At 61.6% G+C, this 57,671-nt stretch carries 41 protein-coding genes, 1 tRNA gene, 1 rRNA gene and 1 riboswitch (1 of these 44 running past the window's edge); of the genes, 19 read left to right on the top strand and 24 right to left on the bottom strand.

Annotation, left to right across the window (positions count from 1 at the left end; all coding sequences use genetic code 11):
• From dinF to GKN89_RS14570, 3 genes are all read right to left on the bottom strand, one after another.
• Nucleotides 1-943, bottom strand: partial view of an MATE family efflux transporter DinF gene (gene dinF, locus GKN89_RS14580; protein ID WP_019453221.1) — the 5' portion only. 395 nt of this gene lie to the left of the window's left edge; the window shows 943 of its 1,338 coding nt (coding positions 1-943); it begins with the start codon at nucleotides 941-943; the stop codon falls past the left edge of the window.
• 101 nt (nucleotides 944-1,044) lie between these two features.
• The gene (lexA, locus tag GKN89_RS14575) at nucleotides 1,045-1,653 is read right to left on the bottom strand and encodes a transcriptional repressor LexA (RefSeq protein WP_025160136.1); all 609 of its coding nucleotides are present in this window, start codon (nucleotides 1,651-1,653) and stop codon (nucleotides 1,045-1,047) included.
• Nucleotides 1,654-1,755: 102 nt separating this feature from the next.
• Nucleotides 1,756-2,124, bottom strand: coding sequence for a diacylglycerol kinase (locus GKN89_RS14570; protein ID WP_019453222.1), 369 nt, complete (start codon nucleotides 2,122-2,124; stop codon nucleotides 1,756-1,758).
• 148 nt (nucleotides 2,125-2,272) lie between these two features.
• Here GKN89_RS14570 and plsB point away from each other — a divergent pair, with 148 nt between their 5' ends.
• On the top strand, nucleotides 2,273-4,738 hold the full coding sequence (gene plsB / locus GKN89_RS14565; protein ID WP_025160137.1) for a glycerol-3-phosphate 1-O-acyltransferase PlsB: 2,466 nt from the start codon (nucleotides 2,273-2,275) through the stop codon (nucleotides 4,736-4,738).
• Between the two features lie 66 nt (nucleotides 4,739-4,804).
• Here plsB and ubiA read toward each other — a convergent pair whose 3' ends face one another.
• Nucleotides 4,805-5,698, bottom strand: a complete 894-nt coding sequence (ubiA, locus tag GKN89_RS14560) for a 4-hydroxybenzoate octaprenyltransferase (RefSeq protein WP_074054963.1) — start codon at nucleotides 5,696-5,698, stop codon at nucleotides 4,805-4,807.
• Nucleotides 5,695-6,210 (bottom strand): chorismate lyase, encoded by a 516-nt coding sequence (ubiC, locus tag GKN89_RS14555; RefSeq protein WP_154747262.1) that lies wholly within the window; start codon nucleotides 6,208-6,210, stop codon nucleotides 5,695-5,697. The genes ubiA and ubiC overlap by 4 nt, the downstream gene beginning before the upstream one ends.
• A gap of 392 nt (nucleotides 6,211-6,602) precedes the next feature.
• Here ubiC and GKN89_RS14550 point away from each other — a divergent pair, with 392 nt between their 5' ends.
• The 3 genes from GKN89_RS14550 to GKN89_RS14540 are packed head-to-tail and all read left to right on the top strand — an operon-like array spanning nucleotide 6,603 to nucleotide 10,016.
• Nucleotides 6,603-7,985 carry an MFS transporter gene (locus GKN89_RS14550; protein WP_019453226.1) on the top strand — a complete coding sequence of 461 codons (1,383 nt, stop codon included), beginning with the start codon at nucleotides 6,603-6,605 and terminating at the stop codon, nucleotides 7,983-7,985.
• Nucleotides 7,986-8,009: 24 nt separating this feature from the next.
• A complete protein-coding gene (locus tag GKN89_RS14545; RefSeq protein ID WP_154747261.1) occupies nucleotides 8,010-9,011 on the top strand; it encodes a LacI family DNA-binding transcriptional regulator in 1,002 nt (333 codons plus the stop codon).
• A gap of 21 nt (nucleotides 9,012-9,032) precedes the next feature.
• Nucleotides 9,033-10,016 carry a nucleoside hydrolase gene (locus GKN89_RS14540; RefSeq protein ID WP_154747260.1) on the top strand — a complete coding sequence of 328 codons (984 nt, stop codon included), beginning with the start codon at nucleotides 9,033-9,035 and terminating at the stop codon, nucleotides 10,014-10,016.
• Between the two features lie 55 nt (nucleotides 10,017-10,071).
• Here GKN89_RS14540 and malM read toward each other — a convergent pair whose 3' ends face one another.
• The 4 genes from malM to GKN89_RS24530 form a co-directional block, all read right to left on the bottom strand.
• Nucleotides 10,072-10,971 (bottom strand): maltose operon protein MalM, encoded by a 900-nt coding sequence (gene malM / locus GKN89_RS14535; protein WP_154747259.1) that lies wholly within the window; start codon nucleotides 10,969-10,971, stop codon nucleotides 10,072-10,074.
• A gap of 97 nt (nucleotides 10,972-11,068) precedes the next feature.
• The gene (locus tag GKN89_RS14530) at nucleotides 11,069-12,358 is read right to left on the bottom strand and encodes a maltoporin (protein ID WP_304621493.1); all 1,290 of its coding nucleotides are present in this window, start codon (nucleotides 12,356-12,358) and stop codon (nucleotides 11,069-11,071) included.
• Nucleotides 12,359-12,390: 32 nt separating this feature from the next.
• Nucleotides 12,391-13,500, bottom strand: coding sequence for a maltose/maltodextrin ABC transporter ATP-binding protein MalK (gene malK / locus GKN89_RS14525; RefSeq protein ID WP_063918663.1), 1,110 nt, complete (start codon nucleotides 13,498-13,500; stop codon nucleotides 12,391-12,393).
• On the bottom strand, nucleotides 13,493-14,464 hold the full coding sequence (locus GKN89_RS24530; protein WP_154747257.1) for an alpha-amylase family glycosyl hydrolase: 972 nt from the start codon (nucleotides 14,462-14,464) through the stop codon (nucleotides 13,493-13,495). Before GKN89_RS24530 ends, malK begins: the two co-directional genes overlap by 8 nt.
• A gap of 359 nt (nucleotides 14,465-14,823) precedes the next feature.
• Here GKN89_RS24530 and malE point away from each other — a divergent pair, with 359 nt between their 5' ends.
• Genes malE through malG form a run of 3 tightly spaced genes read left to right on the top strand, consistent with a single transcriptional unit; the run spans nucleotide 14,824 to nucleotide 18,554 of the window.
• Entirely contained in the window at nucleotides 14,824-16,017 is a 1,194-nt protein-coding gene (malE, locus tag GKN89_RS14515; RefSeq protein WP_019453233.1) for a maltose/maltodextrin ABC transporter substrate-binding protein MalE, read from the top strand.
• Between the two features lie 57 nt (nucleotides 16,018-16,074).
• Entirely contained in the window at nucleotides 16,075-17,652 is a 1,578-nt protein-coding gene (malF, locus tag GKN89_RS14510) for a maltose ABC transporter permease MalF (protein ID WP_019453234.1), read from the top strand.
• Nucleotides 17,653-17,663: 11 nt separating this feature from the next.
• Complete coding sequence (malG, locus tag GKN89_RS14505) at nucleotides 17,664-18,554, top strand: maltose ABC transporter permease MalG (protein ID WP_004936696.1); 891 nt, start codon at nucleotides 17,664-17,666, stop codon at nucleotides 18,552-18,554.
• A gap of 159 nt (nucleotides 18,555-18,713) precedes the next feature.
• Here the strand turns inward: malG and psiE are convergent, their stop codons facing one another.
• Nucleotides 18,714-19,121, bottom strand: a complete 408-nt coding sequence (psiE, locus tag GKN89_RS14500) for a phosphate-starvation-inducible protein PsiE (protein WP_015379238.1) — start codon at nucleotides 19,119-19,121, stop codon at nucleotides 18,714-18,716.
• 225 nt (nucleotides 19,122-19,346) lie between these two features.
• Between psiE and GKN89_RS14495 the strand changes: the two genes are divergently transcribed.
• Complete coding sequence (locus tag GKN89_RS14495; RefSeq protein WP_019453235.1) at nucleotides 19,347-20,783, top strand: capsule assembly Wzi family protein; 1,437 nt, start codon at nucleotides 19,347-19,349, stop codon at nucleotides 20,781-20,783.
• A 61-nt stretch (nucleotides 20,784-20,844) separates the two neighbouring features.
• On the opposite strand, the gene pgi is transcribed toward GKN89_RS14495, so the two are convergent.
• On the bottom strand, nucleotides 20,845-22,491 hold the full coding sequence (pgi, locus tag GKN89_RS14490) for a glucose-6-phosphate isomerase (RefSeq protein WP_063918661.1): 1,647 nt from the start codon (nucleotides 22,489-22,491) through the stop codon (nucleotides 20,845-20,847).
• 229 nt (nucleotides 22,492-22,720) lie between these two features.
• Between pgi and GKN89_RS14485 the strand changes: the two genes are divergently transcribed.
• From GKN89_RS14485 to GKN89_RS14465, 5 genes are all read left to right on the top strand, one after another.
• Nucleotides 22,721-24,529, top strand: coding sequence for a sodium:proton antiporter (locus tag GKN89_RS14485; RefSeq protein ID WP_019453237.1), 1,809 nt, complete (start codon nucleotides 22,721-22,723; stop codon nucleotides 24,527-24,529).
• 52 nt (nucleotides 24,530-24,581) lie between these two features.
• Nucleotides 24,582-24,776: riboswitch (Lysine riboswitch) on the top strand.
• A gap of 108 nt (nucleotides 24,777-24,884) precedes the next feature.
• Nucleotides 24,885-26,252, top strand: a complete 1,368-nt coding sequence (gene lysC, locus GKN89_RS14480; protein WP_025160141.1) for a lysine-sensitive aspartokinase 3 — start codon at nucleotides 24,885-24,887, stop codon at nucleotides 26,250-26,252.
• A gap of 145 nt (nucleotides 26,253-26,397) precedes the next feature.
• Entirely contained in the window at nucleotides 26,398-27,315 is a 918-nt protein-coding gene (gene panS / locus GKN89_RS14475; RefSeq protein WP_019453239.1) for a ketopantoate/pantoate/pantothenate transporter PanS, read from the top strand.
• A gap of 386 nt (nucleotides 27,316-27,701) precedes the next feature.
• A complete protein-coding gene (locus tag GKN89_RS14470; protein WP_154747256.1) occupies nucleotides 27,702-29,381 on the top strand; it encodes a ShlB/FhaC/HecB family hemolysin secretion/activation protein in 1,680 nt (559 codons plus the stop codon).
• 45 nt (nucleotides 29,382-29,426) lie between these two features.
• Nucleotides 29,427-34,274, top strand: coding sequence for a hemagglutinin repeat-containing protein (locus GKN89_RS14465; RefSeq protein ID WP_154747255.1), 4,848 nt, complete (start codon nucleotides 29,427-29,429; stop codon nucleotides 34,272-34,274).
• A gap of 45 nt (nucleotides 34,275-34,319) precedes the next feature.
• Here the strand turns inward: GKN89_RS14465 and GKN89_RS14460 are convergent, their stop codons facing one another.
• The 6 genes from GKN89_RS14460 to GKN89_RS14435 form a co-directional block, all read right to left on the bottom strand.
• Nucleotides 34,320-35,969, bottom strand: a complete 1,650-nt coding sequence (locus tag GKN89_RS14460) for a Na/Pi cotransporter family protein (RefSeq protein WP_004936675.1) — start codon at nucleotides 35,967-35,969, stop codon at nucleotides 34,320-34,322.
• Nucleotides 35,970-36,207: 238 nt separating this feature from the next.
• The gene (locus tag GKN89_RS14455) at nucleotides 36,208-37,200 is read right to left on the bottom strand and encodes an ABC transporter ATP-binding protein (protein WP_154747254.1); all 993 of its coding nucleotides are present in this window, start codon (nucleotides 37,198-37,200) and stop codon (nucleotides 36,208-36,210) included.
• A gap of 4 nt (nucleotides 37,201-37,204) precedes the next feature.
• Nucleotides 37,205-37,990: an ABC transporter permease gene (locus GKN89_RS14450; protein ID WP_154747253.1), complete on the bottom strand. Its 786-nt coding sequence runs from the start codon at nucleotides 37,988-37,990 to the stop codon at nucleotides 37,205-37,207.
• Nucleotides 37,991-38,007: 17 nt separating this feature from the next.
• The gene (locus GKN89_RS14445) at nucleotides 38,008-38,853 is read right to left on the bottom strand and encodes an ABC transporter permease subunit (protein ID WP_154747252.1); all 846 of its coding nucleotides are present in this window, start codon (nucleotides 38,851-38,853) and stop codon (nucleotides 38,008-38,010) included.
• The gene (locus GKN89_RS14440) at nucleotides 38,850-39,659 is read right to left on the bottom strand and encodes an alkaline phosphatase family protein (protein ID WP_154747251.1); all 810 of its coding nucleotides are present in this window, start codon (nucleotides 39,657-39,659) and stop codon (nucleotides 38,850-38,852) included. The genes GKN89_RS14445 and GKN89_RS14440 overlap by 4 nt, the downstream gene beginning before the upstream one ends.
• A gap of 11 nt (nucleotides 39,660-39,670) precedes the next feature.
• Nucleotides 39,671-40,732: an ABC transporter substrate-binding protein gene (locus tag GKN89_RS14435; RefSeq protein WP_004936660.1), complete on the bottom strand. Its 1,062-nt coding sequence runs from the start codon at nucleotides 40,730-40,732 to the stop codon at nucleotides 39,671-39,673.
• Between the two features lie 190 nt (nucleotides 40,733-40,922).
• On the opposite strand from GKN89_RS14435, the gene GKN89_RS14430 reads away from it, so the two are divergent.
• Nucleotides 40,923-41,633: a UTRA domain-containing protein gene (locus GKN89_RS14430; RefSeq protein ID WP_019453247.1), complete on the top strand. Its 711-nt coding sequence runs from the start codon at nucleotides 40,923-40,925 to the stop codon at nucleotides 41,631-41,633.
• A gap of 38 nt (nucleotides 41,634-41,671) precedes the next feature.
• On the opposite strand, the gene metH is transcribed toward GKN89_RS14430, so the two are convergent.
• The gene (metH, locus tag GKN89_RS14425; RefSeq protein WP_154747250.1) at nucleotides 41,672-45,367 is read right to left on the bottom strand and encodes a methionine synthase; all 3,696 of its coding nucleotides are present in this window, start codon (nucleotides 45,365-45,367) and stop codon (nucleotides 41,672-41,674) included.
• A gap of 196 nt (nucleotides 45,368-45,563) precedes the next feature.
• On the opposite strand from metH, the gene iclR reads away from it, so the two are divergent.
• The 5 genes from iclR to GKN89_RS14400 all read left to right on the top strand — a co-directional run bounded on the left by iclR (nucleotide 45,564) and on the right by GKN89_RS14400 (nucleotide 51,129).
• The gene (iclR, locus tag GKN89_RS14420) at nucleotides 45,564-46,394 is read left to right on the top strand and encodes a glyoxylate bypass operon transcriptional repressor IclR (protein ID WP_004936648.1); all 831 of its coding nucleotides are present in this window, start codon (nucleotides 45,564-45,566) and stop codon (nucleotides 46,392-46,394) included.
• A 252-nt stretch (nucleotides 46,395-46,646) separates the two neighbouring features.
• Nucleotides 46,647-47,186 (top strand): gluconokinase, encoded by a 540-nt coding sequence (gene gntK, locus GKN89_RS14415; RefSeq protein ID WP_154747249.1) that lies wholly within the window; start codon nucleotides 46,647-46,649, stop codon nucleotides 47,184-47,186.
• Nucleotides 47,183-48,520, top strand: coding sequence for a gluconate transporter (gene gntU, locus GKN89_RS14410; protein WP_025160143.1), 1,338 nt, complete (start codon nucleotides 47,183-47,185; stop codon nucleotides 48,518-48,520). The genes gntK and gntU overlap by 4 nt, the downstream gene beginning before the upstream one ends.
• A gap of 98 nt (nucleotides 48,521-48,618) precedes the next feature.
• Nucleotides 48,619-50,433: a phosphogluconate dehydratase gene (gene edd / locus GKN89_RS14405; protein ID WP_154747248.1), complete on the top strand. Its 1,815-nt coding sequence runs from the start codon at nucleotides 48,619-48,621 to the stop codon at nucleotides 50,431-50,433.
• A gap of 54 nt (nucleotides 50,434-50,487) precedes the next feature.
• The gene (locus tag GKN89_RS14400) at nucleotides 50,488-51,129 is read left to right on the top strand and encodes a bifunctional 4-hydroxy-2-oxoglutarate aldolase/2-dehydro-3-deoxy-phosphogluconate aldolase (protein ID WP_154747247.1); all 642 of its coding nucleotides are present in this window, start codon (nucleotides 50,488-50,490) and stop codon (nucleotides 51,127-51,129) included.
• 1 nt (nucleotide 51,130) lies between these two features.
• Here the strand turns inward: GKN89_RS14400 and aceK are convergent, their stop codons facing one another.
• The 6 genes from aceK to GKN89_RS14370 form a co-directional block, all read right to left on the bottom strand.
• Nucleotides 51,131-52,885, bottom strand: coding sequence for a bifunctional isocitrate dehydrogenase kinase/phosphatase (gene aceK, locus GKN89_RS14395; RefSeq protein WP_019453252.1), 1,755 nt, complete (start codon nucleotides 52,883-52,885; stop codon nucleotides 51,131-51,133).
• 69 nt (nucleotides 52,886-52,954) lie between these two features.
• Entirely contained in the window at nucleotides 52,955-54,262 is a 1,308-nt protein-coding gene (aceA, locus tag GKN89_RS14390) for an isocitrate lyase (protein ID WP_019453253.1), read from the bottom strand.
• 41 nt (nucleotides 54,263-54,303) lie between these two features.
• Nucleotides 54,304-55,902: a malate synthase A gene (aceB, locus tag GKN89_RS14385; protein WP_154747246.1), complete on the bottom strand. Its 1,599-nt coding sequence runs from the start codon at nucleotides 55,900-55,902 to the stop codon at nucleotides 54,304-54,306.
• Between the two features lie 374 nt (nucleotides 55,903-56,276).
• Nucleotides 56,277-57,206: a homoserine O-succinyltransferase gene (gene metA / locus GKN89_RS14380; RefSeq protein WP_025160144.1), complete on the bottom strand. Its 930-nt coding sequence runs from the start codon at nucleotides 57,204-57,206 to the stop codon at nucleotides 56,277-56,279.
• A gap of 200 nt (nucleotides 57,207-57,406) precedes the next feature.
• A 5S ribosomal RNA gene (rrf, locus tag GKN89_RS14375) occupies nucleotides 57,407-57,522 on the bottom strand.
• Nucleotides 57,523-57,567: 45 nt separating this feature from the next.
• A tRNA-Thr gene (locus GKN89_RS14370) sits at nucleotides 57,568-57,643 on the bottom strand.
• Nucleotides 57,644-57,671: the final 28 nt, after the last annotated feature.

Raw genomic sequence — 57,671 nt, 5'->3', positions numbered from 1 at the left:
ACACCTTGCGCAGCTGGCTGTCGTCCCGAGCGCCGTAGGCGTGGCCCGAATGGGCCTCCACCGCATAAGCGAAGCCGTCGAGCGCATAAGCGGTGAACGTCAGCAGATTCATCAATACCGCGTTGACCGCCACGACATCGCTCCCCAAGCGAGCGCCGAAGATGGTCAGCGACGCAAAACACAGTTGCAGCAACAATGAGCGCAACATGATGTCGCGGTTGAGCGCCAGCAGGCGGCGCAGATCGCCCCGCCAAGCCTCACACAGCATCGGCAAGGTGATGCCGCGCAGGCGCATCACCCGCCACGCCAGCCACAGGCCGAGCAGCAACGTGGCGTATTCGGCGATGGCGGTCGCCGCCGCCGCTCCCCGCACGTTCCAGCCCAGGCCCATCACCAGCCAGATATCCAGCACAATGTTCAGCAGGTTGCCGACGATCAGCAGGATCACCGGCGCACGCACATACTGCACGCCGAGCAACCAGCCCAGCAGCACCAGATTGGCCAGCGCCGCCGGAGCGCTCAGCCAGCGGATCTCAAGAAAACGCCGCGCCTGTTCCAGCACGTCGGCATTGCCGCCGACGATCTGCAGCGCCAGTTCGATCAGCGGGTAGCGCAGCAGGACGATCGCCACCCCGGCCAACAGCGCCAGCAGCAGCGGTTGCATAAACGCGCGCGCCAGCGCCTGGGGGTTCTGCGCCCCCAGCGCCTGTGCCGCCAGGCCGGTAGTGCTCATGCGCAGGAACAGCAGCAGCATGAACAGGAAGCTGGTCGCCACCGCACCGATCGCCACGCCCCCCAGATAAATGGGGCTGTCGAGGTGGCCGATCACCGCAGTGTCCACCAGTCCGAGCAGCGGCACGGTGATATTGGAGAAAATCATCGGCAATGCCAGGCGCCACAGGGCTTTATCGGTGTCGCTGGTGAAGGCGGAAATCAAACGCATGATGAGATGTTCCCGTAACAGTGGCGAAGGGCAAAGTCAGAAACAAAAACGCCCCAGAACAGGGGCGATTGATACAGGGAGCGGTACGGATGGCGCGGCGTTTAAATCCAGTCGCCGTTGCGGATCACGCCAACCGCCAGCCCTTCGATAGTGAAATTCTGCTGACGCAGATCGACCACGATCGGTTGGAATTCGTTGTTCTCCGGCAGCAGCTCAACCACGTTGCCGTGTTTTTTCAAGCGTTTGACCGTCACTTCGTCTTCGATGCGCGCCACCACAACCTGGCCGTTGCGCACGTCTTGCGTTTTGTGCACCGCCAGCAGATCGCCATCCAGGATGCCGATGTCGCGCATCGACATGCCGTTCACCCGCAGCAAGAAATCGGCGCTCGGTTTAAACAGGGAAGGATCCACCTGGTAGTGCCCTTCGATGTGCTGCTGCGCCAGCAGCGGCTCGCCGGCGGCGACGCGGCCGATCAGCGGCAGGCCTTCCTCTTCTTCCATCAGCAGGCGGATGCCGCGCGACGCGCCGGAGACGATTTCAATCACCCCTTTGCGCGCCAGCGCCTTCAGATGTTCTTCGGCGGCGTTAGGCGAGCGGAACCCCAGACGCATCGCGATCTCGGCACGCGTTGGCGGCATGCCCGTTTGCGAAATATGATCGCGAATCAGATCGTAGACCTCTTGCTGTCTGGTAGTTAGTGCTTTCATTCCGCCCCCTGTTTGTTTATACAGTCTTGCTGTGAGTATATACAGGTAAGCGCGGATTGGGAACCGAAGAATAAATAAAAATCAGTCAGTAGGCGCCTTTCGTCAGCCGAAATGCTGCCATAAGACCGTGCCCCAAACGAACAGCGCCAGCACGATCGCCAGCGACACCGCCGCCGATCCCATGTCCTTGGCCCGGCCGGACAGCTCGTGATGTTCGCTGCCGATGCGATCCACCACCGCCTCGATCGCGCTGTTCAGGATCTCGACGATCATCACCAGCGCGACCGATCCGATCAATAAAATGCGCGCTATCGCACCCACATCCAGCCACACAGCCAGTATGATAGCCAGGACGGTCGCCACCAGCTCCTGGCGGAACGCCGCCTCGTGTTGCCAGGCGGCGGAAAGCCCTTTATAGGAATAGCCGGCGGCCTTGATGATGCGGGTCAATCCGGTTGCTTGGTTTGCCATGTTTTCGTGCCTTTCTCAGAGGTCGGTCATAATAAAAAGAGTCTAGAACAGCCCGCGCTGACGGCTCCCGGTTTTCGAACACCACAGATCTGCTACCCGGTTTCTGGTATGCTTGCGGCGCATTGCTAACAAGAGGCTTCACGTTGTTATGTCAGGTTGGCGTAAAATTTATTATAAACTATTGAATTTACCACTTAAATTGTTGGTAAGAAGTAAGGTCATCCCATCAGATCCGGTTACCGAGCTAGGGTTGGATCCCTCACGGCCGATTTTGTATGTTTTGCCTTACAATTCCAAGGCGGATTTGCTGACGCTGCGCACCCAGTGCCTGGCGCAGGATCTGCCCGATCCGCTCGACTCGCTGGAGATCGACGGCACCGTGCTGCCGAGCTACGTGTTCATTCACGACGGCCCGCGCGTGTTCCGCTATTACACCCCGAAAGAAGAGTCGGTAAAACTGTTCCACGACTATCTGGATCTGCATCGCAGCAATCCGGATCTCGACATCCAGATGCTGCCAGTTTCGGTGATGTTCGGCCGCTCGCCGGGCCGCGAAGGCCACGGCACGCCGCACCTGCGTCTGTTGAACGGCGTGCAGAAATTCTTCGCCGTGCTGTGGCTCGGCCGCGACAGCTTCGTGCGTTTCTCCAACACCGTTTCGCTGCGCCGCATGGCCACCGAGCACGGCACGGATAAAACCATCGCGCAGAAACTGGCGCGCGTGGCGCGCATGCACTTCTCGCGTCAGCGCCTGGCCGCGGTAGGCCCAAGCCTGCCGGCCCGTCAGGATCTGTTCAACAAGCTGCTGGCGTCAAAGGCGATCGAAAAAGCGGTCGAGGACGAAGCGCGCAGCAAGAAGATCTCGCACGAGAAAGCCCAGCAGAACGCCATCGCGCTGATGGAAGAGATCGCCGCCGACTTCTCTTACGAAACCGTGCGTCTGTCCGATCGCGTGTTGAGCTGGACCTGGAACCGGCTGTATCAGGGTATCAACGTCACCAACGCCGAGCGCGTGCGCCAGCTGGCGCAGGACGGGCACGAGATCGTCTACGTGCCCTGCCACCGCAGCCACATGGACTACCTGCTGTTGTCGTACGTGCTGTATCACCAGGGCCTGGTGCCGCCGCACATCGCCGCGGGCATCAACCTCAACTTCTGGCCGGCCGGTCCGATCTTCCGCCGTCTGGGCGCGTTCTTCATCCGCCGCACCTTCAAGGGCAACAAGCTCTACTCGACGGTGTTCCGCGAATACCTCGGCGAGCTGTTCACCCGCGGCTACTCGGTGGAATACTTCGTGGAAGGCGGCCGTTCCCGCACCGGGCGTCTGCTGGAGCCGAAGACCGGCACCCTGTCGATGACCATCCAGGCGATGCTGCGCGGCGGCGCCCGTCCGATCACGCTGGTGCCGATCTACATCGGTTACGAGCACGTGATGGAAGTGGGCACCTACGCCAAAGAGCTGCGCGGCGCCACCAAGGAAAAAGAGAGCCTGCCGCAGATGGTGCGCGGCCTGCGCAAGCTGCGCAATCTGGGCCAGGGTTACGTCAACTTCGGCGAGCCATTGCCGCTGACGGCTTATCTCAACCAGCACGTGCCGCAGTGGCGCGAGTCGATCGATCCGATCGAAGCCCAGCGCCCAAGCTGGCTGACGCCGACGGTCAACGATCTGGCCGGCCAGATCATGGTGCGCATCAACAACGCCGCCGCGGCCAACGCCATGAACCTGTGTTCCACCGCGCTGCTGGCCTCGCGCCAGCGTTCGCTGACCCGCGAACAGCTGATTGAACAGCTCGAGTGCTACCTGCAGCTGATGCGCAACGCGCCTTACGCGCGTGACGTCACCGTGCCGACGCAAACGCCGGACGAGCTGCTGGATCACGCGCTGAACATGAACAAGTTCGAGGTGGAGAAGGACAGCATCGGCGACATCATCATTCTGCCGCGCGAGCAGGCGGTGCTGATGACCTATTACCGCAACAACATCCACCACTTGTTGGTGTTGCCGTCGTTGATCGCCAGCATCGTGATGCATCACCGCCGGGTATCGCGCGCCGAGCTGCTGCGCCAGATCGGCATGATCTACCCGATGCTGAAGGCCGAGCTGTTCCTGCACAACGACAAGGAACAGCTGCCGGAGGTGCTCCGGCCGATGATCGACGAGCTGATCCGCCAACAGCTGATCTGCGACAAAGGCGACGAGCTGGTGCTGAACCCGGCGCGCATTCGCCCGCTGCAGTTGCTGGCCGCCGGGGTGCGCGAAACCCTGCAGCGCTACGCCATCACCATGTCGATCCTCAGCGCCAACCCGAGCATCAACCGCGGCGCGCTGGAGAAAGAGAGCCGCATCATGGCGCAGCGCCTGTCGGTACTGCATGGCATCAATGCGCCGGAGTTCTTCGACAAGGCGGTGTTCTCCACCCTGGTGGCGACATTGCGTGAAGAGGGCTATATCAACGACAGCGGTGACGCGATCCGCGAGCACACCCTCGAGGTGTACAACATGCTGAGCGATCTGATCACGCCGGAAATCAAGCTGACCATCGAAAGCGTTAATATGCCGGCGGAGACCAACGACCTGCCGCAAGCCGACGCGGAAGAAGAGCAAGACGAGTGATTTCGCCCGGCGCGGAAAAACAAAAGGCACCCCATGGGGTGCCTTTTTTCTTGCTTTGGGGAACCGTTACCCCGGCAGATAACTCAACGCGATGCCGATAAACACCACCAGCCCGACATAGTTGTTCTGCAGGAAGGCTTTGAAGCAGGCGTCGCGCTCACGCCCGGCGATCTGCTTCTGCTGGTGAATAAACAACGCGCCCGCCAGCAACAGCGACCAGTAAAACGCCCCGCCGAGCTGCGCCAGATACCCGACCCACGCCAGCAGCAACAGCGTCGCGAACTGCAGCAGCCCGACGATCAGTTTGTCATAACGGCCGAACAGGATAGCGGTGGACTTGATGCCGATCTTGAGGTCGTCATCGCGATCGACCATCGCATACAGCGTGTCGTAGGCCACCGTCCAGCAGATGTTGGCCAGCAGCAACAGCCAGCAGCTGAGCGGCAGCGATTCGCTAACCGCCGCATAGCCCATCGGAATGCCCCAGCCGAACGCGGCGCCCAGCACAAACTGCGGCAGGTTGGTCACCCGCTTCATGAACGGATACACCCAAGCCAACGCCAGCGCCGCCAGCGACAGCCAGATGGTCATCGCGTTCAGCGTCAGCACCAGGCAGAACGAGATCAGCACCAGCACCACGAACAGCACCTTGGCCTCTTTCGCGCTCACCCGGCCGCTCGGCATCGGCCGCCCGGCAGTGCGCTTCACGTAGCCGTCCACCGCGCGATCGGCGTAGTCATTCACCACGCAGCCGGCGGCGCGCATCAGGAACACGCCGAGCACGAACACCACCAGAATCGACAGCGACGGCACGCCTTTCCCGGCCAGCCACAGCGCCCACAGCGTCGGCCACAGCAGCAGCAGCGTGCCGATCGGTTTATCAATGCGCATCAAATGGCTGTAAGCCCGCCATTTACTTTGAGTCACGCTTCCCTCCAAGGTCTTGCTCTCCTCTCTCATGCGGGAACCGCTGAATACAGCGGTGAAGCCGATAAAAACAGTTCGGTCAGTAACAGCGGCTTCCCCGCCAACCGCAGCCGCGAACGGCGCGCCCAGAGCGCGTCCTGCCGGCCGATATGAATATAGTCACGGGTCAGATCGCCGCTGCTGAACAGATAGCGCCCGAGCGGCAGCGTGCCCAGATCCACCAACGCCTGATCGGGGCCGGTCAGCGTATTTTCCGGGATCACCGTGCGCCCCAACAGCCAGGGCTGGCCGTCGCCCAGCAGCACCACTTCGCGCAGCCAGTAGCGCGGGCTGTCGGGTAAGTGGTTCGCCTCGTCGCACAGCGCTTCGCGCGTGACGAAGCATTCGCGCTGCGGTTCGACACGCACCTGGGCGCAATGACGTTCAAATCGGCGGGTCATGGAGCCTAACTCCATCAGCCAGTCGCTGACGGCGGCGGGCGCCGGAGGATCCTGTTCGGACAGCCACTCCAGCGGCGGCAGGATGGAATCCCTGATGCCAGACATTGTTTTACTCCTCGCCTGGACCGCAGCCGGTACGGCGCGCCAGACGATACAAACTGTTAACAGGCCCCCATTGTAGCGCAGAAATGCGAAAGCGGCAGGCTGATTCGTGGCGAAAACGGCGCTCGCCTCGTCCGGAAAAACCGAAGTTCTGTCATCTTTTTGCCATCCGCATTCTCTATCTTCATTCCCCGGCGCGCTGGCGATTCTGTGATCGCACGCAAAGTTTCAGCTTCCTCGCGTTGTGTTATCTACGCGCGTAGATACTCTGATGCCGCAGCGTTGAATCGCCATGCGTCCGACATGATTTGCCGGCACACCTTTGTCGCCGACACCAGGGAAACCATCTTTAACCGCGCCCCTCAAGGCGCAGAACAAAAGAGGATAGCACTGCCATGAGCGAAACAACGCTTGCCACTCCACAGTCCGCCGACGCCGCGCTGGCGGCCGATGAACGCCTGGCAACCAAAGAGGGGCGCAGCCAATTTTGGCGCGCCACCTTCTCCTGCTGGCTCGGCACCGCCATGGAATACGTCGATTTTGCGCTGTACGGCCTGGCGGCCGGCATGGTGTTCGGCGATGTGTTCTTCCCCGAAGCCACGCCGCTGGTCGCGCTGTTGGCCAGCTTCGCCACCTACTCCGTCGGCTTCGTCGCACGGCCTATCGGCGCGTTGGTGTTCGGCTGGATCGGCGATCGCAAAGGCCGCCGCGTAGTACTGATCACCACCGTGGCGCTGATGGGCCTCTCCACCACGCTGATCGGCCTGATCCCGTCCTATGCGCAAATCGGCGTCTGGGCCCCCGCCTGCCTGGTGATCCTGCGCTTCGCGCAGGGGTTCGGCGCCGGCGCGGAGCTGTCCGGCGGCGCGGTGATGCTGGCGGAGTACGCACCGGCCAAACGGCGCGGGCTGGTGGCGTCTATCATCGCCATCGGCTCCAACAGCGGTACCCTGCTGGCATCGCTGGTATGGCTGCTGGTGCTGCAGCTCGACAAAGAAGACCTGATGAGCTGGGGTTGGCGCATTCCGTTCCTCGCCAGCATTCTGATCGCCGGGGTGGCGCTGTATCTGCGCCGTCACGTACGGGAAACGCCGGTTTTCGAACGAGAGCTGCAGCAAAACCACCAGCGCATGCTGGACGCCGCCCATGCCGCGCCAGATACGCGCAGCTACCTGCAACGCACCAAGGCGTTCTGGGTGATGCTCGGCCTGCGCATCGGCGAGAACGGCCCCTCTTACCTCTGTCAGGGCTTTATCGTCGGTTACGTCGCCAAGGTGCTGATGGTCGATAAATCGGTGCCGGCGCTGGCGGTGTTGATCGCCTCGCTGTGCGGTTTTCTGGTGATCCCGCTGGCCGGTTGGTTGTCTGACCGTTTCGGCCGCCGCATCACCTACCGCTGGTTCTGCCTGCTGCTGGTGCTGTACGCCTTCCCGGCGTTCTGGCTGCTCGACAGCCGTGATCCGGCGATCGTCATCTCGGTGATCGTGGTCGGCATGTGCATCGCGTCGCTGGGGATCTTCGGCGTGCAGGCGGCCTACGGCGTCGAACTGTTCGGCGTGAAGAACCGCTACTCCAAGATGGCGTTCGCCAAAGAGCTCGGCTCGATCCTCTCCGGCGGCACCGCGCCGCTGATCGCCACCGCGCTGCTGTCCGGTTTCGGTCACTGGTGGCCTGTCGCCTGCTATTTTGTTGTAATGGCGGCCATCGGCTTAATCACCACCTTCTTTGCTCCCGAAACCCGCGGCCGCGATCTCAACCTGCCGCAGGATGCCGCGTAGCAAGAAGGCGAACAGGATCCCAATTTGGATAATCACTCCGCGCGACGCGTTACCCGCGCCGACGTGGCCCGCGTAGCGGGTACCTCCGTCGCCGTGGTCAGCTATGTGATCAACAACGGCCCGCGCCCGGTGGCGGAAGCCACCCGGCTGCGCGTGCTGGCGGCGATCGAGCAAACCGGCTACCGCCCGAACGATATCGCGCGGGCGTTGGCCTCCGGCAGTACGCAAACCTACGGGTTGGTGGTGCCGGATATTTCCAACCCGTTCTTCGCCACGCTGGCGCGAGCGCTGCAGCAAGAGGCCTTCAGCCGCGGCCGCGTGTTGCTGCTGGGCGACGCCGGCGACGACCGGCAGCGCGAGTATGAGCTGATCAACAACCTGTTACGTCGCCAGGTCGACGGCCTGCTGTACACCAGCGTCGATCGCCACCCGTGGTTCGATCTGATCCGTGCCTCCGGCACGCCCTGCGTGATGATTGACACCATCGACCGCCAGGCCGACGTCTGCGCCATTCGCGTCGACGAACGCGACGCCGCCTGCCAGGCAACCCGCCATCTGCTGCAGCACGGCTATCGTGATATCGGCATTTTTATCGGCCCGCTGACCATGCTCAACGCGCAGGATCGCCTGAACGGCTGGCGCGATGCACTGCTGGAAGCGGGCATCGCGCCGCGCGACGAGTGGATTTTCGAGGTGCCCTACACCCGCCAGGGCGGCTACCAGGCCACCCAGCGCCTGGTGCGGGGCCCGCGCCCACGCGCCATTTTCACCTCTAACGAACAGCAGGCGCTCGGCTGCCTGTCGGCGCTGGCGAAGCATGGGCTGCGCGCACCGGACGATCTGGCGCTGATCTGTTTTAATGGCACGCAGCAATCCGAATTCAGCGTGCCGCCGCTCAGCGCGGTCGAGCAGCCGATCGACGCCATGGCCAAGCGGGCCATCGCCATGCTGGCCGCCGGCGCCGTACCCGCCGAGCCGCACGAATTCGCTTTTCAACTGCGCATCCGCCGCTCGTGCGGCTGTTAGCGGTTTTTCAGGACACCTTATATGCGTTTGATCATTGATTGCGATCCCGGCAACGGCGTTCCCGGTGCCAACGTTGACGACGGTCTGGCGCTGGCCCTGGCGCTGGCGGCCAAACCGCAGCTGCAGCTGGAGCTGATCAGCATCGTGGCCGGCAACACCCCACGTGAAGTGGGCTTTGCCGTCGCCACCGATCTGCTGGCGCAGAGCGGCTATCAAGTGCCCCTCGCCCTCGGCGCAGCGCGCGCCCTGAGCGAACCGCCGGAGCCGTGGCGCGCTCATCTGGACCGCCCGATCGCCGATCCGAAACTGGCGGCGCTGTGGCGCGGCCTGCCCACGCCTTCTTTCGCCAATGCGCCCGCACCGGACGCCGCCATCGCCATCGGTGAGTTGATCTGCCGGCATCCCGGCGAGGTCACGTTGGCGGCGATCGGTCCGTTGACCAACGTTGCGCACGCCATGCAACTTTACCCGCAGATGGCGCAGGCGGTGAAAGAGATCGTCATCATGGGCGGCGTGTTCAACGTTGAGGGGTACATCAAGGACACCAATTTCGGTTTGGATCCGGAAGCCGCGCGGCTGGTATTGAACAGCGGCGCCAATATCACGCTGGCGCCGCTGGACGTCACCACCCAGACCATGCTGACCCAGGCGGATCTGGCTACTCTGACGCAACCGGATACGCCGCTGTGCCGCTATTTACGCGCCACCACGCAGCCGTGGATCGACTATTCGCGCCATACGCGGCGCCTGCCGGGCTGCTGGATCCATGATGCGCTGGTGATCGCCTGGCTGCTGGAACCGCAGCTGGTCACGACCGAAATGTTCCATGTGGATGTGGCGCTGGAAGGAGCGTTGACGCGCGGCAGCTCACGCCGCTGGCGGCCGGACAGCCTGCGCCTGACGGTCGGCATGCCGCCGCCTCCGGGCAAGCCGGTGCGCATCATGCAGCAGGTGGACAACGCCCGTCTGCTGGCGCTGATCGGCGCAACGCTGGCGCGCGGATGAAAAAAGGTGCGCCAAGGCGCACCAATCATCGAGCCAGCATCGGCAGCGCCGGGTGTTACCCCTTGCCTTTAACGCTGCTGATAAAGGTTTTACGCGCGGTGGTCGAGCCCAGCTTTTCGGCCTCATTCATCAGCTTCAGCGCCTTGTCGATATCGCCCGCCTTCACCGCCTGTTTGATGCCGTTATTGAAGTAGCTTTCGGTATCGTTGAGCATCGGCTCCGTCGGTTTCTCCGGGGTCGGTGCCCGCGCGGCGGCCGGGGCGTTTGAACCCACCACCACCGGCGCCACGGTCGGCGCAGGCTGCAGCATGCCAATCATCACGTTGCCGGTGCCCTGTTCGGCGGTCACTTTGAGCTTCAGCGTGCCGGTCGTCGCATGGCCGGCGATCGGATCCGGGATATCCGGCACCGCGTTGCCCACGCCCTGCGCGTAGGCCTTGGCCGGGTTGGTCAGCTGCGTGGTCTTCGCCAAATCCTGACGGGTGGTGTACACCAGCAGGTAAATCTGTTTTTGACCGAGCGCCGGCGTCAGTTTCAGCGTGCCTTCGAGACGATCGGAAGACATCGCCCCCGGCGGCTGATACGGGAAGTAGCTGCTCGGGTAATACGCCGCCGGGCGCAGATGCTCGTCCAGCACCAGCACGCTCGGCGCGTACAGCGAATTGTTTTTGGCGAGGCTGCTCAGCGTCACTTCCAGCGAACCGCGATCGGCCGGCAGCGTATAGGCGGCGATCGCCCCCTGAATCTCGCCCTGATTGAGCTGCGGGCTGACGGCGTCGAGCTTCACCTCTTGCGACACCGGCGGCTGCAGCGGCTGCCACGGCAGGCTTTGCAGCGTGGCGGCGCTGATGGCCGGCGCGACGGAGACATTGGCCGGCGTATCGGCGTTGGCCGCCAAAGGCGCGCCGACGGTCAGCGCCAGCGACAGGCAGAGTGACAGCAGATTCTTTTTCATCGTTATAGCCTCTTTCAGCGCCGCGAAGGATCAGGCAAGAGATCCGGCTGCGGCGAATGCGGTTGGGGGAGAGCCTGCGGCCCTCCCCATCCTGTCGTTACCACCAAATTTCCATCTGGGCGCCGAAGGTGACTTCGTCATCCTTGCCGCGGCTGAAGGTATGCATGCTGGTGTCGTTGTAAGCGGTGCCGGCGTTATACCCGGTATCGTCACTGGTGGCGTAACCCCATTTCTCATCCCACTTGGCGTAGGTGGCGAACAGGCGGATGGCCGGACGCGACCAGATGCTGTTGCCCGCCTGCCACTGCTGCGCCAGGGTCACTTTGTACTGCCCGTTGCGATCGCCGGTGCGCTGGGATTTAACGTTGTCGTAGCCGGCTTCCAGCAGGGTGCTCATGATCGGCGTCCATTTGTACATCGGGCGCACGCCCACGGTGTACCAGGTGGTACCGTTGTTGTTGTCGCGGTCGATATCCTGGAACATGGCGACGTACATCAGCGCCCATTGATCGTTGAAGTCGATGGCACCGTGATCCAGCACGCGGATCATCTTGCCATTGTTATCGATGGTGGCGCCTTCGTTGCGGCCGTTGTTCTGCGAGGTCATCGAGTCGGTGGCGTACTGCAGCACGAATTTGTTGTAGCCATTCAGAATGCTCTGCGTGTGTTCCGCAGTGAACATCCAGCCGTCTTTACTGGCGCCATCCGCCAGGCGGTAGTTATCCTGCGCATTGGCGCGGCCGTAGTCCACGCCGAGCTCCAGGGTGCCGCCCGGGTTCAGCTCCAGCCCGGCCAGGCGCACGTCGAAAGTATCGTTGACGGTCGGACGCTGTTTCCATTCGTTATCCAGGTAGCCGTAAGAGCCGCCGGATTCGGAGTTGCGGGTCACGGCAGCGGACAGCTTGCCGAAGCCCAGATCGATATTTTCCAGACCGGCGCCCGGGCCGGAGATATCCCAGTAGTAGAAGTCGATCATGTGAACGTCATGACGCTGATAGAAACGCTTACCGGCCCACAGCGTGGAGCCTGGCAGCCAATCGATCAGGTTTTTACCCTGCACGTTGACTTCGCGGAAGCCCGGGGTCACGTCTTCCCAGTCGGAACGCTGCGAGACCGAATAGGCCAGGTTGGTGTCGAAATAGAAGCTCTTGTCGCCTTCTTTCCACACTTCCTGCCCCAGTTTCAGTTCGGCGTAGGTTTCGCATTCGTTGCCGAGACGGTACTTGCTCGCGGCGCCGGTGGCCTTGAAGCACTGTTGCTCACCGCCGCTGCCGGTCCAGCCGATGCCGGAACGGGCGTAACCGTGGAAATCCACGGCCAGCGCCTGGGTGGAGAGAACACCGGCGGCGACAGCCAGTGCCAGAGGAAGTTTGCGCAGAGTAGTCATCATTATTCTCCTGTTATACCGACTTTGATGCTTTAAACGCCCGGCTCCTGGTGCAGCCGTTTACATGCCGTACCGTCTTCACGGAACAGGTGGCAACGGTGAGGCGGCAGGCCGATGGCGAATGTGGCACCTTCTTCTACCAGCACCACGTCGTTCTGGCGGTACACCAGGTTTTGACGGATGGCCGGGATTTGGATGTGGATTTGCGTCTCGTTGCCGAGCTGCTCCACCACCTGTACGTCGCCGGTAAGCCGCACTTCAGAGGCTTCACCGGGCAGCAGATGTTCGGGGCGAATGCCCAGTGACAGGTTGGCGCCGGGCTGAACGCCCGCGCCCTCCACCGGCAGCCACACCAGCTGACGGTTGGGCAGTTCAACCTGCACCTGCCGTGATTCCGCTGCGGTCACCTTGACCGGCAGGAAGTTCATCTTCGGCGAGCCGATAAACCCGGCGACGAAGCGGTTGGCCGGATAGTGGTACAGTTCCAACGGCTTGCCGACCTGCGCCACGCGCCCGGCGTCGAGCACCACGATCTTGTCGGCCAGCGTCATCGCTTCGACCTGATCGTGGGTGACGTAAATCATGGTGCGCTGCAGGCGCTTGTGCAGGCGGGAGATCTCGATGCGCATCTGCACCCGCAGCGCGGCGTCGAGGTTGGACAGCGGCTCGTCGAGCAGGAACACGTCCGGCTCGGCCACCAAGGTGCGACCGATCGCCACGCGCTGGCGCTGCCCGCCGGACAGCGCCTTCGGCCGCCGATCGAGCAGGTGCGCCAGCTGCAGCACCTCGGAAACCTGATTCACCCGTTGATTGATCTCCGCTTTCCTGGCGCCGGCCAACTTCAGGCCGAACGACATGTTGTCCGCCACCGACAGGTGCGGATACAGCGCGTAGGACTGGAACACCATGCCGATGCCGCGCTCGGAAGGCGGCACCTCATTCATGCGTTGGTCGCCGATCAGCAGATCGCCGGAGGTGATGTCCTCCAGCCCGGCGATCATGCGCAGCAGCGTCGATTTGCCGCAGCCCGACGGCCCGACAAACACCACAAACTCGCCGTCGTCGATGGTCAGATTGACGTCTTTGGAAATCACGGCCTCACCGAAGGCCTTATAAACGCTGCGCAGTGTGACGCTAGCCATGCGTTACTCCCCTGCTTTCGCAGTTAACATGTCGTGTGAAAATGGCGGAGGCAAAGCCCGCCAAAACCCATTGATGACCCTCTTGCTGCGCGCCGTGCTGCCATGCCAACGGCAAGGTCGCCTCAGACGGCGCGGCCGCCTGAGTATAAGGCTGCAGGTTTATCAGCGCTTCAAGGCATTGATCCTGATGGGTAATAAGTAAGCGCACCACGCCATCCCGCTGGCTGATCGCGTTCAGCTCGCCGCGCTGGAACAGCGGCGAACGGCGCAGGGCCAGCAGCGCCTGGCAGTAACGTAAGGTGGAATGGCTATCGTGCTGTTGGCGGCTGATGGCCAGCTCGCGGTGTTCGATCGCCACCTGCTGATACCAGCTGATTTCGCCGGCGGTGACCTGTTCGGGGGCTTCATGCCACGGCATCGGCGTTTGCGCACCGCGCGGATCCTGCAGGCCGGCGGCGTGCGGCAGCCCCAGCTCTTCGCCCTGATACAGGCAGATCGGCGCCGGCAACATCGCCAACAGGGTGAGAAAAGCGGTAGCGGAACGCAGGTCGCCCTGCCCCCAGCGGCTCACCACCCGTGGCTGATCGGCGTCGCCGGTGCTCCACAGGCTGTCCGCCAGCGTCGCGCGGCGGGCGTACAGCACCGCCACCAGCTTCTCCGCGCTGAACGGCATCACGTCCAGCGCCAGCGCGCCGTGGGCGAGCCGCTGCGGCGCGACGGCATTGCAAACGCGGTTGGCTTCATCGCCATACCACAGCGTCAGCCCTTCGCCCGTCACCGCCGCCTCGACCTCCGGTGCCAGCATCTGCGGCAGCAACAGACCGTCGATAGACAGCGCTTTCAGGTAGGGCAGCGCCGCCAGCATGCCGTGCGCGTCACCCACACCGTCCCCGTTTCCGTCACGGAAACTGGCCGGATGGATCCGGTACAGGGTGGGCTGAGTGGCGATAGGCATTGGTGACATAAATCCGGTATCCCTGCTGCGCGTGGCGTTGAAAATCAATGGGGCCGATAGTGCGGGAGTCGCCGGAAAGGGTAATCATCCGTAACAGGATTTTTCATGGGGGAGGAGACGGGAGGATGAGAGAACGACCGCAGCGATGAGAAGTTCCGCGCCGAGGGCAAATCTGTGATCAAGCTGGCAAAAATCGCCCCCCTATTTTGTGCCTGACGCCACAGAATAGAGCGCAACGTTAACTGGATCACACTCCTCATCTCAGGGGCGTAGAGGGGGGGAGGATGAGAATATGTCGCGTTGTGACCCACTATGATCGCGAAACGTCTCTCCTTGATTTATGTGCCCACAAAAAGAAGGACTGGATTATGACTCGCAGCATTACCCTCGCCCGCACGCTGGCGCTCTCGGCACTGGCCACCCTGGTGCTCTCTTCTTCCGCCTTCGCCAAGATTGAGGAAGGCAAACTGGTTATCTGGATCAACGGCGACAAGGGCTATAACGGCCTGGCCGAAGTCGGCAAGAAATTCGAAAAAGACACCGGCATCAAGGTCACCGTCGAGCATCCGGACAAGCTGGAAGAAAAATACCCGCAGGTGGCCGCCACCGGCGACGGCCCGGACATCATCTTCTGGGCCCACGATCGCTTTGGCGGCTATGCGCAGTCCGGCCTGCTGGCCGAAATCCACCCGTCCAAAGCCTTCCAGGACAAGCTGTTTCCGTTCACCTGGGACGCCGTGCGTTACGACGGCAAGCTGATCGGCTATCCGATAGCCGTCGAGGCGCTGTCGCTGATTTACAACAAAGACCTGGTCAAACAGCCGCCGAAGACCTGGGAAGAGATCCCGGCGCTGGACAAACAGCTGCGCGCCAGCGGCAAAAGCGCCATCATGTGGAACCTGCAGGAACCCTATTTCACCTGGCCTATCATCGCCGCCGACGGCGGTTATGCCTTCAAGTATGAAAACGGCAAATACAACATCAAGGATGTCGGCGTCGCCAACGCCGGTTCGCAGGCCGGTCTGCAGTTCATCGTCGATCTGGTGAAAAACAAACACATCAACGCCGATACCGATTACTCGATCGCCGAAGCTGCGTTCAACAAAGGCCAGACGGCGATGACCATCAACGGTCCGTGGGCCTGGAACAACATCGAACAGAGCAAAATCAACTACGGCGTGACGCTGCTGCCGACCTTCAAAGGCAAACCGTCCAAACCGTTCGTCGGCGTGTTGACCGCCGGTATCAACGCCGCCAGCCCGAATAAGGAGCTGGCGACCGAGTTCCTCGAAAACTACCTGCTGACCAACGAAGGGCTGGCGGACGTCAACAAAGACAAGCCGCTGGGCGCGGTGGCGCTGAAGTCTTATCAGGAGGCGCTGGCTAAAGATCCGAAGATCGCCGCCACCATGCAGAACTCGCAAAACGGGGAAATCATGCCGAACATCCCGCAGATGAGCGCCTTCTGGTACGCCGAACGCAGCGCGGTGATCAACGCCGTCAGCGGCCGTCAGACGGTGAAAGCCGCGCTGGACGACGTGCAGACCCGTATCACCAAGTAATGACGTCGTGCGGGGCGCCACGGTGCCCCGCCATTGCTTCACAGAAAGGAACGCCCTATGCAATTCGCTCACGCCGGGACGCCTGCGCGTAAAAAATCGAAGTGGTGGCAAAGCGACGCGCTGAAATGGCTGGTAGTCGGCCTGTTCAGCCTGGTGACCTGCTACCTGATTGTGTTGATGTATGCACAGGGTGAATACCTGTTCGCTATCCTGACGCTGATCCTGGTCAGCGCCGGACTTTACGTCTTCGCCAACCGCCGTGCCTACGCCTGGCGCTATGTGTATCCCGGCGTCGCCGGCATGGGACTGTTCGTCCTGTTCCCGCTGATCTGCACCATCGCCATCGCCTTTACCAACTACAGCAGCACCAACCAGCTGACCTTTGAGCGCGCGCAATCGGTGCTGATGCAGCGCCAGTTCCAGAGCGGCAAAACCTTCACCTTCGGCCTCTACCCGGCGGAAAATCAGCAATGGCGCCTGCAGTTAACCTCGCCGGACAGTGAACAGCCGTTGATTTCCGAGCCTTTCCGCCTCGACGCCGCTGCACCGCAAACCCTGGCATTGACCACCCAGAGCGCCGCACCGCAGGGCGAGCGTGCCACGCTGCGGGTGATCACCCAGAACCGACAGGCGCTGAGCCAGCTGGTGGCGCAACTGCCCGACGGCGGTGAACTGCGCATGAGCTCTCTTCGCCAATTCTCCGGCACCCGCCCGCTGTATGCGCTGGACAAAGACGGCAGCACGCTGACCAATAACCAGACCCAGGTGCGCTATCGGCCGAACGGCGACATCGGCTTCTATCAGGCGATCAACGCCGACGGCGGCTGGGCGCAAGAAACCCTGAGCCCAGGCTATACCGTCACCACCGGCTGGAAAAACTTCCTGCGGGTGCTGCAGGACGAGGGCATCAAAAAACCGTTCGTGTCGATCTTCATCTGGACCATCGTGTTCTCGGTGATGACGGTGATCCTTACCGTAGCGGTCGGCATGGTGTTGGCCTGCGTGGTGCAGTGGGAGGCGCTGAAAGGCAAGGCGATATATCGCGTGCTGCTGATCCTGCCCTATGCGGTGCCGTCGTTCATCTCGATCCTGATCTTCAAAGGCTTGTTCAACCAGAGCTTCGGCGAGATCAACATGATGCTCAGCCATCTGTTCGGCATCAAACCGGCCTGGTTCAGCGATCCGCTCACCGCCAAGAGCATGATCCTGATCGTCAACACCTGGCTCGGCTACCCGTACATGATGATCCTGTGCATGGGGCTGCTGAAGGCGATCCCGGACGATCTGTACGAGGCCTCGGCGATGGACGGCGCCAACCCGTGGCAGAACTTCTTCCGTATCACCTTCCCGCTGCTGATCAAACCGCTGACGCCGCTGATGATCGCCAGCTTCGCCTTCAACTTTAACAACTTCGTGCTGATCCAGCTGCTGACCAACGGCGGCCCGGACATGATCGGCACCACCACGCCGGCCGGCTATACCGATCTGCTGGTCAGCTACACCTACCGCATCGCCTTCGAAGGCGGCGGCGGGCAAGACTTCGGCCTGGCGGCCGCCATCGCCACGCTGATCTTCCTGTTGGTAGGCGCGCTGGCGATCCTGAATTTGAAAGCCAGCAAGATGAACTTCGATTAGGGAGAATAACGATGGCCATGGTTCAACCCAAATCCCAGCGCCTGCGGCTGTGGATCACCCATATTTTGATGCTGTGCTTTATCGCCCTGATCATGTTCCCGCTGCTGATGGTGGTGGCCATCTCGCTGCGTTCAGGCAACTTCGCCACCGGCAGCCTGATACCGGAAACCCTCTCCTGGGATCACTGGCGGCTGGCGCTCGGCTTCAGCGTCACCCACGCCGACGGCAGCGTGACGCCGCCGCCGTTCCCGGTGCTGCTATGGCTGTGGAACTCCATCAAGATCGCGGCGATCACCGCGATCGGCATCGTGACGCTGTCCACCACCTGCGCCTACGCCTTCGCCCGCATGCGCTTTCGCGGCAAGAGCACCTTGCTGAAAAGCATGCTGATCTTCCAGATGTTCCCGGCGGTGCTGTCGCTGGTGGCGCTGTACGCCCTGTTCGATCGCCTGGGACAGTACATTCCGTTTATCGGTCTGAACACCCACGGCGGGGTGATCTTCGCCTACATGGGCGGAATCGCGCTGCACGTCTGGACCATCAAGGGCTATTTCGAAACCATCGATAACTCGCTGGAAGAGGCGGCGGCGCTGGACGGCGCCACGCCGTGGCAGGCGTTCCGTCTGGTGCTGTTGCCGCTGTCGGTGCCGATTCTGGCGGTGGTGTTCATTCTGTCGTTTATCGCCGCCATCACCGAGGTGCCGGTGGCGTCGCTGCTGCTGCGCGATGTGAACAGCTACACGCTGGCGGTGGGGATGCAGCAATATCTCAACCCGCAGAACTACCTGTGGGGCGACTTCGCCGCTGCTGCGGTGCTGTCGGCGATACCGATTACCGCCGTGTTCCTGCTGGCGCAGCGCTGGCTGGTGGGCGGCCTGACGGCCGGCGGCGTGAAGGGGTAATGTGTGCCACTGCAGTGCGTTGGATGTCTTTCCTTATCTTTTACCCTATGGATTTCAAGTTACAGCTAGCGAGTGCAGTCAACAACGCTGTAGCTTGAAAGACGACGGGTAATTATATCCTGTGTCTTTGGCGGCCATTGGCCGCCATTTTTATCTCCGCTATTCCCGTTTCAGCCGATCGGTGTTGGCCAGATAGAGCGTCACCACCAGCACCAATATCGCCGCGGCGTAGATCAGGGTATCGATGGGATTCTTGTGATCCACGATAATCAAACGAATAATCGCGGTAATGCCGATATAAATAAAATAGCGCAGCGGGAAATGATAACCCGACTCAAAATACTTGACGATCAAGGCGATAAATTCAAAGTACAAGAAATAAATCACGATGCCTTCAATCAACAGGTATGAAGAAGACTCTTCGCTATTGATAAAGAGCACCTTCGCCAGGTGAATGGTCTCCTTGACCAGAAACACCACCAGAATTGCCGCCAGCAGCAGCAAGCCTACGTTCAGCACCCGCTGCAGCCCTTTCGCTATCATGATCGAACGCGACGTTTTTGCCATAAAACCTCTCTCTGAATACCGCTAATATGATTCAACCGTGCCAATATAGGCATTGTCTTAAAAATCATGCCCCGTGCGAAAGCACTTTAAACCCCATTTAATTCATAAAGTTATAATAAGATGTTTCTGGCTTATAGATTTGTAGCAAATCGAAATGTCAACTATCATGGGTCACAGAGATCTTTACATAAAACCAATAACCTCGAATTAACAAGGGAATTCTTTATGCGCGCTAAACTTAACGGACTGGTCGCTGCGGGCCTGTTTACCTGTGCATTGTCCGGCCACGCCGCCGGCCTGGTAACCCCTGACAACGATCTGCGTAACGATCTCGCCTGGCTGTCTGACCGTGGCGTCATCAACGTCAGCCTGTCCACCTGGCCGCTGAGTCAGGAAGAGATCAGTTCCGTTATCGCGCAGGCCAAGCCGGTCACCAATACCGAGAAAAACGTCATCGATCGCGTGCAGCGCCGTGTCGATGCCTTGAAAGCCAACATCCGCGTCAGCGGTTACGCTTCGACGGATAAGCCCGGTACCCCGCAGGGCTTCGGCCAAAATGAGTACGCCGACGATCGCCTGACCATCGGCGCCGGCGCCAACGGCGAGTTCTGGGACGTACGTCTGCAGGGCTCGGTGGAAGGCGACCAGCGCGTCAGCGACGGCTCCAAATTCAATATGAACGGCTCCTACGGCGCGGTGAAAATCTGGAACCAGTGGCTCTCCTTCGGCGAAGTTTCCCAGTGGTGGGGCCCTGGCTACGACGGCAGCCTGATCCGTTCCGACGCCGCACGCCCGGTGGCGGGCTTTATGCTGCAGCGCGCCGATCAATCGCCGTTTGAAACCCCGTGGCTGTCGTGGATCGGCCGCTGGCAATACCAGCTGACCGCCGGCCAGCTGTCACAGTACAGTTCCGTACCACACACCAAACTGATCGGCGCCCGCTTCACCATGATGCCGACCGATTTCCTGGAGCTGGGCGCATCGCGCGTCATGCAGTGGGGTGGGGAAGGCCGGCCACAATCCTGGAGTTCGTTCTGGAAAGGCGTTAGCGGCCGTGATAATGATGATTCCGGCAGAGGTGATGATCCGGGCAACCAGCTCGCCGGCTTCGACTTCAAGCTGAAAATGCAGCCGTTGATCGGCATGCCGGTCAGCCTGTACGGCCAGTTGGTGGGCGAAGATGAGGCAGGCTATCTGCCGTCGCAAAACACCTATCTGCTCGGGTTGGAAGGCCACCCGGAATGGGGCCCGACCACCATCAACTGGTATATCGAAGGGTCAGACACCCGTTCGGATATGAGCCGTAAAAACTATGTGTACAACCACTACGTTTACAAAGGCGGCTATTACCAACAAGGTTATCCGCTGGGCCACGCCATGGGCGGCGACGGCCAGATGTTGTCCGGCCGCGTCGAGTTGGTGTTGGACGACAGCCAGCGTTGGAGCACCCGTCTGGTATACGCCAAGGTGAACCCGCTGAGCCAAAGCATCAACAAGGCATTCCCGAAATCCGATACGCTGAAGGGCATTCAGGTCGGCTGGGGTTACACCTTCCCGTCGCAGGTTAAGTTCGACACCAGCCTGTGGTACACCGACAACGATCACAGCACCGCCGATGACGTTGGCGCGGGCGTCAGCTTCGAAGTGCCGATCAACCTGTAATTTTCTGCAGACGTAAAAAAACCCGCCGCGGCGGGTTTTTTATTGGCTTCAACTCAGTCGCTTAACGCCATTCCTTGAAGCGGTTGATCAGCGCATTGGTCGAGCTGTCGTGGCTGCTGATTTTCTCGCTGCCCGCCAGTTCAGGCAGGATACGGTTAGCCAGCTGTTTGCCCAGCTCCACGCCCCACTGATCGAAGGTGAAGATGTTCAGGATCGCGCCCTGGGTGAAGATCTTGTGCTCGTACAGCGCGATCAGGCTGCCCAAGCTGAACGGCGTGATTTCGCGCAGCAGGATCGAGTTGGTCGGGCGGTTGCCTTCAAACACTTTGAACGGCGCCACATGCTTGACCTGCTCAGGGGTTTTACCCTGCGCCGCGAACTCGGCTTCCACCACCTCCAGCGATTTGCCGAACGCCAGCGCTTCGGTCTGCGCGAAGAAGTTGGACAGCAGTTTGGCGTGATGATCGCCCAGCGGGTTGTGGCTGATGGCCGGCGCGATGAAATCGCACGGCACCAGCTTGGTGCCCTGGTGGATCAGCTGGTAGAACGCGTGCTGGCCGTTGGTGCCCGGCTCGCCCCAGATGATAGGGCCGGTCTGGTAATCCACCGGGTTGCCGTTGCGATCGACGTACTTGCCGTTGGACTCCATGTTGCCCTGCTGGAAGTAAGCGGCAAAACGGTGCATGTACTGATCGTACGGCAGAATGGCTTCGGTTTCGGCACCGAAGAAGTTGTTGTACCAGATGCCGATCAGCGCCAGCAGCACCGGCAGGTTTTTCTCCGCCGGCGTCTCGGCGAAGTGCTTATCCATGGCGTGCGCGCCGCTCAGCAACTGCTCGAAGTTGTCATAACCGATGGACAGCGCGATCGACAGACCGATCGCCGACCACAGGGAGTAACGGCCACCGACCCAGTCCCAGAACTCGAACATGTTGTCGGTATCGATGCCGAACTCAGCCACCGCTTTGCCGTTGGTAGACAGCGCGGCGAAGTGCTTGGCCACGTGCTGTTGATCGACGGCGCTGCTCAGGAACCAGTCGCGCGCGCTGTGGGCGTTGGTCATGGTTTCCTGGGTGGTGAAGGTTTTGGAGGCCACCAGGAACAGCGTGGTTTCCGGGTTCAGCGGCTGCAGCGTTTCGGCGATGTGGGTGCCGTCAACGTTGGAGACGAAGTGCATGTTCAGGTGGTTTTTATACGGGCGCAGCGCTTCGGTCACCATGTAAGGGCCGAGATCCGAACCGCCGATGCCGATGTTCACCACGTCGGTGATCGGCTTGCCGGTGTAGCCTTTCCACTCGCCGCCGATGACGCGCGCGCAGAACTGTTTGATCTTGGCCAATACCGCGTTCACTTCCGGCATCACGTCTTTGCCGTCGACCAGGATCGGGCTGTTGCTGCGGTTGCGCAGGGCTATGTGCAGCACCGCGCGATCTTCGGTGCGGTTGATTTTCTCACCGGCAAACATCGATTTGATGGCGCCGTGCAGATCGGTTTCTTTCGCCAGCGCCTGCAGCTTCTCCAGGGTTTCCTGCGTGATACGGTTCTTGGAATAGTCCACCAACATTTGGTCGTTGAAGGTCGCGGAGAACCTGGAGAAACGATCGCTGTCCTGGGCGAACAGGTCGGCGATCCGTACGTCTTTCATCTGTGCATAATGTTGCTGCAGGGCTTGCCAAGCAGCGGTTTGACTAGGATTGATATTTTTCATAGCAACACTCTTAGGCTTGAGAATAAAAATGACGCGTTTGTCCGATTGTAGCCTGTTCGACTGTGATTATGATCTCTTTTCTTGCGATAGGCGCTAACTGTCAACGCATTGCCGCCTCGTTTCAGCTTTCACTCTATACTTTTGGCTAACGGCCTGTTATCGGGGTTGCCGAATTGTCATCAGGCTGTGTCATCGTTGCTCATTTCGTCATTTGAAAGGGATCTCGCTTATGGAATTATCCGCCCCGCTCATGTTGGTGCTTATCGGTCTGGCGTCGCTGCTGGCGCAGTGGCTGGCCTGGTTGCTGCGCCTGCCGGCCATTTTGCCGCTGTTGCTGTTCGGCATCGTGCTCGGCCCAACGGTGCATCTGGTGCAGCCGGATCTGCTGTTCGGCGATCTGCTGTTTCCGCTGGTGTCACTGTCGGTGGCAATCATCCTGTTCGAGGGAGCGCTGACGCTGCGTTTCGAGGAGATACGCGGCCTCGGCGGCGTGGTGCGCAACCTGGTCACCGTCGGCATGCTGGTCACCTTTCTGGTCATCAGCCTCGCCAGCTGGTGGCTGCTGGATTTCCCGCCGGAGCTGGCGGCGCTGATCGGCGCGGTGACGGTGGTAACCGGGCCGACGGTGATCGCCCCGCTGATGCGCGTGGTGCGGCCGAACGCCAACATTAACCAGGTGCTGCGCTGGGAAGGGATCGTCATCGATCCGGTCGGTGCCATCTTCACCCTGCTGGTGTTCGAGTTCATCGTGCTGAAGCAGAATGCCGAATCTTATACCCACCTGTTTTGGACGCTGGGCGTGACCGCCGCCGTCGGGCTTATCGCCGGCGCGCTGTTCGGCTACCTGCTCGGCCTGGCGCTGCGTCGCGTCTGGCTGCCGCGCTACCTGCAGAACCTGGCGGTGCTGGCTATTATGCTGACCGCCTTCGGCGTGTCCAACGCCATCGCCGACGAATCCGGCCTGTTGACCGTCACGGTGATGGGCATCTGGCTGGCCAACATGCGCGACGTGGACACCAGCGATATTCTGGCGTTCAAAGAGGAGCTGTCGGCGATCCTGATCTCGGCGCTGTTCATCATTCTGGCGGCGCGGCTCGACATCCAGGCGCTGTGGAACATGGGGTGGCCGCTGCTTTTGCTGCTGCTGGCGGTGCAGTTCATAGCCCGGCCGCTGTGCATCGCGGTGTCGACCTGGCGCTCTTCCCTGCACTGGCGCGATAGGCTGCTGCTGTGCTGGATAGCCCCGCGCGGCATCGTCGCCGCGGCGGTCAGCTCGCTGTTTGCGCTGACGCTGCAGCGCAGCGGTTATCAAGGCGCCGACCGGCTGGTAACCGTAGTGTTCGCCATCATCATCGGCACCGTGGTGCTGCAAAGCCTGACCAGCAGCATGATGGCGCGCTGGCTGCGCGTGCAGCAGCAGAAACCGCGCGGCGTGCTGATCGTCGGCGCCAACAGCGTGGCGCGCATGCTGGCGCAGGCGCTGATCAAGCTGAACGTGCCGGTGATCGTCACCGACAGCAGCTGGGAATATTACCGTCAGGCGCGCATGGAAGGCATTCCGGCCTACTATGGCCACGCCTACTCCGAACACGCCGAGAACTATCTCGATCTGAGCAATATCGCCCAGGTGCTGGCGCTGTCGCCGAATCGCCACCAAAACGCGCTGGCGGTTTATCACTTCGGTCACCTCTTCGGCGAGGATCACGTGTTCGCCATCCGTTCGGGGGCGCCGTTGAAAGGACGCGGCGCCAGCGCGGAAAGTTCGCGTTTTCGCCGACATGAAATTTTATTTAATCAAGAAGCCACCTACGGCCGCCTGAGCAGCCTGCTCGCCAGAGGCGCCACCATCAAGGCGACCAAATTGAACGAAAATTTCGGTTGGCTGGAGTATTTGGAGAAACATCAGGGCGTTATTCCGTTATTCAGCCAAAAGGAAGACGGTTCTCTGCAACCGATTGGCGCCGGTTCCACGCCCGCGATGCCCTGTACGCTTATCGCGCTGGTACAAGATGAAAATCCCTCAACGTCTGTACGTTGACAGAATGGCGATAACCGGCTATTCCTAACAGCCTACTTGCGCACCCGGTGCGCAAGCCAGAAGAGGCGCGTCGCCCAGGTAGAGTGTCAGAGGAGCCGTTTCTCCGTTGACGGCACCCGAGGGGGAGCGACGCCGAGGTAGGGTAATGGCCGGCCATTATCGTATCGACTACAGGGGCTGAATCCCCTGGGTTGTCACCAGGGGATCGCCCACAGGGCGATCGACAAGGTGGGGCGCTTCTGGGTGTATCGTAGCCTGACCTCTACGCCTGCCCCCTGTTTACCGCTCTCCCCTTGTGCCAAGGCTATGGAATTACAGTGCCCCCAAACGGGCATCCCTGACACGAGGTTTCTACATGAACCAAGCAGTACCCCAGAATTCCACCGTGGTGGCCAAGTTCGGCGGCACCAGCGTCGCCGACTTTGAAGCCATGAACCGCAGCGCCGACGTCGTGCTGGCCAACCCACAGGTGCGCCTGGTGGTGTTGTCCGCTTCGGCGGGCGTCACCAACCTGTTGGTCGCCCTGGCCGAGGGTTGCGAGGCCGACAAGCGCAACTACCAGCTTGATGAAATTCGCCGCATCCAGTACGCCATCCTCGATCGCCTCACGGCGCCGGCGGTGATCCGCGACGAGATCGACCGCCTGCTGGAAAACATCGCCATGCTGTCGGAGGCCGCGTCGCTGGCCACCTCGACGGCGTTGACCGATGAGCTGGTCAGCCATGGGGAGCTGATGTCCACCCTGCTGTTCGTTGAAATCCTGCGCGCCCGCAACGTGCAGGCCGAATGGTTCGACGTGCGTAAAGTGATGCGCACCGACGATCACTTCGGCCGCGCCGTGCCGGACAGCGCCGCGCTCAGCGAACTGGCTCAGGCGCAATTGCTGCCGCGCCTGCAGGAAGCGCTGGTGGTCACCCAGGGCTTTATCGGCAGCGAGCCGAAAGGCCGCACCACCACGCTCGGCCGCGGCGGCAGCGACTATACCGCCGCGCTGCTCGGCGAAGCCCTCGGCGTCAGCCGGGTGGATATCTGGACCGACGTGCCGGGCATCTACACCACCGATCCGCGCGTGGTGCCGGCGGCCAAGCGCATCGACAAAATCGGTTTCGAAGAGGCGGCGGAAATGGCCACCTTCGGTGCCAAAGTGCTGCATCCGGCCACCCTGCTGCCGGCGGTGCGCAGCGACATTCCGGTGTTCGTCGGCTCCAGCAAGGATCCGGCGGCCGGCGGCACGCTGGTGTGCAACACCACCGAGAATCCGCCGCTGTTCCGCGCGCTGGCGTTGCGCCGCAAGCAAACGCTGCTGACGCTGCACAGCCTGAACATGCTGCACGCACGCGGTTTCCTGGCCGAGGTGTTCAACATTCTGGCGCGCCACAATATCTCCGTCGATCTGATCACCACCTCGGAAGTCAGCATCGCGCTGACCATGGACACCACCGGCTCCACCTCCGCCGGCGCCAGTCTGCTGACGACTTCGCTGCTGACCGAGCTGTCGTCGCTGTGTCGGGTGGAGGTGGAAGAGAATCTGGCGCTGGTGGCGATCATCGGCAACCAGCTGTCGCGGGCCTGCGGCGTCGGCAAAGAGGTGTTCGGCGTGCTCGATCCGTTCAATATCCGCATGATCTGCTACGGCGCCAGCAGCTATAACCTGTGCTTCCTGGTACCGGGCGAAGAAGCCGAGCAGGTGGTGCGCGCCCTGCACCACAACCTGTTCGAATAAGTCATTACCCCTGATTGCGGGCGCAGCACGCTGCGCCCCTGCGTCTAAAAAATCCGTTCAAAACCTGCAGGGGTTCAGCATGTTGAACCCGCAATAAAAAACACAACCACACCCATCGTTCTCAATCTGGCTAAGGAAAACCTGCATGCTGGCACTATTCACGCGCTTATTCCCCCTGTGGGCGATACTGCTGTCCGTCGCCGCTTATTACACGCCGACCACCTTTACCGGCATCGGCCCCTACGTCAGCCCGTTGCTGATGCTGATCATGTTCGCCATGGGCGTCACGCTGCGGCTGGATGACTTTAAACGGGTGCTGGCGCGCCCCGGTCCGGTGGCAGCCGGCATCTTCCTGCACTATCTGATCATGCCGCTGGCGGCCTGGATCCTGGCGATGCTGTTCCGCATGCCGCCGGATCTGTCCGCCGGTATGGTGCTGGTGGGCAGCGTGGCCAGCGGCACCGCCTCCAACGTGATGATCTATTTGGCCAAGGGCGACGTGGCGCTGTCGGTGACCATTTCGGCGGTCTCAACGCTGGTGGGCGTGTTCGCCACGCCGCTGTTGACCCGTCTGTACGTCGACGCCGAGATCAGCGTCGATATCATGGGCATGCTGCTGAGCATCCTGCAGATCGTGGTGATCCCGATCGGCCTGGGCCTGATCGTCCACCATACCCTGACCAAGGTGGTGAAGCGCATCGAGCCGCTGCTGCCGGCGCTGTCTATGGTATGCATCCTGGCGATCATCAGCGCGGTGGTGGCGGGCAGTCAAAGCCACATCGCCTCGGTCGGCCTGGTCGTTATCATCGCGGTGATCCTGCACAACGGCATCGGTCTGCTGAGCGGCTACTGGGGCGGTAAACTGTTCGGTTTCGATGAGTCCACCTGCCGCACGCTGGCGATCGAAGTCGGAATGCAGAACTCCGGGCTGGCGGCTACGCTGGGTAAAATTTACTTCTCACCGCTGGCCGCGCTGCCGGGCGCGCTGTTCTCGGTATGGCACAATCTCTCCGGTTCGCTGCTGGCGGGCTATTGGTCCGGCCGCCCTATCAAGAAAAAATAAACCGCCTGTGGGGGACGCAAACATTTGCGTCCCCACTCTGCTCTGCGAAATTTCGTATTTGCCACTGGTCGGATTGTCATAATTCCCTTCATCCCCTATCATCCGTGGAAAATAAAAATTCAGATTCTTCCTATCCATGCCGATAATGTTGGTAACAGGAAGAGACGTTCTACTTTTTTTAATTAATTAAGTCACCAGGGTTGCCCGCCAAAAAATGAGCAGCCTAATTATTATTTAGATCTATACCCACCGTCTTATTTGCTGCGGCAAATCAAGATACCTCGCAATGTGCATGTCGCTCATTATTTCGGGCCGGCCGTCGGCCGCCCGTGGTTAACCTCATGGATTGGGCTGGCTGCCCCGGCGGCCTCTCAGAATGGATTACAATGATAAAAAAAATCACCGCATTGACACTGCTGGTCAGCACGGCCCTTTCCGCCGAAACCTTGCCGGACTCCCATATGATGATGGACATGTCGATGGGGGAATCACGGCGCGCGTTGCAAGACAGCACGCGTGAAGTCAATCATTTGATCGAGCAGCGCCGCTACCAGCAGCTGAAGCAGCAGCGCTTGCTGGCGGAGCCGGAACCGGCCGCGCCCGCACTGCCGCAGTCCGCTCAGTGCCTGCCGATCGCCGGCGTTTATCTGCAGGGCATTACCCTGCTCTCGCCGGGCGATTTATCTGCGCTGAGCGCGCTGCCGGAAAACTGCATCAGCAGTAACGATATCAATCGCCTGACCCGCGAATTAACGCGTCTTTATGTGCAAAAAGGGTATATCACCGCGCGCGTACAAATTGTTCGCCCTAATTCACAGGGGGAATTGGGGCTAAGCGTGACGGAAGGATTTATCGAAAAAATAGAAGGCGGCGATCGCTGGGTCAATAGCCGGTTATTATTTCCGGGCCTGGAAGGCAAGCCGTTGAAATTAACCGAACTCGACCAGGGATTGGATCAGGCCAATCGTTTGCAATCGAATACCACCAAGCTGGATATATTACCCGGCCGCCAGGTCGGCGGCTCGGTAATTCGTTTACGCAATCAACACGCCAAACCCTGGTTGATTACCGCCGGTACGGATAATTACGGCCAGAAAAGTACCGGCCAGTGGCTGGCGCGCGCCACCGCCACGCTGGACAGCCCGTTCGGCCTGTCGGACTTCGTCAGCCTGAACGCCAACAGCACGCTGGAAAACCCGGCTCACCGCTACAGTCGCGCCTATACCCTGCTCTACTCGCTGCCGTACGGCGCCTTCACCTTTAGCGGGTTCGCCAGCTTCTCGTCCTATGAGAACCACCAGCAGCTGCAGCACAACGTGGTCAAACTGCACGGCCAGACCCAACAGTACGGGCTGCGCAGCGACTACGTGTTTTATCGCGATCACGATCAGATAGACAGCCTGAGCGGCCAACTGACCTATAAGCGCATCGACAACTACTTCGAAAGCGTGCGCCTTGAGGTCAGCAGCCCAACGCTGACCCTGGCCGAACTGAGCGCCAGCCACCTGCAAATTCTGCCCAATGGCGTGTTCAGCGCCAACCTCAGCGTCGAGCAGGGGATGCCGTGGCTGGGGGCCGGCCGCCACCCGAGTTCGGTGCACCTCGACAGCCAGTTCACCAAGGGCAAGCTGTTCGCCAACCTCAGCCAGCGCCTCAGGCTGGGCGACGCCACCTATCAGCTCAACAACCTGTTCTACGGTCAATACAGCCGTGACCCGCTGCCCGGCGTGGAGTGGCTGAGCCTCACCGATCGCAGCGCCGTACGCGGCTTCAGCCGCAGCACCCAGTCCGGCGACAACGGCTGGTATCTGCAAAATACGCTGTCTCGCAATTTCAATCTGGGCGCCACCACGCTGACGCCGCGCCTCGGCGCCGACGTCGGCCGCATTCTGCCGCGTCAGGACAACTCAGGCTGGCGCAGCAGCGCCGGTATAAGCACCGGCGCCACATTGCGTTATCAGCGAGCGCTGGTCGATCTCGAAGTCAGCCGCGGCTGGATTTTGTCTAACCACGCTACGCCGGAAGATCCCGTTCAGGTGTTGGCCCGCTTTTCTTACACCTTTTAATCAACAGTTTTGCAGGACCCCACGGCAACATACGGAGATACATGGATGAAAAATAATAACTTCAGACTTTCGGCGGCAGGCAAACTGGCCGCCGCGCTGGCGATTATTCTCGCCGCTTCCACCGGCGCCTACGCCGCAGAGATCGTTGCGGCCAACGGCGCCAACGGCCCCGGCGTCTCTACCGCCGCCACCGGCGCGCAGGTGGTCGATATCGTCGCGCCGAACGGCAACGGGCTGTCGCACAACCAATATCAGGACTTCAACGTCAACCAGCCCGGCGCGGTGCTGAACAACTCCCGCGAGGCGGGACTGTCGCAGCTGGCGGGCCAGTTGGACGCCAACGCTAACCTGAAAGCAGCCGGACGCGAAGCCAGCGTGATCCTCAACGAGGTGATCGGCCGTAACCCGTCGCTGCTGCATGGCCAGCAAGAGATCTTCGGCATGGCGGCCGACTACGTGCTGGCCAACCCGAACGGCATCAGCTGTCAGGGCTGCGGGTTCATCAATACCAGCCACTCCTCACTGGTGGTCGGCAACCCGCTGGTGGAAAACGGCGTGCTGCAGGGCTACAGCACCTTCGGCAACCGCAACACCCTGAGCCTCAATGGCACCCTGAACGCCGGCGGCGTACTGGATCTGATCGCACCGAAGATCGACAGCCGCGGCGAAGTGATCGTGCAAGATTTCAAGCATTCGGATGGTAAGGTGACCTCGGCGACGATCAATGCCATCAGCGGTCTTAACCGGGTAGCGCGCGACGGCACGGTGCAGGCCAGCCAACAGATGCCGACCGCGTTGGACAGCTACTACCTCGGCAGCATGCAGGCCGGGCGCATCAACATCATCAACACCGCGCAGGGCAGCGGCGTGAAGTTGGCCGGCTCGTTGAACGCCGGCGATGAACTCAAGGTGAAAGCCTATGATATCCGCAGCGAAAGCCGCGTCGACGACGCCAGCAGCAACAAAAACGGCGGCGATAACTATCAAAATTACCGTGGCGGCATCTACGTCAACGATCGCAGCAGCAGCCAGAGGCTGACCCGCACCGAGCTGAAAGGCAAGAACATCAGCCTGGTGGCGGATAATCATGCGCACCTCACCGCCACCGATATCCGCGGCAAAGACATTACGCTGCAGGGCGGCAAACTGACGCTCGACGGCCAGCAGTTGAAGCAGACGCAAGGCCATACCGACGATCGCTGGTTCTACTCCTGGCAATACGACGTTACCCGCGAACGCGAGCAGCTGCAGCAGGCGGGCAGCACCGTCGCCGCCAGCGGCAGCGCCAAACTCATCAGCACCCAGGAAGACGTGAAGCTGCTGGGCGCCAATGTCAGCGCCGACCGCGCGCTGAGCGTCAAAGCGGCGCGCGACGTACACCTTGCCGGGCTGGTGGAGAAGGATAAATCCAGCGAGCGCGGCTACCAGCGCAACCACACCTCCAGCCTGCGCACCGGCAGATGGAGCAGCAGCGACGAAAGCGAAAGCCTGAAGGCCAGCGAACTGCGCAGCGAGGGTAAGGGCCAGGACAAGGGTAAACTGACGCTGGAAGCCGGCCGTAACGTTGCGACCCAGGGCGCCAGGCTGCATGCCAACAACGATCTGACTATCGACGCGAAAGACCAGATTCAGATCGGGGTGCAGAAAACCGCCAACGCCAAAGCGGTGCGCGATGACAAAACCTCCTGGGGCGGCATCGGCGGCGGCGACAACAAAAACAACAGCAATCGCCGCGAGATCAGCCACGCCTCCGAATTGACCAGCGGCGGCACCCTGCGCCTGAACGGCCAGCAAGGCGTCACCATTACCGGCAGCAAGGCGCGCGGCCAGACAGGCGGCGAAGTCACCACCACCCACGGCGGCCTGCGCATCGACAACGCGCTGAGCACCACCGTGGACAAAATCGACGCGCGCACCGGCACCGCCTTCAACATCACCAGCAGTTCGCACAAGGCCGACAACAGCTACCAGAGCAGCACCGCCAGCGAGCTGAAGTCCGACACCAACCTGACGCTGGTCAGCCGCAAGGATGCTGACGTGATCGGCAGCCAGGTCGCCAGCGGCGGTGAGCTGAGCGTCGAGTCGAAGACCGGCAACATCAACGTCAAGGCCGCCGAGCGGCAGCAGAAAATCGACGAGCAGAAGACCGCGCTCACCGTTAACGGCTACGCCAAAGAAGCCGGTGACAAGCAGTACCGTGCCGGTTTGCGCATCGAGCACACCAGCGACAGCGAGAAAACCACCCGCACCGAGAACAGCGCCTCAGGCCTCAGCGGCGGCAGCGTGAAGCTCAAGGCGAAGCAGGACGTGACCTTCAGCGGTTCTCAATTGGTGGCCAACAAAGGCGACGCCAGCGTCAGCGGCAACAAGGTTTCGTTCCTGGCGGCCGACGACAAAACGACCTCAAACACCGAGCAAACCAAGATCGGCGGCGGTTTCTATTACACCGGCGGCATCGACAAACTCGGCAGCGGCGTGGAAGCCGGCTACGAGAACAGCAAAACCCAGACGCAAAGCAGCAAGGCGGTCACGTCCGGCAGCGACGTCAAAGGCAACCTGACGATCAACGCCCGCGACAAGCTGACCCAGCAAGGCGCGCAGCACAGCGTCGGCGGCACCTATCAAGAGAACGCCGCCGGTGTCGATCACCTGGCGGCCACCAACAGCAACAGCAGCACCACCCACAAGACCGACGTCGGTGTGAATATCGGTGCCAACGTCGATTACAGCGCCGTCACGCGTCCGGTCGAGCGTGCGGTCGGCAAAGCGGCCAAGCTGGACGCCACCGGCGTCATCAATGATATCGGCGGCATCGGCGCGCCTAACGTCGGCCTCGATATCGGCGCACAGGGCGGCAGCAGCGAAAAACACAGCAGCAGCTCGCAGGCGGTGGTCAGCTCGGTGAAAGCCGGCAGCATCGACATCAATGCCAAAGGCGAAGTGCGCGATCAGGGCACGCAGTACCAGGCGAGCAAAGGCGCGGTCAACCTGACGGCGGATAGCCACCGCAGCGAAGCCGCGGCAAACCGTCAGGACGAGCAGAGCCGCGACACCCGCGGCAGCGCCGGCGTGCGCGTCTACACCACCACCGGCAGCGATCTGACCGTGGACGCCAAGGGCGAAGGCGGCACCCAGCGCAGCAACAGCAGCACCAGCCAGGCGGTGACCGGCTCGATCGACGCGGCCAACGGCATCAACGTCAACGTGAAAAAAGACGCGGTCTATCAGGGTACCGCGCTGAACGGCGGCAGCGGTAAAACCGCCGTCAACGCCGGCGGCGATATCCGCTTCGATCAGGCCAGCGACAAACAGAGCGAGAACCACAGCGGCTTTAACGTCAAAGCGTCCGCCAAAGGTGGCTTCACCGCCGACAGCAAAAACTTCGGCGCCGGTTTCGGCGGCGGCACCAACAACGGTGAAAGCAGCAGCAGCACGGCGCAGGTCGGCAACGTCAGCGGCCAGGGCGTGGAGCTGAAGGCGGGCCGCGATCTGACGCTGCAGGGCACCAACGTCAAGAGCCAGGGCGACGTCAGCCTGAACGCGGGCAACAAGGTCGCGCTGCAGGCGGCGGAATCGACCCAAACGCGTAAGGAAAGCAAACTGTCCGGCAATATCGATCTGGGCGCCGGCAGCAGCGACAGCAAGGAAAAAACCGGCGGCAGCCTCTCCGCCGGCGGCGCCTTCGACATCGCCAAGGTCAATGAGTCCGCGACCGAGCGCCAGGGTGCCACTATCGCCTCAGACGGCAAGGTCACCCTGTCCGCCAACGGCAAAGGCGATGACGCGCTGCATCTGCAGGGGGCCAAAGTCAGCGGCGGCAGCGCCGCGCTCGAGGCGAAAAACGGCGGCATCCTGCTGGAATCCGCCAAGAACGAGCAGCATAAGGACAACTGGAATCTGGGTATCAAAGCCAACGCCAGAGGCGGCCAAACCTTCAACAAGGACGCCGGCGGCAAAGTCGATCCGAACACCGGCAAAGACACCCACACGCTGGGTGCCGGTCTGAAAGTCGGCGTGGAGCAGCAGGATAAAACCACCCACGCCAACACCGGTATCACCGCGGGCGACGTGGCGCTCAACAGCGGCAAAGACACCCGCCTTGTCGGCGCACGCGTCGACGCCGACAGCGTACAGGGCAAGGTGGGCGGCGATCTGCGCGTTGAAAGCCGCAAAGACGTCGAGACAGGCGTGAAGGTGGATGTGGATGCCGGTCTGAGCCACAGCAACGATCCGGGCAGCAGCATCACCTCCAAGCTGTCGAAGGTCGGCACGCCGCGCTACGCCGGTAAAGTGAAAGAGAAACTGGAAGCCGGGGTGAACAAAGTGGCCGACGCCACCACCGACAAGTACAACAGCGTAGCGCGTCGCCTCGATCCGCAGCAGGATACCACCGGTGCAGTCAGCTTCAGCAAGGCTGACGGCAAAGTCACGCTGCCGGAAACGCTGGCCGGCGAAAAACCGCAGGGCCCGCAGTGGGATCGCGGCGCACGCACCGTCGGCGGCGCGGTGAAAGACAGCATCACCGGGCCAGCGGGTCGCCAGGGGCAGCTCAAGGTCAATGCCGACGTGGTGAACAACAATGCGGTCGGCGAGCAATCGGCGATTGCCGGTAAGCACGGCGTGGCGCTGCAGGTCGGCGGCCAAACCCAACTGACCGGCGGCGAAATCCGCAGCCAGCAGGGCAAGGTGGAACTGGGCGGTAGCCAGGTCAGCCAGCAGGACGTCAGCGGCCAGCGTTATCAGGGCGGCGGCCGCGTCGATGCGGCGGCCACGGTAGGTGGACTGTTAGGCGGCGCGGCGAAGCAAAGCGTCGACGGCAACGTGCCGTTCGCCAGCGGCCATGCCTCAACTCAGCAGGCGGACGCCAAAGCCGGCGTATTCAGCGGCAAATAACGCACTCCCCTACGCAACGCCCCCGGAAAACCGGGGGCGTTTTTTTTACAGCGTGCTCGGGGTGTCTTCCCAGTCGCGATCGTCGTCTTTCGCATCCTGATCCAACACGTTGTAGGCCACGGCGCAAAACAGCGAGTTCAGGCGCTTCATGTCTCCCAACAATCCCAAATGCAGCGAACTGGTCTCGATGCTCTGCACGTTTTGCTGATGCAGGCGATCGACGTGCGCATGCGCGTAGCGGCGATCCAGAATGCGGAAGCGGTGCTTGGAACGACGCAGGCGTTTGGCACTGGTGACGTCGCCGGACAGGAACACCGACAGCCCCAGACGCAGGTTGCCGATCAGCCGTTCGTGCAGCCCGTCCAGTTCCGCCAACCCTTCCGCCGAGAAGGCGCGGCGCGCGGCGTGCGATTTGGCGCCCACGTCGCCGGCCATGCGCTCGATGATGTCGCCCGCCTGTTCCAGGTTGAGCGCCATTTCGATGATCTCCGCCCAACGACGCGAATCTTCCTCGCCCAGATCTTCCTTCTGGATCTGCGCCAGATACAGCTTGATGGCGGTGTACAGCACGTCGACGTCATCGTCGAGTCGCCGCACCTCTTTATCCACGCCTTGCTTACCGTGCAGCACTTCGCGCTGCAGGATCATCATGTGTTCCACCACGTCGCCCATGCGCAGCGTTTCGCGCGCCGCGTTGGCCAGCGCCAGCGTCGGCGTATCCAGTGCGCTGGCGTCCAGATGACGCGGCCGCATGCGCGGGTCGTCGGCCGCCACGTCGACGATCAGCCGTTCGCACAGCGTCGCCATCGGCCCGGCCAACGGGATCATCACCAGACAACGGATCAGGTTGTAGAACACGTGGAAATAGATCACCAGCTCTTCGCTGCCACCCGGCAGCTGAGCCATCACATCCGCCAGATAGGAGACGAACGGCAACACCAGTATGCAGCCCACCAGCTTGAACAGCAGGCTGCCGAGCGCCACGCGCCGCCCGGCGGCGTTCTGGCCGCTGGCGTTGATCATCGCCAGCAGGCCGCTGCCGAGGTTGGCGCCGATCACCAGACAGAGCGCCACCTTCAGCGAAATCACGCCGGTGGCGGTCAGGGTGGCGGTCAGCAACACCGCCGCCAGGCTGGAATAGCTGACGATGGCGAACAGCGCGCCGGTCAGGGCGTCGAGCATCACGTCGCCGGTCAGCGACGAGAACAACACTTTCACCCCGGCCGCCTGGGTGATCGGCGTGGCGGCGGCCACGATCAGCTCGAGCGCCAGCACGATCAGCCCCAGACCGATCAAGACGCGCCCGATCTGGCCGATCCGCATCTGCTTGCGGCTGAGGAACAGGAATACCCCAACCAGGATCAGCAGCGGCGACAGCCAGGACAGATCGAAGGTCAACACGCGCGCCATCAGCGCGGTGCCGACGTCGGCGCCGAGCATGATCACCAGCGCAGGCGCCAGCCCCACCAGCCCTTGCGCGACGAAAGAGGTCACCAGCAGCGCCGTGGCGTTGCTGCTTTGCACCAGCGCGGTCACGCCGATGCCGGAAACGAACGCCAACGGTTTTTTCTCAACGCTGTCGCTCAAAACGCGCCGTAGATTGGCGCCATAAACCCGCATGATCCCGGTGCGCACGATGTGGGTTCCCCACACCAATAGCGCCACGGACGAAAGCAGGTGAAGAAGGGTCAGCACGGAAGATACGCTCCATTAACGCCCGGCCAAAGGAGGCTGGTACCCGATGCCTGTCAGGCGCTGTGGATGGGCGGAACGGTGCTGTTCGCCCCAGCCGCAGCCGGTAGGCTAAAGATGACGGGTACAGCGCGCGGTCCCGCCTGCCGGGCGTGGGTCTGGCAGGACAGCGGGCGGGGGCAGACCGCAGAAGAGAAGGGTTAAGGCGGCGGTGGGAGAGCCCCGGTGCCGCGCTGCGAAGTCATGCAACTTCCCGCAATACAACAGGTTCCAAGTGTAGCCCAATTTCCGCGCCGTCGGGCCGCAGATCGGCCACCGAACGGTTGAGCACGTCAACCAGCAACTCTACCTCGCGAACCTGAATCCGATAGCGTACCACATTCCCGAGCAAACTGTGACCAAGGATCACCCCGCCGATCCCCTGTCCGGCCGGCAACAGGCCGATAGACTCTGGGCGGATCGCCACCTTGCCGGCATAGCTGCGCCCGGTCAGCCGGCCGGCCTGTTCGGCGCTCAGCAGGTTATAGTTGCCGATAAAACCGGCGGCGAAGGCGTCCGCCGGCTGGGTATACAAGGTTTCCGCATCGCCGCTCTGTACGATCTGCCCCTTGTTCATCAGGACGATGCGATCCGACAGGGTCAGCGCCTCCTCCTGATCGTGGGTGACGAAGATCGCCGTCAGATTCAGCTCACGCTGAATGCGCCGGATCTGCTCACGCAGATGTTTGCGGATGCGTGCATCCAGCGCCGACAGCGGTTCATCGAGCAGCAGCAGACGCGGGCGCGTGACCAGCGATCGCGCCAGCGCCACGCGCTGACACTGGCCGCCCGACAGCTGGTGCGGATAGCGCTTCGCCAGATCGCTCAGCTCCACCAGCGCCAGCACCTCCTGCACCCGCTGGCCGATCTGCCCGGCCGCCAGCTTCTGCATTTTCAGGCCGAAGGCCACGTTGCCTTCCACCGTCATATTGGGAAACAGCGCATAGCTTTGGAACACCATGCCGATGCCGCGCTTTTGCGGCGCCAGCGGCACCAGATCCTGGCCCTGCAGTAAAATTTGCCCGCTGTCGACCGAAGTCAGGCCGGCCAGACAGCGCAACAGCGTCGACTTGCCGCAGCCGCTTGGCCCGAGCAGGGTGACGAACTCCCCCTCTTCGGCGGTGAAATCGATATCCTGAAACACCTGGGTCTGGCCATAGTGTTTGTTCAGGCGGGTGACGTTGAGATAAGCCATCGGGTTAACCCTTGTTTTTATTCAGCAGGTTCGCCAGCCAGGTGACGAGCAGCACCACGGCGAAATAAGAGATGACCAGCGCGCTGGTGAAATGCCCGCTGCCGTTGCGCATATTGAACAGATAGACCTGCAGCGTTTCATACTGGCTGCCCACCAGCAGGTTGGCGAACACGAACTCGCCGATCAGGAACGAGAACGACAGCAACACGGCGATCGTTCCGCCCTTGCGCAAATTTGGCAACACCACACACAGCGCCGCCCGCCAGGTACTGGCGCCGAGCAGGTGTGCGGCGTCCATCAGATCGCGCAGGTTGATCGCCTGCATGTTGTTGCTGATGGCGCGGTAGATAAACGGCAGCGCGATGGTGAAATAGCAGCCCACCAAAATCCAGGGGGTGCCGAGCAGCGGCAGCGGATCGGCGGCGAACAGTTGCATCAGCCCCACCGCCGACACCACCGGCGGCACGGCGAACGGCAGCAAAATCAGCACGTTCATCACCGCGTCCAGCTTGGGAAAGTAGTAAGCGATCACAAACATCGCCGGCAGGATCACCACCACCGACAGCAACAGCGTGCCGAAGCAGATCAGCAGCGAGTGCCACAGCGCCTGCAAAAAACGCGGGTCGCTCCACAGCGCCGTCAGCCACTTCAGAGTAAAACCGTCCGGCAAAATGGTGGCGCCCCACTGGGTAGCCAGCGCGTAAATCAGCGTCGCCGCCAGCGGCAGCAACAGGATCAACAGCAGCAGGCCGGTCACCGTGCGGTGGTACAAGCGTTCAACACGCGACATGAGCATTCTCCAGCCGGTTATGAGCGCGCATTGAGGTAGCTCCTGCGCAGCATCCATTGGTGGATCACCGTGATAAACGCCATCACCACCACCAGCAGCATCGCCAGCGCGCTGGCCAGGTTCGGATCGAGGGAGATGTCCCCCGCCACCAACGCCGAGATGCGGATCGGGATCACGTTGAAGTTGCCGGTGGTCAGCGCGTACACCGTGGCGTAGGCGCCCAGCGCGTTGGCCAGCAGGATGACGAAGGTGCCCATCAGCGCCGGCGCCAACACCGGCAGGCCGATATGCCGCCAGTAGCGCCAGGGGCCGGCGCCGAGCAGCGCCGCCGATTCGCGCCAGTCGGCACGCAGCGCGTCAAATGCCGGATACAGCAGCAGCACCCCGAGCGGGATCTGAAAGTAGGTATACAGCACGATCAGGCCGCTCTTCGAATAGAGGTTGAAGCTCTCCATCAGACCGTATTTGCGCAGCAGCAACGTCAGGCAACCGTTCAGCCCCAGCAGTATGACGAAGGCGAACGCCAGCGGCACCCCGGCGAAGTTGCTGGTCATGTTGGTGAACGACATTACGAAGTCATGAAACCGCGTCTGGCCTAGCTGACGCAGTGAGTAACTGCCAACTAATGCGATCAGCAAGCCGTAGACGCTCGACCATAGCGAGATCTCCAGCGAGAACTGAAACGCCTGCAGGTAGAACGGCGAGGTGAGGATATCGACATAGTTGCCCCACCCCCAGCCGCTGGTCTCGCTGAAAAAGCTGTGAACGGCGATCCACACCAGCGGGGCGATCTGAAACGCGCCGAACAGCACGATAAACGGCAGCAGGCACAGCGCGGCGATCCATTTGGTTTTGCTGTTCATCGCGCATCCTGCGCCAGCAGCGCCCGGCAGCGCGGCTTGTCGTGCGGCGCCTGCAACAGATCGCAGATCGTGCCACACAGCTCGGTTTGCTGCGGATCGGCGTCATCCAGGCTGAAGCCCGCGCCGAATACGAACAGCGGCACCTGACGCTCTTCCGGCAATACGCCGCCGTGGCTGCGATCGTCGTTCATGCCGTGGTCGGCGGTAACCAGCACCTGATAACCGGCCGCCAGCCAATCGGGCAGATAGCGCGACAGCGAGCCGTCGGCGCGCCGCGCCGCGTTGCGGTACTGCGGCGAAGAGAGGCCAAAGCGGTGGCCGGCGTCGTCGATGTTCATCGGATGGATCAACAGAAAGTCTGGCTGATGACGCAGACGCAGGTTTTCGGCGTCGTCAAACAGATGGCTGTCGGGATAACCGTCGTCGTAATAGAAATGCCCGTGTTGAATCGGCAGCTCGGGGGCGTCGGTATGGCGGTCGCGCGCGGCGTCGAACGGCGTGCGGTTATACAATTCGCTGAACCAGTGGTAAGCGGCGGCGGCGGTGGTCAGCCCGGCGGCGCGCGCGTAATGAAACACACTTTGTTGATGAGAAAGGCGCGAGACGTGATTGTGCACCACGCCGCTCTCCACCGGCGTGACGCCGGTGAGGATGCATTCATACAGCGGCCGGGAGAGCGAGGGCAACTCGCTCTCCAGCAGGTACAACCGCCCGCGTCCCGCCGCGCATTCGGCCTGCAGATAACCCATGGCGTCGTGCGCCACCCGGTAGTTGAGGCCGTCCAGCAGCACGAGGATCGTTTTCATGGTGCGTTAACTCACTGCTGCATAAACATAATGACGTTTTCCTGCCACAGGCGCGGCAGCGCTTTGGCGCTCTGTTCCCAGGCCGCCGGATCGGCGATCGGGTGCGCGTTCTTGTACTGCTCGGCCGGCAGCAGCTTGGCTTTGACGTCGTCCGGCAGCGTCAGATGCTCGGCGCGGATCGGGCGGGCATAGCCGCGCGCCAGGTTGATCTGACCGGCGTCGGAGAAGATGTATTCGCGCGCCAGCTTGGCGGCATTCGGGTGCTTGGCGTATTTGTTGATGATGGTGGTGTAGCCGGAAGTGATCGAACCGTCCGACGGGATCAGCACTTCAAAGCGGGTTTTGTCGATCTGATCGCGGTAGTTCAGACCGTTGAAGTCCCATACCACGCCGACCTGCACTTCCCCCTTCTCCAGCGACGCGATCACCGGGTTACTTAGGCTCAGGCGGCCGGCCTTGGCCAGCTTGCCGAAGAACTCCAGGCCCGGCTTGAGGTTTTTCTCGTTGCCGCCCATGGCGTAAGTGGCCGCCAGCACGCCGCTGGCCGCCTGCGAAGCGGTGCCGACGTCGCCGATGGTGACCTGATAGCTGCCCTTCAGCAGATCGGCCCAGCTGTGCGGGATGTCTTTCACCTGTTGCTTGTTAATGATGAAGGCGATGGTGCCGGTGTAAGCCAGCGCCCAGTGGCCATCTTTGTCTTTCGCCCAATCTGGCACCTGATCCCAGGTGGAGGGTTTGTACGGCTGCGTCACGCCCTTCTGCACCGCCACCGGGCCGAAGGCCGCGCCGACGTCACCGATGTCCGCCGTGGCGTTGTTCTTTTCCGCATCAAATTTGGCGATCTCCTGCGCAGAGCTCATGTCGGTATCGACATGCTTCAGGCCGTATTTGCTCAACAGATCTTGCCAGGTGCCTTTCCAGTTGGCCCAGCTGTCCGGCATGCCGACGCTGTTGACTTCGCCTTCTTTTTTAGCGGCCTGCTCCAGCGCCGCCAGATCGGTATCCGCGGCCCAGCTCATCTGGCTGGATAACACGATGGCACTGGTTAACACAGAAGCGCACAAACGTTTCATAACTGATGCTCCAGGTGGTAGTGTGGGGATGGCTGGACTAGTCCAGCAAGGGCCAAACCAATCTAACGGACGAATGTGATAATTATATGTCAGCTTAAAAAAGCGACAGTTTTATCACCCATTGCAACGGCGAAAACGCGACGCTGGTCTACCTTAAAGGCCAAACGCACTGAAACGGGACACCCGCTGTATGAGTGAAGCACCGACGACCGTCGCCACCATCTGCCAAACGCTGCACGCCCGCATCACCGCCGGCGAGTTCGCCGTGGGCGGCAAGCTGCCCTCCGAGCGAGCCCTGAGCGAACAGTTCGCCACCACCCGCATTACCCTGCAGGAGGCGCTCGGCCAATTGGAGGCGCAGGGCGTTATTTACCGTCAGGTGCGGCGCGGTTGGTTTATCTCGCCGCCACGTCTGATCTATAACCCGTTGCAGCGCAGCCATTTTCACGCCATGGCGCAGCAACAGGGGCGCGCCGCCCATACCGAAGCGATAGACAGTGCGCTCGTCACACTCGACGCGCCGCTGGCCGGCCGCCTGGCGCTGCCCTCCGGCGCCGAGGCCTATCGCATTCGTCGGCTGCGCTACATCGACGGGCGTGCGGTGCTGTACTGCGAGCACTACCTCAATCCGGCCTATTTCCCCGGTATTCTGGACGAAGATCTGACCCAGTCGCTGACCGCGCTGTACGCCGCACGCTACGGCATTCACTACGGCCGGGTACGTTTCGACATGCTGCCCACCCTGCTGCCGCAACAGGCCGCCGCCATGCTGAAGGTGACCTACGGCAGCCCGGCGCTGTTCATTACGCGGGTGAACCGCGATCAGCACGACAGAGTGATCGATTGCGACCTGGAGTATTGGCGTTACGACGCGCTGCACATCGACGTGGAAGCGCTGTAAATGACAAGGGCGCATCGCTGCGCCCTTGAAGAGGAAAATCAGTCGGCGTCGTAGCCGAGGTTTGGCGCCAGCCAGCGTTCTACCTCGCTCACGCTCATCCCTTTACGCGCCGCGTAGTCTTCCACCTGATCGCGCTGGATCTGCGCCACCGCGAAATACTTGCTCTCAGGATGGCTGAAGTACCAGCCGGACACCGCCGCTCCCGGCCACATGGCGAAGGACTCCGTCAGCGCCATACCGGTGTGGCGGTTGACGTCGAGCAGCTGCCAGATGGTCGCTTTCTCGGTGTGCTCCGGGCAGGCCGGATAGCCCGGCGCCGGCCGGATGCCCTGATAGTTTTCGCGGATCAGCTCCTCGTTGCTCAGATTCTCGTCAGCGGCATAGCCCCAGTGCAGCTTGCGCACCTGTTCGTGCAGGTATTCGGCGAAGGCCTCCGCCAAACGATCCGCCAGCGCCTTGACCATGATTTTGTTGTAATCGTCGTGCTGTGCGTCGTACGCCGCCGCCAGCGCGTCCTCCTCCAGCCCGCCGGTCACCGCGAAGGCGCCGAAGTAGTCGGCCTTGCCGCTGCTTTTCGGTGCCACGAAGTCCGCCAGGCAGTAGTTTGGGAAGTCGGTTTTTTCCGTCTGCTGGCGCAGATGGCGGCTTACCGCCAGCACCTCGCCGCGCTGTTCGTCGCGGTACACTTCCACATCGTCGCCGACGCGGTTGGCCGGGAACAGGCCGTAAACGCCTCGCGGGTTGAGGCTGCGCTCGGCGGCCAGCCGATCCAGCATCTGATTGGCGTCATGGAACAGGCGTTTAGCCTCTTCCCCCACCACCTCATCCTCCAGGATGCGCGGATATTTGCCCGCCAGCGACCAGGTCATGAAGAACGGCGTCCAGTCGATATAGTGGCGCAGCGTCTCGATGCCGACCGCCACCGGGAACACACCCAATTGCCGTGGCGCCGGCGGCTGATAATCGGCCCAATCCAGCGCCATGGCGTTGGCGCGCGCCTTCTGCAGATCGACCGGCGGCGTGCGCGGTTTTTTGCGCGCGTGCTGAATGCGCACCGTTTCGTACTCTTTGCGAGTGCGCGCCACAAACTCGTCGCGCTGGGTGGCGGACAGCAGTGCCGACACCACGCCCACGGTGCGCGAGGCGTTCTGCACGTAGGTGGTCGGGCCGCTGTAGTTCTGTTCAATTTTCACCGCGGTGTGCGCCTTGGAGGTGGTGGCGCCACCGATCAGCAGCGGCAGGGTAAAACCCTGGCGCTCCATCTCTTTGGCCACGTTGACCATCTCGTCCAGCGACGGCGTGATCAGCCCCGACAGGCCGATGATATCCACCTTCTCTTCGCGCGCGGTGCGCAGGATTTTCTCCGTCGGCACCATCACGCCCAAATCGACGATTTCATAGTTATTGCACTGCAACACCACCCCGACGATGTTCTTGCCGATGTCGTGCACGTCGCCCTTCACCGTCGCCAGCAGGATTTTCCCTGCGGAGGTGCCCTGCTGCTTGCTGGCTTCGATGTACGGTTCCAGGTAAGCCACCGCCTGCTTCATCACGCGGGCGGATTTGACCACCTGCGGCAAGAACATCTTGCCCTCGCCGAACAGGTCGCCGACCACGTTCATCCCCGCCATCAGCGGCCCTTCGATCACTTCGATCGGGCGTTCGGCCTGCTGCCGCGCTTCTTCGGTATCCAGCTCGATAAACTCGGTGATGCCCTTCACCAGCGAATACTCCAGCCGCTTTTCCACCGGCCAGCCGCGCCACTCCGCCTGCTGCACCGCCGCTTCGCCGTCTTTGCTGCCGCGGTACTTTTCCGCCAGCTCCAGCAGGCGTTCGGTGCCGTCCTCGCGGCGGTTGAGGATCACGTCTTCTACCGCCTCGCGCAGCTCGCCAGGCAGATCGTCATAAATCGCCAGCTGCCCGGCGTTGACGATGCCCATGTCCATGCCGTTGCGAATGGCGTGATACAGGAACACCGCGTGGATCGCCTCGCGCACCGGATCGTTGCCGCGGAACGAGAACGACACGTTGGACACCCCGCCGGAGATCATCGCGTGCGGCAGGTGGGTTTTGATGTCGGCGCAGGCTTCGATAAAGTCGACGGCGTAGTTGTTGTGCTCTTCGATGCCGGTGGCGACGGCGAAGATGTTCGGGTCGAAAATGATGTCTTCCGGCGGGAAGCCGACGCGTTCGGTCAAAATTTTATAGGCGCGGCGGCAAATCTCGAACTTGCGCTCGCGGGTATCCGCCTGGCCCACTTCGTCGAACGCCATCACCACCACCGCGGCACCATAGCGGCGCACCAGCCTGGCGTGGTGAATAAAGGCCTCTTCGCCCTCCTTCATCGAGATCGAGTTGACGATGCCCTTGCCCTGAATGCACTTCAGACCTTTCTCGATAACGGACCATTTGGAGGAGTCGATCATGATCGGCACCCGAGCGATATCCGGCTCGCCGGCGATCAGATTGAGGAAGCGCACCATCGCCGCCTCGGCGTCGAGCATCCCCTCGTCCATGTTGATGTCGATGATCTGCGCGCCGCTCTCCACCTGCTGGCGCGCCACGTCGAGCGCTTCGTTGTATTTCTCTTCTTTGATCAGGCGTTTGAAACGCGCCGAGCCGGTGACGTTGGTGCGCTCGCCGACATTGACGAACAGGGTGTTGGCGTCGATGGTCAACGGCTCAAGACCGGCCAGACGGCAGGCGACCGGGATCTCCGGCAGCCGGCGCGGCGGCACGCCCTCAACCGCCTTGGCCATCGCGGCAATGTGTTCCGGCGTGGTGCCGCAGCAGCCGCCGATGATATTGAGGAAGCCGGCCTGCGCCCACTCCCCGACCTGGCGCGCCATCTCGGCCGCATCCAGATCGTACTCGCCGAAGGCGTTCGGCAAACCGGCGTTCGGGTGCGCGGTGACGTAGGTCTCCGAGATGCGCGCCAGCTCGGCGACGTACTGACGCAGTTCATCCGGCCCCAGGGCGCAGTTCAGGCCGAAGGTCAGCGGCTTGACGTGACGCAGCGAGTTGTAAAACGCCTCGGTGGTTTGGCCGGACAGGGTGCGGCCGGAAGCGTCGGTGATGGTGCCGGAGATCATGATCGGCAGTTCCACCCCCAGCGCTTCGAATTCGGTTTCCACCGCAAAGGCGGCGGCCTTGGCATTCAGGGTGTCAAAGATGGTTTCGATCATGATCAGATCGACGCCGCCCTCCACCAGCGCGCGGGTCGATTCGCGATAAGCCGCCACCAGCTCGTCGAACGAGATGTTGCGGAACGCCGGATCGTTGACGTTCGGCGAGATGGATGCGGTGCGGTTGGTCGGCCCCAACACACCGGCGACGTAGCGCGGTTTTTCCGGCGTGCGCGCCGTCCATTCGTCGGCGCAGGCGCGCGCCAGGCAGGCGGCCTGGTAGTTAATCTCGGCGGACAGCGACTCCATGTGGTAGTCGGCCATGGCGATGGGGGTGGAGTTGAAGGTATTGGTTTCAAGGATATCGGCACCCGCCTCGAGGTAGGCGTAATGAATGGCGGTGATCACTTCCGGCTTGGTCAGCACCAGCAGATCGTTATTGCCTTTCAGATCGCTGCCCCAGTCGGCGAAACGCTCACCGCGGAAATCGCGCTCATCCAGACGGTAGCTCTGGATCATGGTGCCCATGCCGCCGTCCAACACTAAAATGCGCTGCGCTAACTGGCGGCGCAGTTGTTCTACTCGATTCGTCACTGTAACCCCTTCCATTGCCATCCAGCCCATCGCTCAACTGCCGCAAAAACCAACGGGTCATCCTAGCACAGCTTGTAGGGACAAAGGGGGAGACGACAATTGAGAGTTTTTCAGGTTGTGCGCCAACACCTCCGATGAGCTGGCGGCGGCTTGCAATTCATCGACAAAAAACGAAAATGAATTCCATCATACGGAAAAAGGAATATCACCCATGGCCACCCCTGCTCCCGCCAAACGCGGCAAGAAGCCCCGCGCAGCAGCCCCGGCCGCCAGTGCGGCGACCGGCCAGGTACAATCGTTGACCCGTGGCCTGAAGCTGCTGGAATACATTTCGGAAGCCCAGGGCAACGTGGCGCTGACCGATCTGGCCCAGCAGGCCGGCCTGCCGAACTCCACCACTCACCGTCTGCTCACCACCATGCAGCAGCAGGGATTCGTGCGCCAGGTCGGCGATCTCGGTCTGTGGACCATCGGCTCGCACGCTTTTGTGGTCGGCAGCAGCTTTCTGCAAAGCCGCAACCTGCTGGCGATGGTGCATCCGACGCTGCGCCGACTGATGGAAGAGTCGGGTGAAACGGTCAACCTGGCGGTACTAGATACCAGCGAGTACCAGGCGATCATCATCGATCAGGTGCAGTGTACGGCGCTGATGCGCATGTCGGCGCCGATCGGCGGCAAACTGCCGATGCACGCCTCCGGCGCCGGCAAAGCCTTCCTCGCCACCCTGCCGGACGATCAGGTGACCAAGCTGCTGCACAAGAAAGGCATGCACACCTACACGCCGCACACCCTGACGCCGCACAACCTGAAAGAGGGACTGGCGCAGATCCGCAAGCAGGGCTTTTCCTTTGACGACGAAGAGCACGCGCTCGGCCTGCGTTGCGTGGCGGCCTGCATCTTCGACGAGCATCGCGAAGCCTTCGCCGCCATTTCTATCTCCGGCCCGGTATCGCGCATCACCGACGATCGCGTGATCGAGCTGGGCGCGCTGGTGATCCACGCGGCGAAAGAGATCAGCCTGGCCTACGGCGGCGTACGCTAATCCAGCCCATCCGCGGGGCGCCGCAGTGCGCCTCCGCTCCCCTTCCTTGCTCTGTTGTCAGCATGTAAATGGCTGTTGGTATCCTGTTTAGCCCACAGGAAAAAAGCTTGAAGCCGATCACAGTTAACGATCCTCACGGCGAAAGCCCATTGCAACCGCTCAAACTTCCTTCGACAATGTTACCGATAACATGTTACCGGTAACAATCAAACTGAACGAAGGTAACGTCACCCGGTGTTTTGGAGCCAAGCCATGACCAACAATCAAAATCGCATTTACGTCGTTATGGGCGTTTCCGGCAGCGGCAAGTCCGCCGTCGCCGCCGCCGCGGCCCGCCAACTCTCCGCCGGCTTCCTCGACGGCGACTTCCTGCATCCGCGCAGCAATATCCTGAAGATGGCCGCCGGCGAAGCGTTGAACGACGACGATCGCGCCCCGTGGCTGGCCGCGCTCAACGACGCCGCCTTCGCCATGCAGCGCACCAACAACGTGTCGATCATCGTCTGCTCGGCGCTGAAAAAGCAGTATCGCGACCGCCTGCGCGCCGGCAACGGCAACCTGTCGTTCATCTATCTGCACGGCGAGTTCCCGGTGATCGAATCCCGTCTGGCGGCACGTAACGGCCACTTCTTCAAGCCGCAGATGTTGGTCACCCAGTTCGCCGCACTCGAGCAGCCGGGCGCCGACGAAAACGACGTGATGGCGATCGACATCAATCAGCCGCTGGACGCGGTGATCGCCGATACCGTGCACCATATCCAGAGCTTCCTGCCACAGGACGTGTGCGCGTGAGTACCCTGACGCTGGTCGGTACCGCAGTCGGCTCGGTTTTACTGCTGTTATTCCTGGTGATGAAGGCGCGCATGCACGCCTTCGTCGCGCTGATGCTGGTGTCCATCGCCGCCGGCATTTTCTCCGGCATGCCGCTGGACCATATCGCCGACACCATGCAAAAAGGCATGGGCGACACGCTGGGCTTCCTGGCGATCGTGGTGGCGCTGGGGGCGATGTTCGGCAAGATCCTGCATGAGGTCGGCGCGCTCGATCAAATTGCGGCGCAATTGCTGAAACGATTCGGACAAAGCAAGGCGCACTATGCGCTCGGTATCGCCGGCCTGATCTGCGCGCTGCCGCTGTTCTTCGACGTGGCGGTGGTGCTGCTTATCGGCATCGTGTTCGCCGTGGCGCGCCGCACCGACGGCAATATCGTCAAGCTGGCGATCCCGCTGTTCGCCGGCGTGGCCGCCGCCGCCTCCTTCCTGCTGCCGGGACCGGTGCCGATGCTGCTGGCTTCGCAGATGAAGGCCGACTTCGGCTGGATGATCGCCATCGGCCTGGTGGCGGCGGTGATCGGCATGCTGATCGCCGGCCCGCTGTACGGCAGCTTTATCAGCCGCTTCGTCAACTGGCCAATGCCGCCGGAAGAGAATGAGCCGACGCTGACCAAGGGCAATCTGCCGTCGTTCGGCTTCAGCCTGGCGCTGGTGCTGTGCCCGCTGGTGCTGGTCGGCATGAAAACCATTGGCGCGCGGCTGGTCACTCCGGGTTCACAGCTGCAGCAGTGGCTGGAGTTTATCGGCCATCCATTCACCGCCATCCTGCTGGCCTGCCTGATCGTGATTTACGGCCTGGCGAAGCCACGCGGCATGAGCAACGAACAGACGCTGGCCATCTGCTCCGCCGCAGTGCAACCGGCCGGGATCATCTTGCTGATGACCGGCGCCGGCGGGGTGTTCAAACAGATCCTGGTGGATTCCGGCGTCGGGCCGGCGTTGGGTGACGCCATGATCGGCGCCGGCCTGCCGATCGCCGTGGCCGCCTTTGCGCTCTCCGCCATGGTGCGGGTGATCCAGGGCTCGGCCACCGTCGCCTGCCTGACCACCGTCGGCCTGGTGCTGCCGGTCACCAGCCAGCTCGGGCTGAACGGCGGGCAACTGGCCGCGCTGGCTATCTGCATCGCCGGCGGCTCCATCGTGCTGAGCCACGTCAACGACGCCGGTTTCTGGCTGTTCGGCAAATTCACCGGCGCCAACGAACTGCAAACGCTGAAAACCTGGACGGTAATGGAAACGATTCTGGGCAGCGTCGGCGGCGCCATCGGCATGATTGCATTCACGATGTTTTAACGCCCAAATCGCCCCCGGCCTTGCACACCAGGGCTGCAAATCACCACCGGGGGCACCGCCACAGGCGGCGACTATAACAACAGCAATGTGAGGAAGGCATGATTAACCCAACCTTGTCCCGTGTCACACAGCGCATCATCCACCGTTCCGAGGCCAGCCGCGCCGCCTATCTGGCGCGCATCGAGGCGGCCCGCTCCCAAACCGTCCACCGCGCGCAGCTGGCCTGCGGCAACCTGGCCCACGGCTTCGCCGCCTGTCAGCCCGATGACAAGACGGCGCTGAAAAACATGGTGCGCAGCGATATCGCCATCATCACCGCCTACAACGACATGCTGTCGGCCCACCAGCCCTACGAACACTACCCAGAGCGGCTGAAGCAGGCGCTGAAGGCGGTGGGTGCCGTGGGCCAGGTGGCCGGCGGCGTGCCGGCGATGTGCGACGGCGTGACCCAGGGGCAGGACGGTATGGAGCTGTCGCTGATGAGCCGTGACGTGATCGCCATGTCGGCCGCCGTCGGCCTGTCGCACAACATGTTCGACGGCGCGCTGTTCCTCGGTATTTGCGACAAGATCGTGCCGGGGTTGGTGATGGCCGCCCTCTCCTTCGGCCACCTGCCCGCGCTGTTCGTGCCGGCCGGCCCGATGAGCAGCGGTTTGCCGAACAAGGAAAAGGTGCGCGTGCGCCAGCTGTACGCCGAGGGCAAGGCCGACCGCCTGGCGTTGCTGGAAGCCGAGGCCGCCTCTTATCACGGTATCGGCACCTGCACCTTCTACGGCACCGCCAACACCAATCAGATGGTGATGGAAGTGATGGGTCTGCATCTGCCGGGCGCTTCCTTCGTGCATCCGGACACGCCGCTGCGCGACGCGCTGAACGACGCTGCCGCACGCCAGGTGACCCGGCTGACCGACACCGCCGGCAACTACCTGCCGATCGGCCGCCTGGTGGACGAGAAAGTGGTGGTGAACGGCATCGTCTCGCTGCTGGCCACCGGCGGCTCCACCAATCTGACCATGCATCTGGTGGCGATGGCGCGGGCGGCGGGCATCATCATCACCTGGGACGATTTCTCCGAGCTGTCGGAAGCGGTGCCGCTGCTGTGCCGCATCTACCCGAACGGCCCGGCCGACATCAACCAGTTCCAGGCCGCCGGTGGCGTGCCGCTGGTGGTGCGCGAGCTGCTGCAACACGGCCTGCTGCACGAAGAGGTGCACACCGTGGCCGGTTTCGGCCTGCACCGCTACACCCAGGAACCCTGGCTGGATAATGGCCAGCTGGCGTGGCGCGAAGGTGTGGCCGGCTCGCTCGACGCCAAGGTAATCGCCAGCGTCGCTCAGCCATTCGAACATCACGGCGGCACCAAGGTGATGGCCGGCAATCTGGGCCGTGCGGTGATGAAAACCTCGGCGGTGCCCGCCGACAACCAGATCATCGAAGCGCCGGCGGTGGTGTTCGACAGCCAGCACGACATCGTGCCGGCGTTCGAAGCCGGCAAGCTGGATCGCGATTGCGTGGTGGTGGTGCGCTTCCAGGGGCCGCAGGCCAACGGCATGCCCGAACTGCACAAACTGATGCCGCCGCTGGGCGTGCTGATGGATCGCGGCTTCAAAGTGGCGCTGGTGACCGACGGTCGCCTGTCCGGCGCCTCCGGCAAGGTACCTTCCGCCATCCACGTCACTCCGGAAGCCTATACCGGCGGCCTGCTGGCGAAAGTGCGCGACGGCGATCCGATCCGCGTCAACGGCCGCAGCGGCGAGCTGCAGGTGCTGGTCGACGCCGAGGAGCTGGCCCGGCGCACGCCGTGCCAACCCGATCTGAGCGCGGAACACATCGGCTGCGGCCGCGAGCTGTTCGGCGTGCTGCGCAGCCAGCTGTCCGGCGCCGAACAGGGTGCCTGCTGCATCAAATTTTAATCGATAGCCTGGCCGCATCGCCGCCTGGCGACGGCCACAGAGGAGAGCGTCATCATGAACAAGTGGAAAACAAGCGCCGAACAGATCCTGACGGCGGGGCCGGTGGTGCCGGTCATCGTTATCAACAAGCTGGAACATGCGGTACCGTTGGCGAAAGCGCTGGTCGCCGGCGGCGTGCGGGTGCTGGAGGTGACGCTGCGCACCGCCTGCGCCATGGACGCCATTCGTTCCATCGCCCAAGAGGTGCCGGAAGCGATCATCGGTGCCGGTACGGTGATTAATCCGCAACAGCTGCGTGAAGCGACCGAGGCCGGCGCCCAGTTCGCCATCAGCCCGGGGCTGACCGACGAGCTGCTGAAAGCGGCCACCGCCGGTTCAATTCCGTTGATTCCAGGCATCAGCACCGTTTCCGAACTGATGCAGGGCATGGATTACGGCCTGCGCGAGTTTAAATTCTTCCCGGCGGAAGCCAACGGCGGCGTGAAGGCGCTGCAGGCGATCGGTGGCCCGTTCCCGCAGGTGCGCTTCTGCCCGACCGGCGGCATCTCGCCGGACAACTACCGCAGTTACCTGGCGCTGAAAAGCGTGCTGTGCATCGGCGGCTCCTGGCTGGTGCCGGCGGACGCGCTGGAAAGCGGCGACTATGCACGCATCACCGAACTGGCGCGCGCCGCCGTGGCGGGCGCCCAGGCCTGATTTACATCGCAGCGGTGGCGGCCGGCAGCGCCGCCCCGCTGCGCTGGCTGAACCGCTGTTTCTTGCGGTAAGCGAACACATCCTCCACGTGCCCCTCGCGGATACGCTGCTGCAACCCGCGCCAATACTCCGCGGTAAACAGATCGCTGTGCAGCTCTTCAAACACCTGCCGGATGCGCCGATCGCCGCACAGGAAATGGCGGAACTCCTCCGGAAATACGTCGTTGGGCGCGATGCTGTACCACGGCTCGCTGGCCAGCTCATCCTCCGGATAGCGCGGCGGCGGAATGTCGCGGAAGTTGACCTCGGTCATGTAGCAAATCTCGTCGTAGTCGTAGAACACCACTCGCCCGTGGCGCGTCACGCCGAAATTCTTGAACAGCATGTCGCCGGGGAAGATATTGGCGGCGGCCAGCTGCTTGATGGCGTTGCCGTACTCTTCGATCGCATCGCGCATCTGCTGGTCGTTGGCCTGCTCCAGATACAGGTTCAGCGGCGTCATGCGGCGTTCCATATACAGGTGTTTGATCACGATGCGATCGCCGAGATCTTCCAGCTTGCCCGGCACTTCGCGCCGCAGCTCTTCCAGCAGTTCCGGGCTGAGGCGCGCCTTGTCGACGACAAAATTCTCGTACTCCTGGGTATCCGCCATGCGCCCGACGCGATCGTGCTCTTTCACCAGCTGATAGCAAGCCATCACCTGCGCCTGCGTCACCTCTTTTTGCGGGGCGAATTCGTCTTTGATCACTTTGAACACCCGATCGAAGGACGGCAGAGTGAACACCAGCATCACCATGCCCTTCACCCCCGGCGCGATGATGAACTGCTCCTGCGACTGCGCCATAAAGGTCAGGTATTCGCGATAGCATTCGGTTTTGCCGTGCTTCTGGCAGCCGATCGCCATGTACAGCTCGGCGGTGGTCTTGCCCGGCAGGATCTCGCGCAGCCATTCCACCATCGCCGCCGGCAGCGGCGCGTAGACCATAAAATAAGAGCGGGCGAAGCCGAAAACGATGCTGGCCTCCGCCTTGCCGGTCAGGCAGGCGTCGATAAACAGCGCGCCCGATTCGCTGTGGTGGATCGGCAACAGGAACGGGTAAACGCCGTCGGCCAGGCGCAGCTTGCCAACCAGCCAGGCGGCCTTGTTGCGGTAAAACAGTTCGTTGGCGATCTGAAAGGTCGCGCCCGCCAGCTGCTGTGCGCTGAAGGTGCGTTGCAGCGCTTGCGTGATATAGCGGATATCGCGCGTCAAATCCTCCCACGGCAGCCGCAGCGGCAGATCGCTCAGCAGGCTGCGCAGCATCGCCGGCAGATCGCCATGGGGAGTGAAATCGCGCGCCAGCGGACGCGGAATGTCGCGAAAGCGCCGTTCCGGCTGCGAACTGAACACGAACAGCTTGTCCGGCGTCAGATCGCGATGCTTGAACAGCCGGCAGTAGACCGAGTTAAAAAAGCTTTCGGCTATCTCGAAACGCGGATAGTCCGGCAGCAGATCGATATAGACTGCTTTGACCCGGCTGGGGAAGTCGGCGTCGAAGTATTTCTGCCCGGTGATGCATTTGAGCTGCTCCACCACCAGGCCGACATGATGGTCGTACAGATGGATGCGCTTTTTCATCGCCTGCTGTACCGCCGGCCAGTCCGCCTGTTCGAAGCGCTGCTGCGCGCCGGCGGTCACCTCCAGAAAGCGGCCATACTGCGCATCGAAGCCTTGCAGGATCGTCTGTGCGATCAACAACTCCAGTTTTGCCGCCATCCTTACCCCCGCCAGAAAAAGGAGCCTGCGCATGCAGGCTCCGGGTGAAACGTCTTCAAGCTTGCCGCGTCAGAACTGCTGTTCTTCCGTCGAACCGGTCAGCGCGGTCACCGAAGAGGCACCGCCCTGAATGATGGTGGTGACCTTGTCGAAGTAGCCGGTGCCCACCTCTTGCTGGTGCGAGGCAAAGGTGTAGCCGCGATCCACTGCGGCGAACTCCGCCTGCTGCACCTTCTCGACGTAGTGTTTCATCCCTTCGCCCTGCGCATAGGCGTGCGCCAGATCGAACATGTTGAACCACATGCTGTGGATGCCCGCCAGCGTGATGAACTGATACTTGTAGCCCATGTCCGACAGCGCCTGCTGGAAGCGGGCGATGGTCTGGTCGTCGAGGTTCTTCTTCCAGTTGAACGACGGCGAGCAGTTGTAGGCCAGCAACTTGCCCGGGTATTTGGCGTGGATGGCGTCGGCGAAGCGCTGGGCGGCATCCAGATCCGGCGTCGAGGTTTCGCACCACACCATATCGGCGTAAGGGGCATAAGCCAGGCCGCGGCTGATCGCCTGCTCGACGCCGGCATGGGTGCGGAAGAAACCTTCCGCCGTGCGCTCGCCGGTGACGAAGGCGCTGTCATACGGATCGCAGTCAGAGGTCAGCAGGTCGGCCGCGTCGGCGTCGGTGCGGGCGATCACCAGCGTCGGCACGCCGAGCACGTCAGCCGCCAGGCGTGCGGCAACCAGCTTTTGGATCGCTTCTTGCGTCGGCACCAGCACTTTGCCGCCCATATGGCCGCATTTCTTCACCGCCGCCAGCTGATCTTCAAAGTGCACCCCGGCAGCACCGGCGGTGATCATCGCTTTCATCAGCTCAAAGGCGTTCAACACGCCGCCGAAGCCGGCTTCAGCATCGGCGACGATCGGCAGGAAATAGTCGGTGTAGCCTTTGCTGCCCGGTTCAATCCGGTTCGCCCATTGGATCTGATCGGCACGGCGGAAGGTGTTGTTGATGCGTTCGACCACCTTCGGCACCGAGTCCACCGGATACAGCGACTGGTCTGGATACATCGCCGCCGCACTGTTGGCGTCCGCCGCCACCTGCCAACCGGACAGGTAGATGGCCTCGACGCCGGCTTTGGCCTGCTGCAGCGCCTGGCCGCCGGTCAGCGCGCCCAGGCAGTTCACGTAGCCTTTACGCGCCTTGCCGTTCAGCAAGGACCACAGTTTAGCGGCGCCGTTTTGCGCCAGGGTGCATTCCGGGTTGACCGAACCGCGCAGGTTGATCACGTCTTCGGCGCTATAAGGGCGGGTAATGCCTTCCCAACGGGCCGATTTCCATTCCTGTTCCAGCTGCTGGATCTGTTGAGAGCGAGAGGTAGACATAATTTTTATCCTTTCAGTCATGTAGGGTTGATTGGGAAAATTCAGGCCAGCAGCGCATAGCCGGGCAGCGTCAGGAAATCGATTAATTCATCTTGCGTGGTGATGCGCTCCATCAGGCGCGCCGCCTCTTCGAACCGGCCGGCGTTAAAGCGCGCCTCCCCCACTTCTTCACGCACCACCAACATCTCTTCTTGCAACATCTGGCGGAACAGCGCCTTGGTCACCGGACGCCCATCATTCAGGCTCTTCTCGTGGTGGATCCACTGCCAGATAGAGGTACGGGAGATCTCCGCCGTCGCGGCATCTTCCATCAACCCATAGATCGGCACGCAGCCGTTGCCGGAGATCCAGGCTTCGATGTACTGCACCGCCACGCGAATGTTGGCACGCATTCCCGCTTCCGTGCGTTCGCCGTCACAAGGTTCCAGCAGTTGCGCGGCGCTGATCGGTGCATCCTGGTCACGCAGCACGTCCAGCTGGTTTTGGCGATCGCCCAATGCCTTGCCGAACACCTCCATCACCGTGTCCGCCAGCCCCGGGTGTGCCACCCAGGTGCCGTCGTGGCCGTTATTGGCCTCCAGCTCTTTGTCCGCCCGTACCTTGTTCAGCACCCAGGCGTTTTTCTCGGCGTCTTTGCTCGGGATAAACGCCGCCATGCCGCCCATGGCGAACGCGCCGCGCTTATGACAGGTTTTGATCAACAGACGCGAATAGGCGCTGAGGAAGGGTTTCTCCATGGTCACCGACTGACGATCCGGCAGCACGCGATCGCCGTGATTTTTCAGCGTCTTGATGTAGCTGAAGATGTAATCCCAGCGGCCGCAGTTCAGGCCAACGATGTGATCGCGCAGGTGATAGAGGATCTCGTCCATCTGGAACACCGCCGGCAGGGTTTCGATCAGCACCGTCGCTTTGATGGTACCGCGCGGCAGATCGAAACGATCCTCGGTAAAGCTGAAGACATCGCTCCACCAGGCTGCCTCTTCCCAGGACTGGGTTTTCGGCAGATAGAAATACGGGCCGCTGCCCTTGGCCAACAGCTGGCGATAGTTGTGGTAGAAGTACAATGCGAAATCGAACAGGCCGCCTGGGATGGCCTCGTCGCGCCACAGCACGTGCTTCTCCGGCAAATGCAGGCCGCGCACGCGAGCGATCAACACCGCCGGGTTCGGTTTCAGCTGGTAAATCTTGCCGGCTTCATTGGTGTAGGAAATGGTGCCGTTAACCGCATCGTGCAGGTTGATTTGACCGTCGATGACTTTGTCCCAGCTTGGCGCCAGCGAGTCTTCAAAGTCCGCCATAAATACTTTTACGTTGGCGTTCAGCGCATTGATCACCATTTTGCGCTCGACCGGCCCGGTGATCTCAACCCGGCGATCGCGCAGGTCTTGCGGAATGCCGCGGATCTGCCAGTCGCCCCCACGAATGGAATTGGTTTCCGAAATAAAGCCAGGCAATTCGCCGCGATCGATATTTTGCTGCCAGCGGACACGCGCCGCCAGCAGCTCATTGCGCCGCGGCGTGAATTTCGCCACCAGTTCCGCCAGGAACTCAACCGCTTCATCCGTCAACACCTGGCGCTCCGCAGCGGCGAAACCCTGCGTAAACCTTAACTCCGTGCCTGCTATCTGTTGCGTCATGACCTTGCTCCTTCCCATCGTCGCGCCTGAGCGACCGGCGCATTTTCATCAGAAATCACTGTGGATCAGGGCGGATGAAACGATCCTAAACTGGTCAGATCTCATCCCGATAGCTCTAAGAATACTCAACAAAAAATAAAAATCAAAAACCATTTCCATTTTATTATTAAATATTTTATTAACACTTTATTATCAATTAGTTATGAAAAATAACAACAACACCGAGTAAGGAAATCGGTTCCAATAGGTATGCAGGAACATGATAACGCCTTGTCGAACAAGGTATTTCAGGAAGAGATGGGGGAGAAAAAGAGGATCGAACGAGGGATCGTCAACGCGGCGGCCTCGATTCAGCCGCCGGCAGGCAGAAAAATTCAGTCGAGCGTCGGGTTCATATGGCGCAGATCGTAAGGCGTAATCTGGTAGACATAATAGTTGAGCCAGTTGGAAAACAGCAGGTGGCCATGGCTGCGCCAGGTGGCTTTCGGTGTCAGTGCAGGGTTGTCATCGGGAAAGTAGTTGAGCGGAACGGTGGGATCGAGGCCGGCATCGTTGTCGCGACAATACTCCCCGGCCAGAGTCAGGGCATCATATTCCGGATGGCCGGTGACAAACGCCAGGCGCTTATCTCTGCTGGCGAACAGATAGGCGCCGGCCTGCTCGGATTCGGCCAGGATATCCAGATCGGTATACTGGCGAATCACCTCGGTCGGGAAATCGGCATAGCGTGAATGCGGCGCCAGGAAGCTTTCGTCGAAGCCGCGCGTCAGCAATGCATGCTGCTGCAGCGTTTGGTGCGGATAAACGCCAGAGAGCTTCACCTCGCGCGTCATCTTGGGAATACCGTACAGGATGTTCAACGCCGCTTGTACCGCCCAGCACACGAACAGCGTGGAGGTGACGTGGTTCTTGGCCCAGTCGATCACCCGTTCGATCTGCGGCCAGTAGGCGACATCGCAGAAGTCGACCAGCCCCAGCGGCGCACCGGTGACGATCAAACCATCGAAGTTCTCATTCTGGATGTCCTCAAAGTCGCAGTAGAAATTGTTCAGATGCTCAGCCGGCGTGTTCTTCGACTCGCGGCTATCGATACGCAGCAGCTGGATATCAATCTGCAGCGGCGAGTTGGAGAGCAGGCGCAGAAACTGGTTTTCCGTTTCGATCTTCTTTGGCATCAGATTGAGGATCAGCACTTTCAATGGCCTGATTTCCTGTGTTTTTGCCCGTGAGGATGTCATTACGAAGACATTCTCATCACGCAAGAAGCTGACTGCAGGTAATTCATCAGGAACACGAATCGGCATTGCTTAATCCTCACACATCCATTTATACGTTTAGACTTCTAGATGCCCGAAGATAGCGTTTTTTTCGGTTGATGTCGAGCATTCAGCGGAAAGGTGAAAATGTTTCATTGCGCGGCCTGCGCCAGGATATGAGCAGAGGGAGTAAAGCGGATGAAAAGCAAAAAGGCCATCCTTTCGGATGGCCTCTTGGCTTATTTGATGCTTGGCAGTGTCCTACTCTCGCATGGGGAGACCCCACACTACCATCGGCGCTACGGCGTTTCACTTCTGAGTTCGGCATGGGGTCAGGTGGGACCACCGCGCTATTGCCGCCAAGCAAATTCTTTTTTCTGCCGAACTTCTAAACCCACTTTAAATAAAGTGGTGCTGATACCCAGAGTCGAACTGGGGACCTCACCCTTACCAAGGGTGCGCTCTACCAACTGAGCCATATCAGCACGCTTAATTTGATGCCTGGCAGTGTCC

It is taken from the genome of Serratia sp. YC16 (assembly GCF_009707615.1).
Taxonomy (GTDB): domain Bacteria; phylum Pseudomonadota; class Gammaproteobacteria; order Enterobacterales; family Enterobacteriaceae; genus Serratia; species Serratia surfactantfaciens.
This window is presented reverse-complemented; position numbering and strand designations above follow the sequence as displayed.

Bases quoted from the DNA above. Each gene is read 5' to 3' on its own strand.
- lexA (WP_025160136.1), bottom strand. From the start codon at position 1,653: ATGAAAGCACTAACTACCAGACAGCAAGAGGTCTACGATCTGATTCGC.
- GKN89_RS14570 (WP_019453222.1), bottom strand. From the start codon at position 2,124: ATGGCAAACCAAGCAACCGGATTGACCCGCATCATCAAGGCCGCCGGC.
- plsB (WP_025160137.1), top strand. From the start codon at position 2,273: ATGTCAGGTTGGCGTAAAATTTATTATAAACTATTGAATTTACCACTT.
- ubiA (WP_074054963.1), bottom strand. From the start codon at position 5,698: ATGAGAGAGGAGAGCAAGACCTTGGAGGGAAGCGTGACTCAAAGTAAA.
- ubiC (WP_154747262.1), bottom strand. From the start codon at position 6,210: ATGTCTGGCATCAGGGATTCCATCCTGCCGCCGCTGGAGTGGCTGTCC.
- GKN89_RS14550 (WP_019453226.1), top strand. From the start codon at position 6,603: ATGAGCGAAACAACGCTTGCCACTCCACAGTCCGCCGACGCCGCGCTG.
- GKN89_RS14540 (WP_154747260.1), top strand. From the start codon at position 9,033: ATGCGTTTGATCATTGATTGCGATCCCGGCAACGGCGTTCCCGGTGCC.
- malM (WP_154747259.1), bottom strand. From the start codon at position 10,971: ATGAAAAAGAATCTGCTGTCACTCTGCCTGTCGCTGGCGCTGACCGTC.
- GKN89_RS14530 (WP_304621493.1), bottom strand. From the start codon at position 12,358: ATGACTACTCTGCGCAAACTTCCTCTGGCACTGGCTGTCGCCGCCGGT.
- malK (WP_063918663.1), bottom strand. From the start codon at position 13,500: ATGGCTAGCGTCACACTGCGCAGCGTTTATAAGGCCTTCGGTGAGGCC.
- GKN89_RS24530 (WP_154747257.1), bottom strand. From the start codon at position 14,464: ATGTCACCAATGCCTATCGCCACTCAGCCCACCCTGTACCGGATCCAT.
- malE (WP_019453233.1), top strand. From the start codon at position 14,824: ATGACTCGCAGCATTACCCTCGCCCGCACGCTGGCGCTCTCGGCACTG.
- malF (WP_019453234.1), top strand. From the start codon at position 16,075: ATGCAATTCGCTCACGCCGGGACGCCTGCGCGTAAAAAATCGAAGTGG.
- malG (WP_004936696.1), top strand. From the start codon at position 17,664: ATGGCCATGGTTCAACCCAAATCCCAGCGCCTGCGGCTGTGGATCACC.
- psiE (WP_015379238.1), bottom strand. From the start codon at position 19,121: ATGGCAAAAACGTCGCGTTCGATCATGATAGCGAAAGGGCTGCAGCGG.
- GKN89_RS14495 (WP_019453235.1), top strand. From the start codon at position 19,347: ATGCGCGCTAAACTTAACGGACTGGTCGCTGCGGGCCTGTTTACCTGT.
- pgi (WP_063918661.1), bottom strand. From the start codon at position 22,491: ATGAAAAATATCAATCCTAGTCAAACCGCTGCTTGGCAAGCCCTGCAG.
- GKN89_RS14485 (WP_019453237.1), top strand. From the start codon at position 22,721: ATGGAATTATCCGCCCCGCTCATGTTGGTGCTTATCGGTCTGGCGTCG.
- lysC (WP_025160141.1), top strand. From the start codon at position 24,885: ATGAACCAAGCAGTACCCCAGAATTCCACCGTGGTGGCCAAGTTCGGC.
- panS (WP_019453239.1), top strand. From the start codon at position 26,398: ATGCTGGCACTATTCACGCGCTTATTCCCCCTGTGGGCGATACTGCTG.
- GKN89_RS14470 (WP_154747256.1), top strand. From the start codon at position 27,702: ATGATAAAAAAAATCACCGCATTGACACTGCTGGTCAGCACGGCCCTT.
- GKN89_RS14465 (WP_154747255.1), top strand. From the start codon at position 29,427: ATGAAAAATAATAACTTCAGACTTTCGGCGGCAGGCAAACTGGCCGCC.
- GKN89_RS14455 (WP_154747254.1), bottom strand. From the start codon at position 37,200: ATGGCTTATCTCAACGTCACCCGCCTGAACAAACACTATGGCCAGACC.
- GKN89_RS14450 (WP_154747253.1), bottom strand. From the start codon at position 37,990: ATGTCGCGTGTTGAACGCTTGTACCACCGCACGGTGACCGGCCTGCTG.
- GKN89_RS14445 (WP_154747252.1), bottom strand. From the start codon at position 38,853: ATGAACAGCAAAACCAAATGGATCGCCGCGCTGTGCCTGCTGCCGTTT.
- GKN89_RS14440 (WP_154747251.1), bottom strand. From the start codon at position 39,659: ATGAAAACGATCCTCGTGCTGCTGGACGGCCTCAACTACCGGGTGGCG.
- GKN89_RS14435 (WP_004936660.1), bottom strand. From the start codon at position 40,732: ATGAAACGTTTGTGCGCTTCTGTGTTAACCAGTGCCATCGTGTTATCC.
- GKN89_RS14430 (WP_019453247.1), top strand. From the start codon at position 40,923: ATGAGTGAAGCACCGACGACCGTCGCCACCATCTGCCAAACGCTGCAC.
- metH (WP_154747250.1), bottom strand. From the start codon at position 45,367: ATGGAAGGGGTTACAGTGACGAATCGAGTAGAACAACTGCGCCGCCAG.
- iclR (WP_004936648.1), top strand. From the start codon at position 45,564: ATGGCCACCCCTGCTCCCGCCAAACGCGGCAAGAAGCCCCGCGCAGCA.
- gntK (WP_154747249.1), top strand. From the start codon at position 46,647: ATGACCAACAATCAAAATCGCATTTACGTCGTTATGGGCGTTTCCGGC.
- edd (WP_154747248.1), top strand. From the start codon at position 48,619: ATGATTAACCCAACCTTGTCCCGTGTCACACAGCGCATCATCCACCGT.
- GKN89_RS14400 (WP_154747247.1), top strand. From the start codon at position 50,488: ATGAACAAGTGGAAAACAAGCGCCGAACAGATCCTGACGGCGGGGCCG.
- aceK (WP_019453252.1), bottom strand. From the start codon at position 52,885: ATGGCGGCAAAACTGGAGTTGTTGATCGCACAGACGATCCTGCAAGGC.
- aceA (WP_019453253.1), bottom strand. From the start codon at position 54,262: ATGTCTACCTCTCGCTCTCAACAGATCCAGCAGCTGGAACAGGAATGG.
- aceB (WP_154747246.1), bottom strand. From the start codon at position 55,902: ATGACGCAACAGATAGCAGGCACGGAGTTAAGGTTTACGCAGGGTTTC.
- metA (WP_025160144.1), bottom strand. From the start codon at position 57,206: ATGCCGATTCGTGTTCCTGATGAATTACCTGCAGTCAGCTTCTTGCGT.